General features: G+C 34.1%; 55 protein-coding genes and 2 tRNA genes (2 of these 57 running past the window's edge). 30 read left to right on the top strand and 27 right to left on the bottom strand.

What is annotated here, in order from left to right; genetic code table 11:
- From secA to AC1Q7L_RS07235, 3 genes are all read right to left on the bottom strand, one after another.
- A protein-coding gene (gene secA, locus AC1Q7L_RS07245; RefSeq protein WP_492304888.1) for a preprotein translocase subunit SecA crosses the window boundary here: on the bottom strand, positions 1–571 show its 5' portion. Its footprint begins 2,501 nt before the window's first position; the window shows 571 of its 3,072 coding nt (coding positions 1–571); the start codon lies at positions 569–571; its stop codon lies off the left edge, out of view.
- 126 nt (positions 572–697) lie between these two features.
- Entirely contained in the window at positions 698–919 is a 222-nt protein-coding gene (locus AC1Q7L_RS07240) for a DUF2795 domain-containing protein (protein WP_034756280.1), read from the bottom strand.
- A 142-nt stretch (positions 920–1,061) separates the two neighbouring features.
- Positions 1,062–2,084 (bottom strand): GDP-mannose 4,6-dehydratase, encoded by a 1,023-nt coding sequence (locus AC1Q7L_RS07235; protein ID WP_492304887.1) that lies wholly within the window; start codon positions 2,082–2,084, stop codon positions 1,062–1,064.
- Positions 2,085–2,173: 89 nt separating this feature from the next.
- Here AC1Q7L_RS07235 and AC1Q7L_RS07230 point away from each other — a divergent pair, with 89 nt between their 5' ends.
- Together AC1Q7L_RS07230 and AC1Q7L_RS07225 are read left to right on the top strand one after the other, a co-directional pair.
- Positions 2,174–2,971, top strand: a complete 798-nt coding sequence (locus AC1Q7L_RS07230) for a DUF2797 domain-containing protein (RefSeq protein WP_492304886.1) — start codon at positions 2,174–2,176, stop codon at positions 2,969–2,971.
- A gap of 36 nt (positions 2,972–3,007) precedes the next feature.
- Positions 3,008–5,671 (top strand): hypothetical protein, encoded by a 2,664-nt coding sequence (locus tag AC1Q7L_RS07225; RefSeq protein WP_492304885.1) that lies wholly within the window; start codon positions 3,008–3,010, stop codon positions 5,669–5,671.
- Positions 5,672–5,690: 19 nt separating this feature from the next.
- Here AC1Q7L_RS07225 and AC1Q7L_RS07220 read toward each other — a convergent pair whose 3' ends face one another.
- Positions 5,691–6,041, bottom strand: a complete 351-nt coding sequence (locus AC1Q7L_RS07220; RefSeq protein WP_066754205.1) for a hypothetical protein — start codon at positions 6,039–6,041, stop codon at positions 5,691–5,693.
- Between the two features lie 173 nt (positions 6,042–6,214).
- Here AC1Q7L_RS07220 and AC1Q7L_RS07215 point away from each other — a divergent pair, with 173 nt between their 5' ends.
- Entirely contained in the window at positions 6,215–6,409 is a 195-nt protein-coding gene (locus AC1Q7L_RS07215; RefSeq protein WP_492304884.1) for a hypothetical protein, read from the top strand.
- A gap of 126 nt (positions 6,410–6,535) precedes the next feature.
- Entirely contained in the window at positions 6,536–7,582 is a 1,047-nt protein-coding gene (locus tag AC1Q7L_RS07210; protein WP_492304883.1) for a PA0069 family radical SAM protein, read from the top strand.
- A 146-nt stretch (positions 7,583–7,728) separates the two neighbouring features.
- On the opposite strand, the gene AC1Q7L_RS07205 is transcribed toward AC1Q7L_RS07210, so the two are convergent.
- A complete protein-coding gene (locus AC1Q7L_RS07205; protein ID WP_410691893.1) occupies positions 7,729–7,890 on the bottom strand; it encodes a bacteriocin-like protein in 162 nt (53 codons plus the stop codon).
- 72 nt (positions 7,891–7,962) lie between these two features.
- Positions 7,963–8,913, bottom strand: a complete 951-nt coding sequence (locus AC1Q7L_RS07200; RefSeq protein ID WP_492304882.1) for an isopenicillin N synthase family dioxygenase — start codon at positions 8,911–8,913, stop codon at positions 7,963–7,965.
- A gap of 87 nt (positions 8,914–9,000) precedes the next feature.
- On the opposite strand from AC1Q7L_RS07200, the gene menD reads away from it, so the two are divergent.
- Positions 9,001–10,677 (top strand): 2-succinyl-5-enolpyruvyl-6-hydroxy-3-cyclohexene-1-carboxylic-acid synthase, encoded by a 1,677-nt coding sequence (gene menD / locus AC1Q7L_RS07195; protein WP_492304881.1) that lies wholly within the window; start codon positions 9,001–9,003, stop codon positions 10,675–10,677.
- On the opposite strand, the gene AC1Q7L_RS07190 is transcribed toward menD, so the two are convergent.
- Together AC1Q7L_RS07190 and AC1Q7L_RS07185 are read right to left on the bottom strand one after the other, a co-directional pair.
- Entirely contained in the window at positions 10,674–11,300 is a 627-nt protein-coding gene (locus tag AC1Q7L_RS07190) for an aminotransferase class IV (RefSeq protein WP_072409146.1), read from the bottom strand. The two genes, menD and AC1Q7L_RS07190, sit on opposite strands and share 4 nt — an antisense overlap.
- A complete protein-coding gene (locus AC1Q7L_RS07185; protein WP_492304880.1) occupies positions 11,284–12,261 on the bottom strand; it encodes an aminodeoxychorismate synthase component I in 978 nt (325 codons plus the stop codon). The genes AC1Q7L_RS07190 and AC1Q7L_RS07185 overlap by 17 nt, the downstream gene beginning before the upstream one ends.
- 47 nt (positions 12,262–12,308) lie before the next feature.
- Here AC1Q7L_RS07185 and AC1Q7L_RS07180 point away from each other — a divergent pair, with 47 nt between their 5' ends.
- From AC1Q7L_RS07180 to AC1Q7L_RS07165, 4 genes are all read left to right on the top strand, one after another.
- Positions 12,309–13,031 (top strand): hypothetical protein, encoded by a 723-nt coding sequence (locus tag AC1Q7L_RS07180; RefSeq protein WP_492304879.1) that lies wholly within the window; start codon positions 12,309–12,311, stop codon positions 13,029–13,031.
- Positions 13,032–13,101: 70 nt separating this feature from the next.
- Positions 13,102–13,842, top strand: coding sequence for a beta-carotene 15,15'-monooxygenase (locus tag AC1Q7L_RS07175; protein WP_492304878.1), 741 nt, complete (start codon positions 13,102–13,104; stop codon positions 13,840–13,842).
- Between the two features lies 1 nt (position 13,843).
- Entirely contained in the window at positions 13,844–14,935 is a 1,092-nt protein-coding gene (locus AC1Q7L_RS07170; protein WP_492305345.1) for an AI-2E family transporter, read from the top strand.
- Positions 14,936–14,953: 18 nt separating this feature from the next.
- Positions 14,954–15,208: a DUF3820 family protein gene (locus AC1Q7L_RS07165; protein ID WP_054512893.1), complete on the top strand. Its 255-nt coding sequence runs from the start codon at positions 14,954–14,956 to the stop codon at positions 15,206–15,208.
- 58 nt (positions 15,209–15,266) lie between these two features.
- Here the strand turns inward: AC1Q7L_RS07165 and uvrB are convergent, their stop codons facing one another.
- Entirely contained in the window at positions 15,267–17,258 is a 1,992-nt protein-coding gene (uvrB, locus tag AC1Q7L_RS07160; protein WP_492304877.1) for an excinuclease ABC subunit UvrB, read from the bottom strand.
- Between the two features lie 287 nt (positions 17,259–17,545).
- On the opposite strand from uvrB, the gene AC1Q7L_RS07155 reads away from it, so the two are divergent.
- A complete protein-coding gene (locus AC1Q7L_RS07155; protein WP_492304876.1) occupies positions 17,546–18,898 on the top strand; it encodes a peptide-N-glycosidase F-related protein in 1,353 nt (450 codons plus the stop codon).
- 43 nt (positions 18,899–18,941) lie between these two features.
- On the opposite strand, the gene AC1Q7L_RS07150 is transcribed toward AC1Q7L_RS07155, so the two are convergent.
- Complete coding sequence (locus AC1Q7L_RS07150) at positions 18,942–20,354, bottom strand: M56 family metallopeptidase (protein ID WP_492304875.1); 1,413 nt, start codon at positions 20,352–20,354, stop codon at positions 18,942–18,944.
- 1 nt (position 20,355) lies between these two features.
- Positions 20,356–20,727 (bottom strand): BlaI/MecI/CopY family transcriptional regulator, encoded by a 372-nt coding sequence (locus tag AC1Q7L_RS07145; protein WP_410691904.1) that lies wholly within the window; start codon positions 20,725–20,727, stop codon positions 20,356–20,358.
- A gap of 108 nt (positions 20,728–20,835) precedes the next feature.
- On the opposite strand from AC1Q7L_RS07145, the gene AC1Q7L_RS07140 reads away from it, so the two are divergent.
- Complete coding sequence (locus tag AC1Q7L_RS07140) at positions 20,836–22,053, top strand: PQQ-dependent sugar dehydrogenase (RefSeq protein ID WP_492304874.1); 1,218 nt, start codon at positions 20,836–20,838, stop codon at positions 22,051–22,053.
- Between the two features lie 49 nt (positions 22,054–22,102).
- Here AC1Q7L_RS07140 and AC1Q7L_RS07135 read toward each other — a convergent pair whose 3' ends face one another.
- The 4 genes from AC1Q7L_RS07135 to AC1Q7L_RS07120 all read right to left on the bottom strand — a co-directional run bounded on the left by AC1Q7L_RS07135 (position 22,103) and on the right by AC1Q7L_RS07120 (position 27,437).
- A complete protein-coding gene (locus tag AC1Q7L_RS07135) occupies positions 22,103–24,538 on the bottom strand; it encodes a TonB-dependent receptor plug domain-containing protein (RefSeq protein ID WP_492304873.1) in 2,436 nt (811 codons plus the stop codon).
- Between the two features lie 218 nt (positions 24,539–24,756).
- Positions 24,757–26,133: a tryptophanase TnaA gene (gene tnaA / locus AC1Q7L_RS07130; protein WP_492304872.1), complete on the bottom strand. Its 1,377-nt coding sequence runs from the start codon at positions 26,131–26,133 to the stop codon at positions 24,757–24,759.
- Positions 26,134–26,219: 86 nt separating this feature from the next.
- Positions 26,220–26,837: a DUF502 domain-containing protein gene (locus AC1Q7L_RS07125; protein ID WP_410691909.1), complete on the bottom strand. Its 618-nt coding sequence runs from the start codon at positions 26,835–26,837 to the stop codon at positions 26,220–26,222.
- 21 nt (positions 26,838–26,858) lie between these two features.
- Positions 26,859–27,437, bottom strand: coding sequence for a MiaE family protein (locus tag AC1Q7L_RS07120; protein WP_410691910.1), 579 nt, complete (start codon positions 27,435–27,437; stop codon positions 26,859–26,861).
- A gap of 155 nt (positions 27,438–27,592) precedes the next feature.
- Here AC1Q7L_RS07120 and AC1Q7L_RS07115 point away from each other — a divergent pair, with 155 nt between their 5' ends.
- Entirely contained in the window at positions 27,593–27,835 is a 243-nt protein-coding gene (locus AC1Q7L_RS07115; RefSeq protein ID WP_066754236.1) for a hypothetical protein, read from the top strand.
- Position 27,836: 1 nt separating this feature from the next.
- Here AC1Q7L_RS07115 and AC1Q7L_RS07110 read toward each other — a convergent pair whose 3' ends face one another.
- Both AC1Q7L_RS07110 and AC1Q7L_RS07105 read right to left on the bottom strand, forming a co-directional pair.
- Positions 27,837–28,928 carry an acyltransferase family protein gene (locus tag AC1Q7L_RS07110; protein WP_492304871.1) on the bottom strand — a complete coding sequence of 364 codons (1,092 nt, stop codon included), beginning with the start codon at positions 28,926–28,928 and terminating at the stop codon, positions 27,837–27,839.
- Positions 28,929–29,043: 115 nt separating this feature from the next.
- A complete protein-coding gene (locus AC1Q7L_RS07105) occupies positions 29,044–29,931 on the bottom strand; it encodes a metalloprotease (RefSeq protein WP_492304870.1) in 888 nt (295 codons plus the stop codon).
- A 183-nt stretch (positions 29,932–30,114) separates the two neighbouring features.
- Here AC1Q7L_RS07105 and rplU point away from each other — a divergent pair, with 183 nt between their 5' ends.
- The 3 genes from rplU to AC1Q7L_RS07090 all read left to right on the top strand — a co-directional run bounded on the left by rplU (position 30,115) and on the right by AC1Q7L_RS07090 (position 31,576).
- Positions 30,115–30,690, top strand: coding sequence for a 50S ribosomal protein L21 (gene rplU, locus AC1Q7L_RS07100; protein WP_410691914.1), 576 nt, complete (start codon positions 30,115–30,117; stop codon positions 30,688–30,690).
- Positions 30,691–30,702: 12 nt separating this feature from the next.
- Complete coding sequence (gene rpmA / locus AC1Q7L_RS07095; RefSeq protein ID WP_034701234.1) at positions 30,703–30,960, top strand: 50S ribosomal protein L27; 258 nt, start codon at positions 30,703–30,705, stop codon at positions 30,958–30,960.
- A gap of 430 nt (positions 30,961–31,390) precedes the next feature.
- On the top strand, positions 31,391–31,576 hold the full coding sequence (locus tag AC1Q7L_RS07090) for a bacteriocin-like protein (protein WP_410691915.1): 186 nt from the start codon (positions 31,391–31,393) through the stop codon (positions 31,574–31,576).
- Between the two features lie 43 nt (positions 31,577–31,619).
- On the opposite strand, the gene AC1Q7L_RS07085 is transcribed toward AC1Q7L_RS07090, so the two are convergent.
- The 7 genes from AC1Q7L_RS07085 to AC1Q7L_RS07055 all read right to left on the bottom strand — a co-directional run bounded on the left by AC1Q7L_RS07085 (position 31,620) and on the right by AC1Q7L_RS07055 (position 39,519).
- On the bottom strand, positions 31,620–34,160 hold the full coding sequence (locus tag AC1Q7L_RS07085) for a DUF5686 family protein (RefSeq protein ID WP_492329378.1): 2,541 nt from the start codon (positions 34,158–34,160) through the stop codon (positions 31,620–31,622).
- Positions 34,161–34,321: 161 nt separating this feature from the next.
- Positions 34,322–36,229 (bottom strand): beta strand repeat-containing protein, encoded by a 1,908-nt coding sequence (locus AC1Q7L_RS07080; protein ID WP_492304868.1) that lies wholly within the window; start codon positions 36,227–36,229, stop codon positions 34,322–34,324.
- A 207-nt stretch (positions 36,230–36,436) separates the two neighbouring features.
- Positions 36,437–36,510 (bottom strand) — tRNA-Asn (locus tag AC1Q7L_RS07075).
- Positions 36,511–36,768: 258 nt separating this feature from the next.
- On the bottom strand, positions 36,769–37,320 hold the full coding sequence (locus AC1Q7L_RS07070) for a GNAT family N-acetyltransferase (RefSeq protein ID WP_492304867.1): 552 nt from the start codon (positions 37,318–37,320) through the stop codon (positions 36,769–36,771).
- A gap of 143 nt (positions 37,321–37,463) precedes the next feature.
- Positions 37,464–37,537, bottom strand: a tRNA-Asn gene (locus AC1Q7L_RS07065).
- An 81-nt stretch (positions 37,538–37,618) separates the two neighbouring features.
- Positions 37,619–38,974 (bottom strand): RIP metalloprotease RseP, encoded by a 1,356-nt coding sequence (gene rseP, locus AC1Q7L_RS07060; protein ID WP_492304866.1) that lies wholly within the window; start codon positions 38,972–38,974, stop codon positions 37,619–37,621.
- Between the two features lie 104 nt (positions 38,975–39,078).
- On the bottom strand, positions 39,079–39,519 hold the full coding sequence (locus tag AC1Q7L_RS07055; RefSeq protein WP_066759611.1) for a DUF6646 family protein: 441 nt from the start codon (positions 39,517–39,519) through the stop codon (positions 39,079–39,081).
- Between the two features lie 103 nt (positions 39,520–39,622).
- Here AC1Q7L_RS07055 and AC1Q7L_RS07050 point away from each other — a divergent pair, with 103 nt between their 5' ends.
- A complete protein-coding gene (locus AC1Q7L_RS07050; RefSeq protein ID WP_492305344.1) occupies positions 39,623–40,375 on the top strand; it encodes a nitrilase-related carbon-nitrogen hydrolase in 753 nt (250 codons plus the stop codon).
- A gap of 147 nt (positions 40,376–40,522) precedes the next feature.
- On the opposite strand, the gene AC1Q7L_RS07045 is transcribed toward AC1Q7L_RS07050, so the two are convergent.
- The 3 genes from AC1Q7L_RS07045 to AC1Q7L_RS07035 are packed head-to-tail and all read right to left on the bottom strand — an operon-like array spanning position 40,523 to position 42,639.
- Positions 40,523–40,822 carry a thioredoxin family protein gene (locus AC1Q7L_RS07045; protein WP_410691921.1) on the bottom strand — a complete coding sequence of 100 codons (300 nt, stop codon included), beginning with the start codon at positions 40,820–40,822 and terminating at the stop codon, positions 40,523–40,525.
- 31 nt (positions 40,823–40,853) lie between these two features.
- Entirely contained in the window at positions 40,854–41,219 is a 366-nt protein-coding gene (locus AC1Q7L_RS07040) for a rhodanese-like domain-containing protein (RefSeq protein ID WP_492304865.1), read from the bottom strand.
- A 10-nt stretch (positions 41,220–41,229) separates the two neighbouring features.
- On the bottom strand, positions 41,230–42,639 hold the full coding sequence (locus AC1Q7L_RS07035) for an MBL fold metallo-hydrolase (RefSeq protein ID WP_492304864.1): 1,410 nt from the start codon (positions 42,637–42,639) through the stop codon (positions 41,230–41,232).
- A gap of 317 nt (positions 42,640–42,956) precedes the next feature.
- Between AC1Q7L_RS07035 and AC1Q7L_RS07030 the strand changes: the two genes are divergently transcribed.
- From AC1Q7L_RS07030 to AC1Q7L_RS06965, 14 genes are all read left to right on the top strand, one after another.
- On the top strand, positions 42,957–44,483 hold the full coding sequence (locus AC1Q7L_RS07030) for a helicase HerA-like domain-containing protein (RefSeq protein ID WP_492304863.1): 1,527 nt from the start codon (positions 42,957–42,959) through the stop codon (positions 44,481–44,483).
- Positions 44,484–44,797: 314 nt separating this feature from the next.
- Positions 44,798–46,021: a 3'-5' exonuclease gene (locus AC1Q7L_RS07025; RefSeq protein WP_492304862.1), complete on the top strand. Its 1,224-nt coding sequence runs from the start codon at positions 44,798–44,800 to the stop codon at positions 46,019–46,021.
- A 259-nt stretch (positions 46,022–46,280) separates the two neighbouring features.
- Complete coding sequence (gene lysA / locus AC1Q7L_RS07020) at positions 46,281–47,480, top strand: diaminopimelate decarboxylase (RefSeq protein ID WP_185097278.1); 1,200 nt, start codon at positions 46,281–46,283, stop codon at positions 47,478–47,480.
- A gap of 199 nt (positions 47,481–47,679) precedes the next feature.
- Positions 47,680–49,413 (top strand): thiamine pyrophosphate-dependent enzyme, encoded by a 1,734-nt coding sequence (locus tag AC1Q7L_RS07015; RefSeq protein ID WP_492304861.1) that lies wholly within the window; start codon positions 47,680–47,682, stop codon positions 49,411–49,413.
- Positions 49,413–50,657 (top strand): MFS transporter, encoded by a 1,245-nt coding sequence (locus AC1Q7L_RS07010; RefSeq protein ID WP_492304860.1) that lies wholly within the window; start codon positions 49,413–49,415, stop codon positions 50,655–50,657. Before AC1Q7L_RS07015 ends, AC1Q7L_RS07010 begins: the two co-directional genes overlap by 1 nt.
- A gap of 95 nt (positions 50,658–50,752) precedes the next feature.
- A complete protein-coding gene (locus AC1Q7L_RS07005; protein ID WP_492304859.1) occupies positions 50,753–51,238 on the top strand; it encodes a hypothetical protein in 486 nt (161 codons plus the stop codon).
- Positions 51,238–51,618, top strand: a complete 381-nt coding sequence (locus tag AC1Q7L_RS07000; protein ID WP_492304858.1) for an energy transducer TonB — start codon at positions 51,238–51,240, stop codon at positions 51,616–51,618. Before AC1Q7L_RS07005 ends, AC1Q7L_RS07000 begins: the two co-directional genes overlap by 1 nt.
- Positions 51,611–52,384 carry a hypothetical protein gene (locus AC1Q7L_RS06995; protein ID WP_492304857.1) on the top strand — a complete coding sequence of 258 codons (774 nt, stop codon included), beginning with the start codon at positions 51,611–51,613 and terminating at the stop codon, positions 52,382–52,384. The genes AC1Q7L_RS07000 and AC1Q7L_RS06995 overlap by 8 nt, the downstream gene beginning before the upstream one ends.
- A gap of 96 nt (positions 52,385–52,480) precedes the next feature.
- Complete coding sequence (miaB, locus tag AC1Q7L_RS06990) at positions 52,481–53,929, top strand: tRNA (N6-isopentenyl adenosine(37)-C2)-methylthiotransferase MiaB (protein WP_492304856.1); 1,449 nt, start codon at positions 52,481–52,483, stop codon at positions 53,927–53,929.
- A 60-nt stretch (positions 53,930–53,989) separates the two neighbouring features.
- Complete coding sequence (locus AC1Q7L_RS06985) at positions 53,990–54,421, top strand: hypothetical protein (RefSeq protein WP_492304855.1); 432 nt, start codon at positions 53,990–53,992, stop codon at positions 54,419–54,421.
- A gap of 123 nt (positions 54,422–54,544) precedes the next feature.
- On the top strand, positions 54,545–55,837 hold the full coding sequence (locus AC1Q7L_RS06980) for a sigma-54 interaction domain-containing protein (RefSeq protein ID WP_492304854.1): 1,293 nt from the start codon (positions 54,545–54,547) through the stop codon (positions 55,835–55,837).
- A gap of 7 nt (positions 55,838–55,844) precedes the next feature.
- Positions 55,845–56,543, top strand: a complete 699-nt coding sequence (locus AC1Q7L_RS06975) for a DUF4013 domain-containing protein (RefSeq protein WP_492304853.1) — start codon at positions 55,845–55,847, stop codon at positions 56,541–56,543.
- Positions 56,540–57,067 (top strand): LptE family protein, encoded by a 528-nt coding sequence (locus AC1Q7L_RS06970; protein ID WP_072409047.1) that lies wholly within the window; start codon positions 56,540–56,542, stop codon positions 57,065–57,067. The genes AC1Q7L_RS06975 and AC1Q7L_RS06970 overlap by 4 nt, the downstream gene beginning before the upstream one ends.
- Position 57,068: 1 nt before the next feature.
- A protein-coding gene (locus AC1Q7L_RS06965; protein ID WP_492304852.1) for a DUF8458 domain-containing protein crosses the window boundary here: on the top strand, positions 57,069–57,671 show its beginning. It continues 1,707 nt past the right edge of the window; 603 of the gene's 2,310 nt are visible here — the first part of the coding sequence; it begins with the start codon at positions 57,069–57,071; its stop codon lies off the right edge, out of view.

The raw sequence follows: 57,671 nt of genomic DNA, 5'->3' as shown, positions 1-57,671 counted from the left end.
CGGCAATTTTACCGCTGTGAAGAATAACCCCTCCAATAAACTGAACATCATAGTGAACCATGTCCCAAACTACAGGAGTTCCGGCAGCGTCCCATGAGCTTTTCCAAACAGCTTGATCTCCCTGGATTTCAACGAAATCTTTAGTTGCAGCAAGTTCTCTGTCCATTTGAGTGGCAGTTACACGGATTTCTCCGTTTTGTGCCCATCTTCTTGCTGTTTCTTTTACTAATGCAAAAGCTTCAGGAAGAACTTGGCTAAGAACTTTCTCCTCGATTTCGTATGAATCTTTCTTAAGAGACTCAATTTGTGAGAAAAGAGCTTCTTTTTCATCAACATTGGTCGAATTTTTTATCTGCTCTTTAATCTGTTCTATCTGCGCTGTGATGGTACTTGTTGCTGTTTTTATTTTATTTTTAAATTCAGCAGTTTTCTCTCTTAAGCCATCATCAGACAATTGCTGAATATTTGGTTCAACAGCTTTGATTTTTGTTACAACTTTTTTTACTTCCTTTAGGTCCTGCGCTTTCTTGTCTCCCAAAAACCCTTTAAGAACTTTGTTTAAAAAACTCATAAATTTTTACTTTATGCCTAAAGCGATATGCTTTAAGCGTTTTACTAAATACGCTTACTGCGCAAAAATTGATATTATAAAAAGGGAAATAAGCTTTAAGCCTATTGCCTAAAGCTCATGCCTTATTTAATATTCGTCTTCGTTCCAAAGATAATCTTCGTCCGTAGGATAGTCTGGCCAGATCTCGTCGATGGCTTCGTACATTTCCCCTTCGTCTTCAATAGCCTGAAGGTTTTCCGTTACTTCCATTGGTGCACCAGTTCTGATTGCATAATCAATAAGCTCAGCCTTTGTCATTGGCCAAGGTGCGTCACTTAGATATGAGGCTAATTCTAATGTCCAGTACATAATATTCTATTTTTTTTGCAAAAGTATAAAATTAGCTTATATTATACGCTTTTTTATACTTGATTTTCAATTCTTTTTATTAATTTTTTACTCATTGCACGTCACAGACTGTATTACAGCTATGTCAGCAACTTGTTCGATGTCATTTTCTCAAAAACCATTCCACAAATTTTTTTATGCCATTTTGGAAGTCTGTAGTTGGTTTGTAATCGATTAATGTCTTGGCTTTTCCTATATCAGCATTGGTTTTTTGCACATCTCCGGGCTGCATTGGCAGAATTTTTTTGATGGCAGTTTTTCCGAGAGCCTGTTCAATGGTGGAAAGCATTTCATTAAGATTAATTACCTGACTTTCTCCAAGATTAATGATCTCGTATATTTTTGAATGATTTTCCAGATAGCTGATAGATTTAGTAATTCCGTCAATAATATCATCAACGTAAGTGTAATCTCTTGCGGTGTTTCCATCGCCGTAGAATGGGATTTCCTGATTTTCAGAGATTAATTTTGTGAATTTATGTATCGCAAGATCAGGTCTTTGTCTTGGTCCGTAAACCGTGAAGAACCTTAGTTGAATCATGTCAATATTGTATAATTGATGATAAACATGACCTAAAATTTCCCCACATTTTTTTGTTGCAGCATATGGTGAAATAGGATTATCTACATTGTCTGTTTCTGCAAAAGGAATTTTTTCATTGTTTCCGTAAACGCTTGATGAAGAGGCACAAACGAATTTTTTAATATTGAATTCTTTACACAGTTCCCAAAGGTTCATTGTTCCGCGAACATTTACTTCTTCGTATTCTAAAGGTCTTTCAATAGAAGGACGAACTCCGGCAAGTGCGGCTAGGTGGATGATCAAATCGATCTTATGATTTTTAAATATTTCTTCAAGACCGTTTTTATCCCGGATATCCTGATAGTATAACGTGTAATTGTTTGATTTTGAAAGGGAAATTAATTTTTTAATATCAGTTTCTTTATCAGAAAAGGTAAAATCAGAAAAATTAGCGATTGATTCTAATGTATTTTTAATTTTTATCTGATAATCATAGAAATTATCAAAATTGTCAATGTTTATGACAGAATGTCCTTCTTTCAATAATTTTTCTATTAAATGAGAACCAATAAATCCGCTTCCTCCTGTTACAAGATATATCATCAATGTTTTTTTATGAGTACAAAAATATAAATTTCCTTTGGGAAAAATATAATCATTAAATTTACTTAATAAAGTAATATAAAATTAATATGCAGTTTCAAGGGCAAATTTTAAAGATGACGAGTTTCGATGCTCAGCCAATTCAGTATTATCTTAACCTTTCGGGTGACCTTATTCACATGAATGAATTGTTTGGAAAAGAATTGACGATAAAGCATACAGGATTCCAATGTGTGAATTGTGGAAAAAATAAGCCTATTTACAGAATGGGATTTTGCAAAAGTTGCTTTTTTGAAAGTCCTTATGCCAGTGATACAATCATTCGTCCGGAACTTTCCACAGCACATCTTGGCGTTGGAGAACGTGATTTGGAAGTGGAAAAGCAAATTCAGCTTCAACCACACACGGTTTATCTGGCGTACACAGGCGATGTGAAAGTGGGTGTTACAAGAAACACGCAAATTCCTACAAGATGGATCGATCAGGGAGCAACTTTTGCGCTGCCGATTGCCAGAACAGAAAATCGCTACGAAGCTGGAATGATAGAAGTTGCTTTAAAAGATCATCTGCCGGATAAAACAAATTGGAGAAAAATGCTTCAGGATGATTTTGAGGGAGAAATAGATCTTGCCGATTTTCAACAAAAAATAAAAGAATATTTTCCTGAAGATTTCCAAAAATTCTACAGCGAAGGTGAAAATTTATGGAAATTCGATTATCCTTTCGAAAAACCTGAAAAAGTAACTTCATTTACTTTAGACAAAAAACCTGAGTTTACTGGGAAATTAGTTGGAATTAAAGGACAGTATTTAAGCTTTGAAGGTGGAGATTTTATGAATGTAAGAGGACATGAAGGTTATGTTATTGAATTTGGTGTAAAAAATTAGGCACGTATTTAGATATAATTAAATTAAATCGCAAAAATGAAAAAATGGGTTAAAAAGTTACTAATTAGCCTCGGGGTTTTGATGGTGATTTTCTTGCTGGGAAACTTCGGCTTAAATTTTTGGCTTAAAACCCAACTTCCTAATTATATCAAAAAAAATACGGATTATAAGGTTTCCTATAAAACATTGGACGTAGACCTTGGGACTGGAAATATTCTTTCGACCGGAATTACAGTTAATAGTAAAGATCCGCAGAATACGGATGTTATAGGTCTTCAAGGAACGATTGATACGTTGAAAATCGATCGTTTCGGGATTTACGATGCTATTTTTAATAAGCAAATAAGTTCATCCGATTTGTTATTAGGAAGCCCTAATTTGAACATTATTCTAGCAAAACCGGCTGATAAAAAAACTGGTAAAAAAAAGAATCCTGTATTGTTTGAAAATATCAGGATTAATAATGGAACCATTAATGTTTTCAGAGATACAAAACAAAAATTCTTATCTGTTCAAAAGCTTGATCTTTTTGTTGAAAATTTACAGATGACAGAAGAATCTGTAGAAAATAAATTACCTGTTGTTTTTGATAAATACCACATTAAAGGAGAGAATTTTTTCTTCCGTCCGGATAATGTTTATGCTTTAAAAATAAATAAAATAACAACAACTAACAGGCAAGTAGCTATAGAGAATTTCAGACTGATTCCGTTGTTGACGATTAATCAGTTTAAAAGGTTTTATCCTAAAAAAACGAAACTTTTTCAGTTTGATATTCAAAAAATGAATTTCAAGGATATTGTTTTAAAAAGCAATGCTGTTTCTCTGGCGAATGCGGATTTTCAGAATCCTAAACTTTTAGTTTATACAATCAACGCTGTTCCTGTTAAAGTTGAAAAACCGCTTAATTTCGAGCTTAATCTTGAAGATATAAAATTAAATAATGCGACCGTAAATGTTGTAAAACCTGATGGAAGCAATCTTTTATCTGCAAAAAACCTTAATTTAGATATCAATCAATTAAAGTTTGATAAGGATACAAGGGAAGAGGTAATTCCCGTCGGATACAAGAGTTTTCAGTTCTCTGGAAAAGATATTTTATACTCAAATCATCAGAATTATGTTGTCGGAAGTGTTGCTTTAAATTCTAAAAGTGGAGAGATGAGAAATATTTCTGTCACTCCAAATCCATTAGATCCGGGAAGGCGATCGATGACTTTAAAGGCAAATCTTGCAGCTTTTAATATCAATAAGTTAGAATTTATAGATAAAAAATTAAATCTTGATATAAAAGACGTTCTGGTTGATAATGTAAACGGAATCATCGTTGCGGGAGAAAATAACACAAAGAAAGCTCCGAAAGAGAATAAAGTAAATTCAATTCTTATACGGAAATTCTCGTTTAAAAATTCTAATATTACTTACGACAAAGGAAATGAACCGCTTGTTTTTAATGATTTGAATGCAACGATTAATGAGATTGAAATTAAGTCTAAACCTAATAATTTAGGACATACTTTTAAAGCAAAAGATTATTTTCTGACCACCAAGAATTTTGCCTACAAAACAAAGTTTTACAACATGAGTGTCGGACTTTTAAAATTAAATAAAAACAAAGTTCAGATCACCCAATTTGCGATGAAACCTCTCATTTCGAGAGGTCAGTTTATCAAAATGATACCTGTTGAGAGAGATTTGTATGATTTGAAGGCCAATCAGATAACAGCAGAAGGAAATTGGGACTTATTTTCTCAAAATAAATTCATCAATGCTTCCAATGTTGTGATCCAATCTGCGGATGCTAATATTTTCAGAAGTAAAATTCCGAATGATGATCCGAAAGAAAAACCTTTGTATTCCAGATTGTTGCGTTCGATTAAGATTCCGCTTTATGTTAATAATTTAGATCTAAAAAACTCAATTCTAGTATACGAAGAAGATACACCGGAAAGTGCTGGACCAGGGAAATTGACATTCGCCAATTTTAATATGAATGTTAAAAATTTAAACTCAGCCAAAACAAAAGGAAAACCAACCAAAGTTGATATTAAAATCAATTGTTCGTTTATGAATCTTGCTCCGTTGTCTGTAAATTGGGGGTTTGATGTTGCTAATCAGAACGATGTCTTCACGATTTCGGGCAGAGCAGCCAATCTTCCCGCGAATGGAATTAATCCTTTTATCAAACCATATCTTCATGTGATGGCGACTCAAGGGACGATTCAGGAAATGCTTTTTAATTTCAGAGGAAATCCAAGAGGTTTAAATGGAGCTTTTAATTTGAAACATAAAGATTTAAAAATCGCTGTTTTAAATAAAGATAATCAACAGAAAAAAGGAGTTTTAACGGCAATTGCCAATCTTGTTGTGCGTTCGGATTCCGGAAATCTTCCTCAGTCTGTGGATGTGAAAGATGTAGAAAGAGATCCTACAAAATCATTCTTTAATCTCTTCTGGAAAGGGATTGAACAAGGTTTGAAGAAAACGCTGATCGGAATAAACGTTGACAAAACAGAGAAAACGGTAAAAAACGCAGTTGCTTCTGTAAAGGAAATGAAAAAATCTGTGAAAGAATTAAAACAGGATATAAAAGGCTCCGGAACTAAAAAAGAAGAGCCAAAACCAACGGAAGAGAAAAAGGAAAAGAAAGGTTTTCTAAAGAATGTCTTTAAGAAAAAAGAAAAACCCGAAACTGAATAATTTCGGGTTTAATATATATTTAAAAATTAAATTCTTCACTTTCCTGAACCGGAATATCTCTCAAAAATTCATCAAACTTTTCTCCGGGATAATTGCTGTCTGCGCCGTAAGAATCTATGATCATTCCTCGGTTTCCGGCTGCGTCTTTTAGAACATATAAAACAGCATTATCGTCAGGATTACTGTCACCCTCAAAACGGTATGTTTTTAAGATGGTTAAATCGGCAGGTTGATAGTTTTGTTCAGAATTATCAAGCTTCATTTCACAACTGTCATTCATTCTGAATTCCCTGTGTATTCCTCTCTCAGAGAGCCTTGTCATCACTTGGCTTAAGGTCGTCATTTGATCCATGTTGTCTGCGCTATCCATAATATTATTTTTCTTTATTAATACAATAATTAAACCATTAATTTACGAAAAAAGGAAGACTGTAGAATTATATTTTGATTAAAAAAGAAGTTGAATGTTAACAAAATTTATAATTGAAAAAAATAAAATAGGTACACTTTTTGCAATATCGTCAGTAATAAATCGGACAAAATATGAAAAAAGAAGTCGGAGTTTTACTAGCAGGAGGTGTTGGGCTTTTGGCAGTATTAAGTTTTATAGGCATAAAAAAAGTATTAGATAAAAAAAATAAAAAATACAGTGATTCTTACTCAGACCATCACAGACACTTTGATTCTAAAGATCATGAGGACGAGTATCACGGAGTAGAATTTTACGCATTGAAGTAGTAAAAATATATAAATTATGTTTTTTGATATCCAACGCTTTTTTTAAGTGTTGGTTTTTTTTGTGGAAAACTTTAGTGTTAAAACTAATTATTTTTAAGCCATTCCATTTTACATTTACATCAGAAAATGCAGAACGAAAATATCATAAAAGGTCAGGGCGCTCAGCGAAATGTTATCAATCGTTTCGACCGATACACCTATGAACCAGATGATGAAGATTTTGAATCTGTAAGAACAACCTTCACGGAAATTTTCCCGAAAACAATTGTGAATCAGGTGAAAAGCGAAGATCTTCCGATGGAATATTCGATGAATCCTTACCAAGGCTGTGAACACGGATGTTCCTATTGTTTCGCCAGACCAACTCATGAATATTGGGGCTACAGCGCTGGAATTGATTTTGAAAGAAAGATAATGGTCAAGAAAAATGCTCCAGAATTATTAGAGAAATTTTTTCAGAAAAGAGGCTATCAACCTGCGCCAATTTTACTTTCAGGAAACACAGATTGTTATCAGCCTGCAGAACGACAATTTGAAATTACTAGAAAGTTGCTGCAAGTTTGTCTTGATTACAGACATCCTGTCAATGTTCTGACAAAAAATGCGATGGTTTTGAGGGATTTGGATATTCTAAAACCGCTTGCAGAACAAAATTTGGTTTCCGTTTCTTTAAGTATTCCTACAATCAATGAAGATTTACGAAGAAAAATGGAGCCGAGAACGAGTTCTTCCAAGAATAAATTAAAAGCTATTGAGGTTCTTTCTGAAAATAAAATTCCCATACATGTAATGGTTGCGCCAATTATTCCGGGATTGAATAGCGATGAACCTTTGAATATTTTAAAATCAATTTCAGAAGCCGGTGCTCAAAGTTTTGGCTATACTTTGGTGAGATTAAATGATACGGTTGAACCTGTTTTTGTTAAATGGATTGAAACGCAGTTTCCAGACAGAGCGCAGAAAGTTTTAAATCTAATTCGTTCCATGCGAGGTGGAAAATTAGGCGAAAAAAGATATTTTGACCGACAAAGGGGTGATGGAAATATTGCAGAAATGATTCATAATACCTTTAAAATAGGAAGAAAGAAGTTTTTTGAAGGTAAAGAATTTCCAAAATTGACAACCGCCAATTTCACGGGCGCAAAGGATCAGCAATTGAGATTGTTTGATTGATTTTTTTTATCCCACAGATTACACGGATTTTCACAGATGTTTGTGTTTTATTAGTGGAAAATATTTGTGCTATTAGTGTTTAAATAATCAAAACAAAAAACCGCTCCAAAAGGAACGGCTTTCTTATAAATCTTTTTGAATTTCAATTACATTGAATCATCTGGACATGTAAATTTATCACTACACGTTGCGCAAATCACAACTCCGTTGCAGTAATACATGCAAAATTCAGGTTCTGGAAGTTTAATTCCTCCTGCTCCAGCAATACTTTTTAATTGGCCTTTACTTAGTTTTTTTAAATTTTTCATATTGTTTTAATTAAAAATTTGATATTAAAGTAAAGATAATTAAAAAATCATTAACTAAATACAGTGTGGTAGTTATTTTTTTATTAAACCTAATTCAATTAATCTTTCATGTAAAAATTCTCCTGCTGTTGTATCTTCATATAACTTAGGATGGTCTTCGTCAACACAGTTTTCAAGAGCGTTTAATGACATTCCGCTTACGGGATGCATAAAGAAAGGGATTGAGTATCTTGAAGTTCCCCACAATTCTCTTGGCGGATTTACCACTCTGTGAATCGTAGATTTCAACTTATTGTTGGTATGTCTTGATAACATATCTCCAACGTTGATTACCAATTCGTCCGGTTCCGCAATCGCATCAATCCAATCACCGTTATGGTTTTGAACTTGAAGTCCTTTTCCCTGAGATCCCATCAAAAGAGTAATCAGGTTGATGTCTCCGTGAGCTGCTGCTCTTACCGCATCATCAGGCTCCTGAGTGATTGGCGGATAGTGAATTGGTCTCAAAATAGAGTTTCCTTCCGCGATTTTGTCGTCAAAATAAAACTCATCCAATCCAAGATACAAAGCCAACGCTTGTAAAACAGATTTACCAGTTTTTTCAAGCATTTGGTAAGTTTCTTTACCAACTTCATTGAATTTTGGAAGCTCCTCAACGATCACATTGTCAGGATATTCTTTCTTGTATTTTGAATCATCAGACACATATTGTCCGAAATGCCAAAACTCTTTCAAGTCTCCTTTTTTGAAACCTTTTGCAGTTTCTTTACCGAATCCGACATAGCCTCTCTGGCCACCGATTCCTGGAATTTCATACTGTTGTTTTGTTTCTGTGGGAAGTTCAAAAAAGTTTTTCACTTCGCCATACAGATCTTCTACTAATTGGTCATTAAGAAAGTGCCCTTTTAAGGCTACAAAACCAATTTCTTCGTAAGCTTTTCCGATTTCATTTACAAATTTCTGTTTGCGTTCCGGGTCACCCGAAAGGAAATCACGCAGGTCTACACTAGGTATTTTATCCATTTTTAGAAATTTAACGTGGTGCAAAATTACATCTTTTTTGAATTAAATTTTTTTAGAATTAAGGATTTATAAGTTAAATTTGTACTTATGAAAAAATATTCTTCTAAGAGAAGTATCCAAATACTTGCGCATCTTCTTCAGCAGTACGGAATTTTAGATATTGTTATTTCACCGGGGTCCAGAAATGCTCCGTTAGCGATTCATTTTTCGGAAGTGGATGGCTTTAATTGTTTCAGTATTGTGGATGAAAGAAGTGCCGCTTTTGTAGGAATTGGGATGGCGAAAAGCGAAAAAAGGCCTGTTGCAATTACCTGTACAAGTGGTTCTGCGGTGGCGAATTATTACCCTGCCGTTACAGAAGCATTTTATCAGAATGTTCCTCTTTTGATTTTAAGTGCGGACAGGCCAACAGATTATGTGGATATTTTTGATGGACAGACGATTAGACAGAATAATATTTTTCATCAGCATTCTTATGGCGATTTCCAGCTTTTAGAAGACAGTAAGGAAAACGCGGAAGAAATTAATTTTGACATTATTAAAAAAGCGATCGAGCTTTGTTTTGAAAAACAAGGTCCGGTTCACATTAATATTCCGTTGGAAGAGCCTTTGTATGAATTGGTTTCTGAACTTCCGACTTTTCCTACGGTTGAGAAAACAATTAAGCATAAAGAATACGACATTCCTTCCAATTTAGTAGCAGACTGGAATACTTCACAAAGAATTCTTCTTTTGGTAGGAACAAGAGATTATAGCCCTGAATTGGAAAATCAGCTTTCTCAATTGGTTAAAAATCATTCTGTTGTGGTTTTAAGTGAAGTGAATTCTAATTTGCATCACGAAAAATTTTTCAAACATATTGATCGATATATTTACAACTTCACGGAAGAAGATTACAAAACATATGCTCCGGATCTGTTAATAACGATCGGGCAGAATGTTGTTTCCAAAAAAGTAAAACAGTTTTTAAGAAGTGCCCGCCCAAAACAGCATTGGCATTTGGATGAAGTTTGGCAGCCGGATACTTATTTTTCTTTAACGGAGAAAATAGAAATCAAACCTGAATTGTTCTTTTCTAAATTGTTGAAATTCATTAATCTAGAGCCAAAACCCTATTTTAATCTTTGGGATGTTTTAAGAGATAAAAAAGATGCAAAACACCTTAAATTTCTAAATATGGTGGAATTCTCTGATTTTTATTTCTTTAATAAAGCTTCACAGACTGTTCCTGAAAACTATAATATTCATGTCAGCAATAGTTCGGCGATCAGATATGCACAGCTTTTTGATTTTGGAAAGAGAAAAATCTATTGCAATAGAGGAACAAGCGGAATCGACGGCTCTACATCTACAGCAATGGGATTTGCGATTAAAAATGCTAATCCAACTTTATTGATTACGGGAGATTTAAGTTTCTTCTATGACATCAACGGGCTTTGGAATCAATACATTCCGCCTTTTGTAAGAATTATGATCTTCAATAACGGAGAGGGAAATATCTTTAAAATTATTCCGGGACCTGGAAATGCCAACCCGAATACTTTAGAGGAATTTATCGCTACAAAACACAAGAAAAACGCTGAGCATCTTGCCAAGCATTTCGGATTTTCTTACACAAGAGTGGAAGATGAGCCAACGCTTGACAGGGTTTTAGATAATTTCTTCAAGCCTGATGCACAGCCTAAAATACTGGAAGTGAATACTTACGGTAAAAATAGTGCTGATGTCTTAAAGGCTTATTTCAATTTCATGAAAGAGAATTAAAGATCCAAATATTCTTCATTACCCGGTAGATTGATAATTCGGTCTATTGGGTAAATGAACATATCATCAAAGTCATTCATTGCATTAATTAATTGAAAATGTGAGAATTGCTTGATGTTTTGTAAAGTGATCTCAGTTTCTTTAATTTTCTTCTGCTTCAAAAGATTTTGTCTTTGAACACCATTCAAAAGATACGTTGTCGGAGTGAACCAATCTTTACCTTTTTGGAATAAAAGATTTGAAAATGAAGTATCTGTGATATGATTATTTTTTACAATAATTATTTCTTCAGCTTTGGATTTCATTTTCATTTTTTCCAGCTCTTTTCGGTCTTCAAATTTGAAAGAATAATCGAAACTATTGTTCTCAACTAATTGAAAATCTTGTATTTCAGGAATTGCATAAGGGATCATTTGGGTGCGGATTTTTTTGTCCAAATCATAAGAAATTCTTAGTTTGTACATTCCGTCTTCATCATGTTCCAGATGTTTAAAAATTTTAGCCAAATCAATTGAGCCTTCTTTCCCAAAATGGGCAAAGGTTTGATTAACACGCTTTTGATGAAGATCTAACAAGAAAACTTCCTGATCTTCTACTTTAATACTTTCAATGAATTGGGACATAGATTTTATTTTTCATTTCCTGATACTCGTCTTCTAATTTACTCATGTGCGTTATTCCGCCGCCGCTCTTGAAATACAATGTACCATTTTCTTTTTCAATAAAACGGATCATTATGCAGCTGTCGAGATTTTCACCATCAAACCAGCCACAAACTCCGGTATAATAACCTCTGTCATATCCTTCTGCTTCGAGGGTTATTTCCAATGTTTTTGGCTTTGGAGCTCCTAAAATAGATCCTGCCGGAAGCAGTTTTTTCATGATACTTCCTACTTTTCCATCAAATTCAGGCTTTAAATTCCCTGAAATCTCTGAACTCATGGCATACAAATCTTTTTGCTGAGTTTTGATGAAATCAATGTGCTGAAATTTATCAACTTTCACATCTTCTGCCACCATGCTAAGATCATTTCTAAGCAAATCTACAACGGTGTAATGCTCGGCTTTTTCTTTTTTATCGTTCTTAAGGATTTCTGCTGCGTTTTCTAAAGACGCATCAATAGTACCTTTCATGGGATAAGTGAGAATTTTTCCGTCAATGATCTTCACAAAAGTTTCAGGAGAAAAAAATACAAAAAAATCTTTATAAAAAACCTTGTATTTTGCATTTGAATGATAGAAAATTTCTTCGAGTGTTAAATTCGTCTCAATTTTGGTTTTTCTAGTATAATTTACCAGATAAGAATTTCCTAAACGAATATTTTTCTGAACTTTATCAAATCCTGATTTAAAACTTTCTAAAGTTTCAGGATAAGATTTCCATTCAATTTTTTTATCTAATTCGTGTGTTGTTTTTGTAGTTGAAAACGATTGAAAATCAACTAATAAACCTGATTTTTCAATCTCATTTTCTTTATAAATTTCAACATTATCCAAAAGGAAGTCGATAACAAAAAAATAGGGAACTTTCTGGAGAGAAAGTTCGTCCATTTCCATAAATTTTTGATGATTCATTGAAAACATTCGACAAAAGTACTTATTGATGTTTACTTTTGCACAAAATATTTTTAATGCAGAACAAATATCCTCAGAAACCGGGAATTGACTTTATACTAAAACAGGCTTTTTTTTACTGGAATAAAACATTGATTTTTCAATTAATGTTCTCCATCATTTACTTTGCTATATTTTTTACATCATTTGCCTTTTTTGCTTCTAAATATGGAATATGGGAGATGAATCAGGAATTCATGGAGGCTTTCAAAATTGGGACAAGCGAATATTTGGCAAAAGTTTCTGAACTTACACAAACGGACAATTATCAAAAGTTTACGTTTGGAATTTTTGCGATGAGCATTTTTCTTTTTCCTTTGAATCTTGGTTTTTTTCAGATTTTCAAAAAGATGGATTTAAAAGAAAAAATTGTTCTTGGTGATTTGTTTGCGGGATACAACGGGCTTAATTTCTTTAAATATATAGGATATTATATCTTTTGGTTCTTCATTTATCTTTTTACGGTTCAAACTATAATTCTTGCTGTGGTTTGGGTTATCATTACAATTTTCGTTGCTCCGCTAATGTTTTTTACAGATAAAAGAATTTTTGAAGCGATTTCATTAAATTTTAAAGCCTTGAAAATGTATTTTTTAGAAATATTTGTCTGCGTTATTGTGGCGACATTCTTTAAATATTTAGGCTTTGGTCTGTTTTTGGTTGGAGGATTATTCACATTTCCGTTTTGGAATGCGATGATTTATGCTCTTTATAAGACCGTTTTTGCTGAGAAAAGTTAAATTTTAAATTGTTTACTATTTTTTTATCAAAATAAAGTTAAATTTGGTAAAATCATAAAATAATTTAACCATGTCTGAATTCGACGAGTTTGACCAACAAGGTTCTGTTCCTACTAAGGAGGCCGGATCCATTATTTCTCACGCTTTTGAAATGTATAAAGGGATTTTTCTTTATGCATTAGTTTCAATGATTATCTATATTATAGGAGATTTTATCCTACAATCTATTACAGGATTTAATTCCTGGAGTGGATTTAGTGATTTTAGAGATCTTGATAGTGGTGATTATACGAATTACGAATATTGGAGAAAGCCGGGATTTTCATTATACTACTCTTTTTCGAGTATTCTGGGAATTTTACTTTCGCCTATTTATGTTGGATTAATTTATATTGCGAACAAGTTTAATACTAAGAATCCGATAGAATTTTCAGATCTGTTTATTGGATATCGCCAGAATGTAGGAAATATTTTGTTGTATAGCTTAGTTACAACAATCATATTAGGCGTTTCTGCTGCAATGTGTGGAATTCCATTCTTTTTTGTATTTCCGCTTTTCCTTTTAGGATATCCGATTCTTTTGTTTGAAAATGCAACTGCAATGGATGCTATCAGCAAAACTTTTAATATTGCAAAAGAAAATTACGGTCTGTTTTTAGGAGTGGCATTATTAGGATTATTGATCAGTATTTCGGGAATTGTACTGTGTTGTATCGGGATTATCATTACAGCACCATTTATTATGATTGTAATGTATTCTACATATTGTGCTTACTTAGGAAAGCCGAGACAAATCATGTTTAAAAAATAAAATATTGAATAAAGATAAACAAATAAGCAGTGTGGTCATAAAGCAGGTTTCGTTACTTGCTATCATATTGGTGTTAGCGGGATTGATCTGTTTTAACCTTGCTCTTTTTATACCTTCGGTTTTGGGGGCAATTACCCTGTATGTTCTTTGCAGAAAGTATAATTTCTATCTGCAGGAAGAAAAAAAATGGAAACCTTGGCTTTCATCATTAGTACTGATGCTTGCAAGTTTGATTATACTTATTTTGCCAATCTATTTTATTGGCGATCTTTTAATTGAAAAATTAGGAAACGCACAGGCTTATATGACTAAGTTTAATGTGTTCCTGGAAAAAATACATACTTATATTTTTTCAAAAACAGGTTTTGATATTCTCAGTAAAGAAAATATGGCTAAGCTGAAAAGCTCCGCCGGTCAAGTGTCGACGAAAGCTGTTAGCGGAACGTTTAATACACTTACCGTTATCATGTCCATGTATTTTATTCTTTATTTTATGTTGAGTACACCTCGTTTTTTTGAACGTATTCTTGCTGCTTCGGCCCCTTTGAAAAGAGCGAATGTGTCTTTGATAGGCGAAAAGATGAGAAAGCTGATCATGGCCAACGCAATTGGGATTCCTGTTGTGGCTCTTGGACAAGGTTTAGTTGCTATGATAGGTTACTTTATTTTTGGAGCGCCAAGTCCGATTTTGCTTTTTGCATTGACGGCAGTGGGTTCTATGATTCCGATTGTAGGAGCTGCAATTGTTTATATTCCGATCTGTATTTTTATGATTGCAGAAGGAGATACGGGGCACGGTCTTGGTTTGGCTGCATATTGCTTGGTAATAGTAGGTTTAACGGATAACTTATTGCGTTTTACCCTTCTTAAAAAATTAGAGGATATTCACCCGCTGAATACCGTTTTCGGAATTATCATGGGAATGAATCTGTTTGGATTTATGGGATTGATCTTCGGACCTATTCTTATCTCTCTTACGCTTCTTTTGATTCAGGTATATAGAAATGAGTTTTCTGATGAAGATACTCCTCCGGAGTTACAATTGCCCGATAAAGATGATGAGTTGGAAAATAAAATAGATCTAATAGTTTAAAATAAAATGGTAGAAGGAATAAACCCCGAAATATTAAAAGAAATTTGTGTAATGAAGATGCCTTTTGGGAAGCATAAAGGGGTGATTCTTGCAGATCTTCCAGTAAGTTATCTTGAATGGTTTCACAGCAAAGGAATGCCACCGGGAAAACTGGGAATGCAACTTTCAACGATTTATGAAATAAAAATAAATGGCTTGATGGATTTGCTGACGCCACTTCGAGGAGGAACAGTGAATTATGATAAGCTAAAAAATAAGACTTATAAATTTTAGGATAAAGTTTCGGCGGCACCAAAGGTGCCGCCGAAAATTTTTTAGATTTTAAATCAAATTAATCCTTTAATGCTGCAATTTCATCTCTCAGCTTGGCTGCTTTAATGAAATCAAGATTCTTAGCTGCAGCTTCCATTTCTTTTTGCTTCTGAACAATCATTTTTTCAACGTCTTCGCTCGCATAAGTTGCTTTTACTTCGGCAACTTTTTGTAAGATCTGTTTTTGAGTGTATTTTTCATCAGGGAAGTCTTTGCTTCGGCCGACTAAATTCTCAGATATTTTCTTATTTAACGCTGTTGGAACCTTGTTGTGATCTGTGTTGTATTGTATTTGTTTTGCACGACGATATTCAGTTTCATCTATTGTTGCCTGCATGGATTTTGTCATTTTATCGGCATATAAAATAGCTTTACCGTTAAGGTTTCTTGCCGCACGACCAACCGTCTGAATCATTGATCTTCTGCTTCTGAGCATTCCTTCTTTGTCCGCATCTAGAATAGCAACTAGAGAAACTTCAGGTAAATCTAAACCTTCTCTCAATAAATTTACTCCAATTAAAACATCAAATAACCCAACACGTAAATCATGCATAATCTGAATACGTTCCAACGTTTCAACATCTGAGTGAATATATCTCGTTCTGATACCGAATTTTGTGAAGTATTTGGTTAATTCCTCGGCCATTTTTTTGGTTAAGGTAGTCACTAGAACCCTTTCATCAAGATCAGCTCTTTTCTGGATTTCCTCCATCAAATCATCAATCTGATTTTGACTTGGTCTTACTTCAATAACAGGATCTAAAAGTCCAGTTGGACGAATAATTTGTTCAATATAAGTCCCACCAGATTTCTCTAATTCATAATCGGCTGGAGTTGCAGAAACATAAATGACTTGATTTTGAATAGATTCATATTCTTCAAACTTCAAAGGCCTGTTGTCCATTGCTGCAGGAAGTCGGAATCCGTATTCTACCAACGCTTCTTTTCGGCTTCTGTCGCCACCATACATTGCATGAACCTGTGGAACGGTAACGTGGCTTTCATCAATCACCATTAAATAATCTTTAGGAAAATAATCCAGTAAACAGAAAGGTCTTGATCCCGGAAGTCTGCCGTCCAGATAACGAGAATAGTTCTCAATACCAGAACAATAGCCTAATTCTTTGATCATTTCCAAATCGAGTTCGGTTCTTTCCTGTAATCTTTTGGCTTCTAAAGGTTTTCCTATTTCGCTAAAGAAATCAACCTGTTTTACCATGTCGTCCTGAATCGATTTAATAGCTCCATTCAAGGTTTCTTTTGATGTCACGAAAAGATTGGCAGGATAAATTTGAATTTGATCAAAACTAGCCGTAACATTCCCTGAAACTGGATCAAAACTCTGAATTTTTTCAATTTCATCCCCAAAAAACTGAATTCTTACCGCATTATCCGCATACGCAGGAAAGACATCAATAACATCTCCTTTTACTCTGAATGTACCTCGCTGGAAGTCTGCCAATGTTCTAGAATACAAAGCATTAACTAAAGAATGTAAAAGTGATGTTCTTGTTATTTTTTCTCCAATTGCAAGAGAAATTAGAGACTTATGAAACTCCGCGGGATTTCCCACACCATAAATACAGGATACTGAAGCTACAATCAAGACATCTCGCCTTCCTGAAAGCAAGCTTGCAATGGCAGAAAGTCGTAATTTTTCAACTTCTTCATTGATACTCAGATCCTTTTCAATATAAGTTCCGGTTGTTGCAATATAGGCTTCAGGTTGATAGTAGTCGTAATAACTTACAAAATATTCCACGGCATTGTCTGGAAAAAATTCTTTAAATTCCATGAAAAGCTGTGCGGCCAACGTTTTATTGTGAGCCATAACGATCGTTGGCCTTTGTACGTTTTGAACGACATTGGCAACGGTAAACGTTTTCCCGGAACCGGTAACTCCTAATAAAGTCTGATATTTCTCACCGATTTCGATTCCTTCGGTAAGTTTTTCAATGGCTGTAGGTTGGTCGCCGGTTGGTTTATATTCTGATTGAAGATTAAAATTCATTGAAAATTTAGTGTATATACAAAAATACGAAAGATATTATTAGTCTCAATAAAAGTGGTGCGAATTTAAAAGATTATGATTTTTAGTTGATTTGTAGATATTTATAAAATTTCAACTCTGATTCTACGATTATAATTTAATAAATGAGACGGGATATTTTTATTTAATTAAGATAAATGAAATATTTTATATTTAATTGAACGTAAAATTATATTTATTGATTTATTGACTGTGTTTTGTTGTTGTATTTGAATTATCTTTGCTTTAAATCTAATTTAAATATTAATATGAAATTAAAATTACTCTCTTTAGTGTTAATTGGTCTTTGTAATATTTTACATGCTGAAAAATACTTCACTCCCGATCCTCCGCCAACTGTCATTTCTGTTTATGAAGATGCTGTCTTTTATGACATGTATGCGGCTACTGTCAATCAACCTTTGCCTGCGGATGCGATTCGACAAAGCAATAGTTCCTATACCAAAATGCTTACGGAATCTCAATTAGATTCATTTGGAAATAAGCTTACGATGAATATTACCATTGGTGCGTTGTGTGATAATTACGACCGTCTGGCCAATGTTTACCTTGCTTTAGTAACGAAAGGTTCGGCTGATTATGATACAAATTCGGTTACAAAATTAGAATTAGGGAGGTTTATTACTCCTTTTATGAATAAAAATGTGAGTCCGACTTCTGTTCCTTATACATTTCAGATGGATAATGTGGCGGCTATTCTTAAAGATCCTGTTCTAAGGTCGCAATATGATTTCTGGATAGAATTTGTTGTTTTAGGGGTTCCTTATGCTGCACAAACACAGGTTTCGGGTTGTGCCGGACGTATTGATACTTTTAAAGGATCATTAAGTTTTACGACGACGACAGATTCTTCAATTCCGGCTACCAATAATTTTCTTCTTCCTATGACTGCTGCGAAAAGTCTTAATAATTACAGTGCAACAGATGTCCCGGGACAAACGATCAGAATGTTGAGTTTTGTATTAAATGCTCCTGTGAATAATGCTAATTTTTATTTAATAACATCCAATCACGGAGCCAATAGCGGAGGGGAAGAATATATTAGAAGACAGCATTTTATATCTCTTAATGATCAGCCTATTTATAATTACACGCCAGGTGGAAAGTCTTGCGAGCCATATCGCCAGTACAACACACAAGGAAATGGAATTTACGGTTCTTCTGTCCAATCTACCTCTTGGTGGACTTCATGGAATAATTGGTGTCCGGGCGATGCCGTTCCGATCAGAAAAATTCCGCTTGGAAATATGCAGGCGGGAAGTTATACTTTTCAAATTAGTGTTCCGTCTGCACAGTTTGTAGGACAGCAGGGAGATTTTCCGCTTTCTGTTTATTTTCAGGGAGAAAAGCAAAATGTTTTAAGTACAAGTGATGTGAAAATCACAGACGTTAAAATTTATCCTAATCCTGTAGTTGATGTTGTGAAAATTTCGAGTACTAAAAAAGTAAAAGCTACTGAAGTTTATTCGTCAGATGGGAGATTGCTAAGAGTTTTCAAAGGAAATGAAGCTGATATCAGCGAATATCAATCAGGATTGTATATTCTGAATATTATATTTGATGACGGAATGTCACTTAAACATAAGATTATTAAAAAATAACATTGAAAATAAGAAAAGCGCTAAAATTTTAGCGCTTTTTTGTTTATTCGAAAGTCATTGTAACCGGTAGTTTGAAAACTGTAGCTTCAGGTTTGCCATTTCTTGTTGCAGGTTTCCATAGAGTTTCATTATTAGCTGCAGTTGCTGCTCTTGTAAGTTCATTATTGAAAGCAGTATTGTCGCCTGTTGCAGATATTTGCGTGATTTTTCCGTTTTCATCTAAGTTTAGTAAAACAATTGATTTTATCAATCCTTTTTTCCCATCAAAGACAGATCCGTTAAAATTTGATGCCAGTTTTGTTCGAAAGCTATTAATTCCACCAGGGTATTCTGCAGTTACAAAATCTTTTGAATATGGAACAGATGGAGGTGGAGGAGGTGGATCGTTTTCATATTCTGTTGATTTTTGCTTTTCCTTCTTGCTGATTTTTGCATCAGTTTTCTTATTTGGTCTGATGGTATCTAAAATTACTTTTTCATCATTTGTGTTTTCTTTTACGCTTATTTTGGTATTTAATTCTTCTTTTTTATTTAATTGTGACTGTTCAACAGGAGCTGTATTTTGTATTTCCCTGCCGTTATTTTTTATATTTAAATTTGAATTATTTGCATAGGTTTTTTGAACAAATAATCCAAAAATGGTAATCAATATCGGAATACTTACAATTTTTTTTAGTCTGGACAGTTTTGTTTTTTTAGTGTTCATCATAATAAATCGTTTTTTGGTGTTATTAAAGTTGAAAGTATGCGTAAGGTTGTAATGTTGGCCTGAAATAATCTCTTGAAGTATTAAATTTTGGTAGTCCTTAATACTATAATTATTTTTCAGTACATATTCGTCGGCTAAAAATTCATGATTGGTCACCATTGCTCTTTTGTAGAAATAAAGAGCAGGATTAAACCATGTAATTATTTTCAAGATTTCAATTAGTAAAAGATCAATGCTGTGTTTTTGCCCTAAATGGCTTTTTTCATGTAAGAAAATTCTTGAGTCTATTTCGTTGTTTACCAGATAGTTTTCGCCTAAATAAATTGTTTTCCAAAAACTAAAAGGAGAAAGGTTTTGATTGGTTATAATTATTTTTTGTCCTAAATAATTAATTTCTTTTCCCTTTAGATTTTTTATTTTTAAAACAGATATAATTGCTTTTACAAGGAGGATAGAAGCTACAATTCCGTATACTATCCAAGTGACATTCATCCAATTGAAAATTTCTTGTTTCGTTGGAAGTAATGTTATTTGCTGTGCTGTCTCTTCAAAGATTAGCTGAGGATTATTATTAAGTTTTGGAAATTCTGTGGTGATGGTTATAAAAGGAATAACGTAAGAAAGCACCAGTGAAAAAATTAAATAAAATCGGTTGAACTGATGCATTTTTTCTTTTTCCAAAAACAAATAATACAAAGCAACAAGCAATGAAGAGCATAAAATTATTTTCAGAATAATCGGGATCATTTTATTCGTCTATTTGTTTATCAATAATTTCACGAAGTTCTTTCAGCTGTTTTTGAGACAATTCTGCGTTTGTTGTAAAAAATGAGGCAAATTGTGTCACTGAACTATTGAAAAAACGGTCAATCATAGAAGTCATTTCTTCCTTGAAATATTCCCCTTTGGCTACTTTAGGATAGTATTCACGGGAATTTCCATATAATTTGTAGCCTACCAGATCTTTATTTTGCATTCTCTTCAAAAGAGTAGCAACCGTTGTTGTAGCTGGTTTAGGCTCAGGATATATCTCTAAAATTTCTTTCATGAATGCTTTTTCTTTTTCCCAAAGAATTTCCATGAGGTCTTTTTCAGAATCGGTTAATTTTATTTCATTCATATTCTACAATGTTGTATTTAGTTCTACAAATGTAGAATAAAAATTTAATTGCACAAATTTTTATGGCACTATTTTTCCATTTCTTTTATAACCACTAATCACAACACTATGAAATTCAATCAATATTATGTACCGGCCTTGAGTTTGTTTTTAATACTTTCTTCGTGCAAGGAGAGTAATGCTAATGCTCAACAGGCGAGTAAGGACGGAAGTGTAGAAACAGAAAAGCCAAATTCTGATTATAAACCTGCATTTGCGGGGCAGACAAGAATTAAAGCTGTAAAAACGTCAACCGCATACAATGTCGAAGTATTAAATAAAGATCTAGGAAAACCTTGGGGAATTATCAATTTGCCGGATGGCAAGTTTTTAATTACCGATAAAAGAGGTTATATGAATGTTGTTTCAACGGACGGAAAACAGATTTCTAAAATCGAGGGATTTCCAAAAGTAGATTCAAAAGGGCAGGGCGGAATGCTTGATGTTGCTCTCGACCCTGATTTTAAAACCAATAATATCATCTATTTTAGTTTTTCAGAACCTTTTGGTGAGGGAAATTTAACCTCTGTTGCCAAAGGAAAACTTTCATCAGATTTAAAAACTATCTCAGAAGTGAAAGTTATTTTCCGTGCTGAACCTTCTTATGACGGAGATAAGCATTACGGAAGCAGATTAGCTTTTGATAAAGACGGTAATTTATTTGTAAGTACAGGAGAAAGATCTGATAAACAGACAAGAGTGTATGCTCAGAAAACAGATAATTATTTAGGTAAAATTTTAAAAATAACAAAGGATGGAAAACCTGCTCCGGGAAATCCTTTCATCGGGAAAGCTGGGTTTAAACCTGAAATTTATGCTTACGGAATAAGAAATCCACAAGGATTGGCCCTTGATCCCAACGGAAATCTTTGGGATGTAGAAATGGGCCCGCGAGGTGGTGATGAAATCAATTTAATCAAACCCGGAAAAAATTACGGTTGGGGAGATGTAACGTATGGAATTGAATATTCAGGTTCGAAAATAAATAATGGAACAACACAAAAACAAGGAACCGAGCAACCTGTTTATTATTGGGATCCTGTAATCTCACCAAGCGGAGTTACGTTTTATACAGGAAATATTGATGAATGGAAAGGAAATTTAATCATCGGTTGTCTGAGTGGTGAACACATCAACAGAATCGTGATGAAAGATAATAAAGTAGTCGGAGAGGAGCGTCTTTTGGCTGATCAGAATGAAAGATTCCGAGATGTTTTGGATGGTTCGGATGGAAGCCTTTATGCTGTGACAGACAGCGGAAAACTCTATAAAATCTCTAAAAAATAAAAACATAATGCTTCTGAATTTCAGAAGCATTATTGTTAAAAAATATATATTAAAATTTGAAATTAAATCTTGCAAAAGCCTGTCTTCCTGCAAATCCCATTTGTACAGGATCGAAAATTCCGCCTGATTCGGTATTTCCGTCAGAAACCGCAGTCTTTTGTAATGTTGGGTATCGGTTGAATAAATTCTTACTTCCAATTGTCAAACTAAGGTTTTTAGTAAAATCATATCCGAAAGATAAATCGGTGGTAACTTTTGGGTTATAAGTTTGGTAATCATCTGCACCATTATAACCGATCAGAGTCACTTTGTCGAACCTAACGACCTGTAGATTTGCATTAAATTTACTGATCTTATAATTTAAATTTAAATTAATCTTTGTTTTCGGAGCAGAAGCCAGAATGAAAGCTCTTTCTCTCGGGCTTAAGTAAGTTTCTTCTTTGCCAGCCAATTTTGGAGAGGTGTTTACCTTGGTGATTTCCATTTCATTATAATTTCCGGCTAAAGTGGCGGTTAGCTTTCCGTTACCTATATTTTGATTATAATTTAAAATAACATCAACTCCTTTTGTACGGGTGTCAATAGCGTTAGAAAAGAATTGAGCCTGGTCTATGTAAGGATATTCTACCTGAGCTTCAATCGGGAGTTCGTCTTTAGCAAAATTTCCTGTCAGAACAATTCTATCTTTTATGCTAATGTAATATCCATCAATTGTAGCCGTGAACTTTCCTGCATTAAAAGTAAATCCGGCACTTCCATTAATCGATTTTTCTTCTTTTAATTGAGGAATTCCAACAGCTTGTGTTAAACCACTGTCGTTCGATGCCAATTGAATGGTTACCAGATCGCCACCCTGAAAATTAGTAAACTGCAGGCTATAATATTTCTGAGCCAATGATGGTGCTCTAAAACCCGTAGAAGCAGAAGCTCTGAATGCAAGTTGAGGGGTAATGGCATATCTTGTGGCAAATTTTCCGTTAATCGTGCTTCCGAAATCGCTGTAATTTTCAAATCTTCCGGCTAAGCTGATCATCCATTTTTTTGTGATATCTAATTCAGTATCAACATAAGCTGCAAAGTTATTTCTGTTTTTATTCACTTCCTGAGAATATCCTGGGAATCCTTGTGATCCGCCTGGTCTTATTTCTCCCGTTAACGGATTGGTAACCAATGAGGTTTGTGGAGTGTCTGTTGTAACAATGTTTCCATTCACGTCATACATCGCGTAAGAAGCTTCTTGTCCTTTAATGACATTAAATTTTTCATACCGGAATTCAGATCCGAAAGCAATATTTAAACCTTCCAAAACATCAAACTGCTTTGTAGCATTAAAACCTGTCGTATTTTGTAAAAGTGAATGCCCGCCAGCGTTGAAACTTGTCGGAGAATTCACTCCTAAAGTCGCATTAATGGTATTGTCTATCTGATAAGTGAATCTGTTACTGCCAAAAGCGTTGTAGAAATCTACATCCCACTCGGCAACTTTAAATTTTAAACCATTATCAAATGTAAAATCTGTAATACTTGTATTTTGAATAGGATTAAAACCATTTGGATAAACTTCCGGAATATTTCCGTCTGCATCTGCCGTTCTCGTCCATGCATAAGCATTTGTTTCTCTGTGAGAAAATCCTTGACGGGAATAGAATTTCAGGTTATCAGACAAAGGAACTTCTATGTTTCCAAAGAAATAAATATTTTGAGATTTTGCATCGCCAAAACGCTGTCTTGGAGATTGGTAAAATTCCGGATTGGCATTTCTGATAGAATGTTCTTTATTGATAAATTCTACAGTAAAATTTCCGAAACCGCCTTTTGAGCCTATTTTTGTTCCTAAATTTCCATTAAAATCAAACGTAATTCCGTCTATTTTACGATCTGACATGACATCTTTGTTTCCCGGGCTTTTAAAAAGATTCATCCCGTAGAAAGCGTTTCCTTCAAAACCTTTGTCGCGGTCGTTCAGAATGACATTGATAACGCCTGCAATGGCGTCAGAACCGTATTGTGCGGAAGCACCATCACGAAGAACTTCCACTCTTTTTATGGCTCCGATCGGAATGGTGTTCATATCCGAACCTGTATTTCCTCTTCCTTTTGTTCCGAAAAGATTGATTAAAGATGATTGATGGTATCTTTTTCCATTTAATAAAAGTAAGGTTTGATCGGGTCCCAAACCTCTTAAGGTTGCAGGATCTACAGCATCAGCTCCATCTGATCCGGATTGTTTATTAGAATTAAAAGAGGGCGCGGCAAACTGTAAAAGTTGATTAACCTCGACTTGTCCTGTGGACTGACTGACTTGTTTAATATCAATTATATCGATAGGTACGGGGGTATCAATGACTGTTCTTTTCTTGTTTCGGCTTCCTGTGATGGTGACTTCATCTATTCTTTTTTCTTTTGAAATCGTATCATTTATTTCCTGCGAATACAGCATAGAGGTTGCGGCGAAAAAAGCAGCACTTAAATACTTAATCTTCATATCTATCGAGTTTTTTTAATTTAGTGATAAATCAAATATATTAAAATTTGATCTTAAATCAATAAAAAAACTCACTATTGTTTGAAAAGTATTATGTATTAAACTTAATTAATTGAATATTATAGAATTTTCACTTAACTCGTGTTTATACATTAATTATTTTTACAATTTAAAAGACTTAAAACAAAAAAACCGAGAACTAATCTCGGTTTAAATTTTTATGCTTCTTCCAATTGCACTGTGAAGTGTCTCAGAAGTTCTGGTTCCCATGTTATTTTATAACCTTTTGCAATCTCATCACGTCTTTCGTAAACGTTTTTAATCGCAGCAGCAATATAATCCATGTGATTGTTTGTATAAGTTCTTCTAGGAATTGCTAAACGAACCAATTCCAACTTAGGATAACGGTTTTCTCTTGTTTCAGGATCTCTGTCTGCCAATAAAGTTCCGATTTCAACAGTTCTGATTCCGGCTTCTTTATAAATCTCAAGTCCTAAAGTCTGCGCAGGAAATTCTGAACGGTCAACATTAGGCAAGAAATTTAATGAATCAATAAAAACTGCGTGTCCACCGATTGGTTTCTGAACAGGAATTCCGTATTCAATTAATTTGTGACCAAGATATTCGACCTGAGAAATTCTGCCTTCCAAATAAGCGAATTCTGTTGCTTCATCAAGACCAACTGCCAAAGCTGCCATATCTCTTCCTGCCATACCACCGTAAGTGATGAAACCTTCGTAGATAATGGTGAAGCTAGATGCTTTTCTGAACACTTCTTCGTTGTTTAACGCAATGAAACCTCCGATGTTTACCAATCCGTCCTTTTTAGAACTCATCGTCATTCCGTCTCCATATGAGAAAACTTCTTTACAAATTTCTTTAATCGTTCTGTTTTCTTGTCCTTTCTCTCTTTTTTTGATGAAATAAGCATTTTCTGCGAATCTTGCCGAGTCGAAGAAAACAGGAATTCCATATTGATTAGAAAGTTCTCTTACTGCTTTCATGTTTTCAAGAGAAACAGGCTGTCCTCCAGAAGAGTTACATGTAATGGTAATTAAACAGAAAGGAATTTTTTCTTTTGGATGACTTTTATAAACTTCTTCCAGCTTTTCAAGATTGATATTTCCTTTGAATGGATGTAAATTATTAATATCAAATGCTTCATCAATCGTACAGTCGATTGCGTGTGCTTTTCTTAGCTCGATGTGACCTTTTGTAGTATCAAAGTGAGAGTTTCCAGGAACTACATCACCATCTTTTACTAATACTGAAAACAAAACGTTCTCAGCAGCTCTTCCTTGGTGAGTTGGTAAAAGATATTTGAAACCTGTGATATCCTGTACAGTTTGGTGTAATTGTTCGAATGAACGAGAACCTGCATAGCTTTCGTCTCCTGTCATTAGCGCTCCCCATTGTCTGTCAGACATTGCTCCGGTTCCTGAATCTGTTAAAAGATCAATATAAACCTGTGAAGATTTTAGATTAAATAAATTATAGTTAGCATCTTTAAGCCACTGCTCTCTCTCTTCTCTGGTTGATTGACGGATTTCTTCAATCATCTTAATGCGGAAAGGTTCCGCGTACGGTAAATTCATGATATTTTATATTAGATTGTTTGTAACGAAAATTTTGTTTGAAATAAATTCAAATTCATCAAGTATTTTTAAATGGAATAAAAGAATTATTCCGGTGCCTTAAAAATATTATCGTCTGAATGGAAGCCTGCTACACCACCACTTACAGCAAATTTCATTGCCGAAGCTGCGGTCATTCCCACTACAGGTTTGATGTTTTTTTCTTCAGTTACAATTACCCAACCCGAAATAGCGTAAGAATGAGGAAGATAAACAGCAACATAATTGTGCTTGTCTACATCTTCCATTTCTTTTTGTGTTAAAAATCCGATTCTCCAAATCTCTGGGTTTTCATTGGTTTTTACCCAAACAGGATCGTTGAATTTTTTCTTGTCTCCTACAAATGAAGACATTACGTCTTTGGTTGGTGTGTAAATATGCTTTACGCCGGGAGTTTTTTCAAGTAAACGATCCACTAAATCGAAAAAGAATTTTCCGACAACGAATTTATTTCCTAAAAACCCTAGAAGAGCAGTAATTAAAATCGTTGAAATAAAAACCAACCCCGGAATTTCTTTGGCAACCGACGGAATAATATTGTCAACAGATGTGACAACATACCAAATGACAAAAATGGTAAGTCCGATTGGTCCAATAATCACCAATCCCTGAAAGAAATTTTTCAGAAAGAAATTAGTGATATTCTCGAAAGTTAATTTTTTCAACGTTTGTTTACTGTATTTATTTTAACCGTGTATTGTTTCTTTGTTTCCGTATGATTTGATGATGTTGGCTTCATATTCCAGCCATTCTTCCCAACGTTTGTTTACTTTTTCAGGATCTCCCAATTGTCTTGCAAAACCTATAAAAGTTGTGTAATGATTTGCTTCTGAGATCATTAATTCTCTGTAGAAAACGACAAGTTCTTCATCTTTAATGTTTTCTGTAAGCACTTTAAAACGTTCACAACTTCTCGCTTCAATCATTGCAGCGAAAAGTAATTTGTCAACAATAAGATCTTCCCTTGTTCCCTGAACGACAAATTTAGCCAATTCATTGACATAATCATCTTTTCTTGCTTTCCCGAAAACAAATCCTCTTTTCTTAATGATCTCGTGAACCTGACTAAAATGGTCAAGCTCCTCCTGAGCGATAGCAATAAGTTCTGTTACGATTTCCGGATGTTCAGGAAGCATATTGATCAAACTTATAGCGTTTGTTGTAGCTTTCTGCTCGCACCAAGCGTGATCCGTCAAAATTTCTCCGAGATTTCCTTCTGCAATATTAGCCCATCTTGGGTCGGTAAGAAGTTTTAACTTAAACATTGTATAAATTTTTTGTAAAATTAAAATAAATTGCGATAACTAAGAAGTTTTATTATGCCCTTGATTTTATAATTTTTATGTTTTTAATTAATCCGTTTAAATTTCATGGTATTCTATTTGATATTACTAGAATATAATTAAAAATTTAAACTATCATGGAAACAATTACAATTTTCAAAAACAAATTAAACGGATTTCTTTCTCTTATTTTGACATTTGCTTTTTCTTGTTTTGCTTTTGCTCAGGAAAATTCTGCAAAAACGGCTGTAAGTACAAATGAAACTAAAACTACAACTACAACAGAATGGTACGCTGAGCCTACTTATCTTATTATTGGAGCGGTTGTTTTAATTATTATTGTTGCTCTTTTGGTAAGGGGAGGAAGAAAAGGAGATTAATTTATTTAATTTCCGTTTTTCTTCTTAAAATCTCTAAGATATTCCAGCCAAAACTGTCAACCTTCTTCAATCCTGTTGAAATAATAAATGCCAGAATAATATTAATGATATAAATTAATACCATTAAAATCCACCACGGCATATTTTCTTTCAATGGAACTACAAGAAAATAGACTAGAGATGAACTTAATCCTTGAGCGAAATAGAAAAAGATGGCATTTTTACCAATGTACGTTACAAAATTTTCTTTCGTGATTTTTAATCTGTTGTAAAAAACAAATAGAGTAGTCAAAGAAAATAGAGACCATATTATATAAGGAATTTTTGGCGGGAATTTATTTTTATTGATTTTATAAAAAATCTCGCTTCCATAATACCAAAACATCCAGGCTAAGGCTACTGCGACAATTCCGTAAAGAACGGGAATCATTTTAGTTTGGATTTTTTTACCGCGCATTCTATTGGCAATTAAGAAAATGGCCATATAAAAAGCTACATAACCAACTTGTCCTGTAGGATAAAACGATGGGAAAATATTGAAGAGTAAAGTTAAAGCAATACAAATTCCGATAAACCAATTGATGTGTTTTGGAAAGAATTTTAAAATTAAAACGCCAAAAACGGTAAGGATGAAATACACTTTTAAATACCAAAAACTTCCCATCACAACAGGAAAAGTGTCTGCATTTGTGTATTGATGAAGATACCAGTTTCCGAGATTTTGCCATTGTGGAACTGTAGAAATACTTGTCGTGGCATATTTTGATCCAAATGTTGAATAAAATCTCTGTAACCATTCCAAAGAGAAAAAACTTAGTCCAAAAACTTTAAAAAAGTAATCTAAAAAGAATAAAAATGTTACGAAGATCATGTAGGTGATCTGTAGTTTTAATAATCTGTAAAAAGTTTTCTCAATATTTGAACCTGAGGTAATTCCACTTAAAGCATAGAATAAAGCAACATCAAAAACCAAAGAAAATACTCTAACCTCGGCCGGAATATAAAATTGCCCAGACCAGAATGCGGTATGAATAAATATAATGGAAAGCGTTGCCAGTCCTTTTGCAAAATCAATGTAGAGATCTCTGTTCATTATTATGGATGATAAAGTTCAAAAGTAAATAAAGTTTAGGAATTATTTCAAATAAATAAAAAAGAGGTAAAGCGAATCGTTTACCTCCTTTCTTAAATATGCTAAAAATGAATGTTTACTTAAGATCTTTGAATTCCTCAGCAGAAATTTCTCCAGTCTGAATTTTTCTTAATTCGTCGATATATTGACTCATGTAGGCATCAAGTTCAGGATTTCTGGTATTTTTTGCCTGTTTGTAAGTTCCATTTAAAACTCCTTGATAATAATAGAAGAAGTTATAATCGAAATCGGCAGCAGAAAGATCATACTGTCCTAAAAGGAAACCTAAACGAACTGCAGATCTTCTCTGTGGCGGAGTTCCGTGGTGTCCCGCACTTGTTGTCTGATAATCTCCAATGCTTTGAGCAAACTCATAAGCTGCTGCAATTTGCGCAAATGTTGTTTGATTGTAACCGTTCGGTCTTCTCAAATAATATCCTGCGAAACCGTCAGCTTCCAATTCATTTGGTCTTGCTGTAGATTCACTTACAGAAGGTAAATTGTAGCGATACTGAAGTTGGTGCCCGTATTCGTGAGCAAGAATCATTGCATTTACAATATCTCCTCCTTTTGCTTTTGCATCATAATAAATAGCGTATCCATAATAGATTTTACCATTTGAATACGAAATTGCATTGTACGTTGAATTTGGGTTTGATGCATCATCCACAAACCTGAAAGTTAAGCTCGTTCCACCCCAAAGACTGATGATCTTGGTCATTTGAGCATTCATGAAATTGGTGTCAGTTGTTGTTTTAAGAGTCGTTTTTAAAACTGCATTTGAGCTCCAGTATTGATCAACATAAGAACATTGCTTTTGCAGATCTCCGGGTTGTTCGATTTTTGAAGTTTCGGTTTGAGATTCCGGAAGAATGGTGTCTTCCATTTTGTCGTCGTTACATGCTGTCAGTGAGAATGCAGCAATGGCTCCTGCTAGTAAGCAGAAATTAAAGTTCATTTTCATATTAAATATTTTTTGGTGAAAACGAAGGTATAAAATAATCTGTTATGAACGAGCTATTTAGTGTTAAAAATTATTCAACGCATAGTGATATGTTTGTCGTGTAAAAAATATTGATTTGATTATAAGGTAATTGAAAATTAATTCTTATATTTGCACCTCGAATTAACTAAAAATTTATAAACAATGTTTGCAATTGTAGAAATAGCAGGGCTTCAATACAAAGTTGAGCAAGACCAGAAGTTGTTTGTAAACCGTTTGAAAGGAGAAAAAGGAGATAAAGTATCTTTCGATAAAATTCTTCTTACTGTAAACGGTTCAATCACTGTTGGCGCCCCAGCTGTAAGCGGTATCGTAGTAGATGCTGAAATTTTAGATCATGTAAAAGCTGATAAAGTAATCGTTTTCAAGAAGAAAAGAAGAAAAGGTTACCAAGTTAAAAATGGTCACAGACAATCTTTAACTCAAATTCAAATCACTGGTATCACTGGTTTTGAAGGAGCACCAAAGAAAGCTGCAAAAAAAGAAACTGTGAAAGCTGAAGTTCTTTCAGACAACGCAACTGTTAACTTTGGTGAAGATCACGAGTTGAACTATCACTTGAAGAAAAACAACTTGTCTCAGTCTAAAGAAAACAGAGAAACTTTAATTACTTTAGGTAAAGCAGTTAAAGTTGAATTAGAGAAAACTGTTCTTACTCACGAAGAAGTAGATGCTGCTATCGTTAAGAATATTGATCAATTTAAAGCACTTAATAAATAATACTGTAATAAAATGGCACACAAGAAAGGAGTCGGTAGTTCCAAGAACGGTAGAGAATCTCACTCTAAAAGATTAGGTGTGAAGATCTTCGGAGGACAAGAAGCTATTGCCGGAAACATTATTATCAGACAAAGAGGTACACAACACCACCCAGGTACTAACGTGGGAATGGGTAAAGACCACACTTTGTTTGCTCTAGTAGACGGTAAAGTAGTTTTCAGAAAGAAAGCAAACAACAGATCTTTCGTATCTGTAGAACCAAACGCATAATTATTTAAGCGTTCTATAAAAATGTAATCCTCGGCTTTGGTCGGGGATTTTTTTTGTTTGGAGTTTTTTTGGATTCGTTGAATTTTATTGTTTTGCAAGAGAAATCTGGCTACATTGAAAAGCCTTTATTTTTATTTGAAGCTTTTTCCTGCTTTCCGCACTCGCTATTTTTCTCAGTTTTCGGCTGCGGCGGCAAAGCCGCCGCAGCCGAAAACTGAGAAAAATGAGCTCAAACAAATGCTCCAATCAGGGCTAGGGTCGTGGTCGTTTCTTTAAACCATTTGTAAAAATCGCAAAATTTGTCATTCTGTAAGAATCCAGATACAAGTTTTCCGGATTATTTTCTAATATTTTTTAGTCAATGATGTAAAGAATAATTTTCTTAAATTTCCAATGTTTAATTAAATCATCAAACTAAATATTAATTATTATGAAAAATTTAAAGAAAATCAACAGAGAAGAGCTTAAAAATGTAATGGGAGGAGCGCTTCCGGTAAAAGATTGTTTACCGTGTGATGTGTACTGTAAAATTCCGGAAGGGCAGAGACCGCCTTGTAATGTAGTTTACATTGTAGCTCATTGCAACAGCTGCAAAGATTATCCGGCAGAATCTTAATGAAATAAAAAACTCCTTGCTCAATGAACAAGGAGTTTGTATTTTAAAACCCAACTTGGAATCCTGCTTTGATCCCGAATTTGGAAATATCTGGTCGGTCAAGGTAATTCCCTCGCCAGTTGAAATCTACTCTGAAAATTCTTAAGTTTCCAAAACCTATATTCTCGATTCCGAAACCATATTCGTAATAAACATGTTCGCTCGGAGCAGAATATTTGAAACCTTCAACATTAATAGATTTTGAAGCATCACTTAAAGTTCCGTAAGCTCCTCTGATGAAAGCTACTTCTCTCAATTTCAATTTCTTAATTAAAGGAATGTAAGAAAGTATTTTTCCATTAAAATGATGTTCCAAATGTAATGTTGTATACGTATCTGCAACAAATTCATAATAATTAAGCTGTGCAAAAGTATTTCCAACTAAACTGTACGACTGGTTTCCCGGAACAATATTCTGTAAAGCCAACGGAACCGTGTCGAAATTTTTACCTGCTTCGAAATTAATTAATGTTTTACCCCAACTTCCAATCAAAACTGGCTTGTAGAACATAAATTGAAGCTTATTATAGTTGAAATCTGCATTAAACAAACCTTCGATACCTCTCGTATATTTTAAAACGATTGTTGGCGCTAAAGTTCCGTGCTCATATCTGTCGACCCCGGTTTGAGAAAATTTTGCTCCCGGTCTTGCGATCAAACTAATGGTAACATGAGAGTCATTCACCGTTTTTCTTAGGTCTCCATTTCTGTAATACATTAGATTAAATCCATCTGGATTGGCAGATTTAATGCTTTGCATGGTTCCATCAACACGAATCTGGAAGTTTTTCCAAGGCTCAATTGATGTGAATATATTGGTTTGATTTAATGAACTTAATGAAGCGTTTTCACCTCTCGCAAAAACGGTTGATGATGCAAATGAACGAGCCATAATGCCGTCATCGGTTGTCAACTGAACACCCAGTTGAAGGATGTCTCTTCGGTTTCCACCTCCGATCATAAATCTGTTGACTCTGTTGAACATGTATCGACCTTCAACACCATATTTAACCTGCTGATCTTTAAAACCATAAGCAGTATAGAACTGAATTCTCCATGGATCGTTTTGCCCAAAATAGGTTCTTGCACCCAATCTTATTCTATCTCCTTCAACCTCATTTTTTCCGTAGATTGAAAATATTGGACCGATATCTATTCCCTTAAATGCATTGTAATATCCAGAAGCCAATGTTTCATAAATCTTTACAATTCTGTTGAATTTCGGTGTCTGCTGAAGTTTATCAAGCATTTCGTAAACTCCCTGTTCGCTTTTAGACAAAGAATCAGGTCTGGCTTTTACCCAGTAAGCATCATCTTTATCAACGAAATTATTTTCATATTCTTCTTCTCTTCGAACAAAAACTTTATCTTCTAAAGGTTTATTAAATTCATAATTTGAATAATCCACGGATCGCTTTGCAATAATGCTTTTTGATGTTTTTTTCTTGGCAAAAGGGGTCAATTCGATCTCTGTAACGAATTTTTTAGGTAGAAATGTATTCTCATCAGGATTATCATATTCAAGTTCTGTTGAAATTGAGTTGATGAAATTGACATTTATTTTTTGAGTTGATTTTAAAGTCGCTCCCAAAACGGCATAGCTGTCTGTATCTATATAAAGATAGCCCTGGAAAGCTAAAACCTCGGTTCTTTTGGGTAAATATCTTATTTTGTAGGCATTCTCTCCACGGATTGAGATCGTATCGACTAAGTTATAATCGTAAGTGCTAAAACCGGTTTCTCCAACCGGACTTGGAAATCCTATATCAAAATAATTGATGGTATTATCGTAAATATTAATGTCACGATAAAGATTTTTTGCCGTAATAGTAATTACCTGATTATCTTGAAAACCAGAGGTTTTTTGAGCAACCAATAGTCTTTTTGTTCTTTTATCGGGTTTATTTTTTCCAAAGTTTTCATAAATAGATTCATTCAAGAAAATTGGAAGTCCTATTTTTCCACTTGCGGTAGAATCTGCATAATCGAATATAAAATCTAGTTTATTGAAGATTTTTTTACTCATAAAAGCGCTATCCAGATTGTTGGCATCAAACTGAATTTTTTCGTATTCTTTATAAGTGTAAGTATCGAATTTATCTAATCCGTTATTTCTTTTTCTTTTCCAGACTTCCTGCATGATCGCGTAAGCCGGATTTTCCTTTTTATTCTTGTATTTTGGTTTTTCGTTATGAATAACAACCTCCTGAATACTTTCTACTTTTTCCTGAGATAATTTTACGAAAAGATTGTTAGCATTTTCGGGTGTAACGGTTATGTTTTCTAAGGCATAATTTTTTCTTAGAAATTTTAATTTGTAAATAATACTGTCTGACTGAACACTGAAATTTCCTGTCGTCGTAGTTAAAGCCGGTTTGTTGTTATCGTTTATGAAAACATCTACACCGCTGATTTCCTTATTTGTTTTCGAATCTAAAATTTTGCCGTTTGCTGAGTTTTGAGCACAGACGAGGCTGGTTAAAAATAGAAAAAAAGAGAAAGAGTAATATTTGGAGTTATTAATTAACATTTGTTGTTTCTTCAAGCATTTAGCATAAACAAAAAGTATGCTGTTTATTTATAAAATAGTAAAATTTAAAAAAAATTCTTTAAATAAATACAAAAGCGCAAAGTTAACAAAATAACACCATCAAAATGACGGTGTTATAGTTATTAATTTGTTAAAATGATAAATACTTAAAAGATCTATCTCTGAAGCTCAACAAAAATATATCCTAAGGCTCCAAAACCTAAGGTGTCACCATCTGCTATGTTTACATTTACTCTATAAAATGTTCTGTCTGTGTAAGAATAGAAATTAAATTGTGCATGTCCATCTTGTACACAGTTTAGGGGAAGTGAGGTAATGTTCGTAAATGTTGGAGTAGTGGTTAAAGGAGCTGTATTTACAATAGATGAAACATCTTGCGCTGTTTTTATCATGCCATGTAGAATTCCTATATTGTTAGCTCCACTGGTTGATCTCACTTGTATATATGAGTCGGTTGTACCCGTGCATGTTGTTAAAGGGAAACGAAACTCTAGCGTACCAATACTAATTAAAGATGCAGTAGGAGCACTGGCATTAATACTAAAAGATTTAAAAGTAGATGTTAATGGAGCATTGTTTTGAATAACAACATTTCCGGTAGCGTCTACTCCTAAAGCTGCAGCGTTTTGTGTAGTGGCTGTAGTATTATTAATGTTGGTGAATTTTAATCCTGATGTTCCGGTTGCGCCTGATGCAATTTCCACTCTTGCTGTAGGTGTAGTCGTTCCAATTCCTACAAATCCTGTGTCTGGTTTTATTCTTAATCTCTCGGTTAGAGCTCCGCCGGTAGAGTTTCCAATATAAAAATCTTCTTCAGAACCGTTAACGGCTGTAGCTCCTGTACGAATTGAACCTAAAGCCCAGTTTCCTCCTCCAGAAGTAGGTCCGCTATTGGTAAATCCTATAAGTGAATAATTTCCTGTAGCTAAAGGAGAAGAATTTCTAAGGGTAAGTATCCCATATTGATTTGTTCCTGCAGTGGCGTCAAAAAGATTATACCTGTTAGCATTTGCTGTTGTTGCAACAACATGTAGCCTTGTAGTTGGAGCGGCAGTTCCGATACCGACATTTGCTGTTAGCGCTGTTATATTATTACCTAAATTAACCCCGAAAATGGCATTACCTATATTCATTTGATTATCACCAGTTGCGTTTGGAACTGTCGTGTTTCTTCCTATCAAAATATTTCCATTTCCGGAAGTTAAAGTTACTCCGCCTCCATTTGCAATTCCTGCTGCATCACCGATAGCTACATTACTAACGCCTGATGTTAAGCTTGTTAATGAGCTTGTACCAATTGCGACGTTGTATGAACCGTTTGCAGTTAGATTTAAAGTACTTAGTGAGTTATATCCTATAGCGACATTGCTTCCTCCTCCTGTGTTTGCTGTAAGTGCTCCATAGCCTATTGCTGTATTTTGCGGCCCGATAGTGTTTGCTCTCGCAGCTTGATATCCGAATGCTGTATTTCCCTGTCCGGTAGTATTTGCATTTAAGGCCTGATATCCAAATGCGCTTCCTGCAAAGCCTGTTGAAATAGGTAAAGTGCCTGCTCCAAAAGCTGTGCTGAATAAACCGGTAGATGTTTGAGGTATAGAGCCGACTCCGAAAGAAGTGTTTAAGGTTCCTAGTAGTCCGGATTCTATATTATTTCTTTTAAAAATAACATTCTGATTGTCAGATGTTCCTATGAAGTTATTAGCGGGATTTGTTCCTGCATTTCCTGTCAAATGCCAATCATTGTTATTAAGAGAAGTAACAAGAGCTGTCCATTTTGTACCGTCAAAATAATAAAAGCCAGTGGATGTAACATCGGCAGCGATACCTGCGGCTGTTCCTACAGAAAGATCATTTACATAAATAAGTGTAGATGTTGGAACTGCTGACATTAACTGTGCACGTTGAAGGTTGATCCTGGGAATTAGCATTCCGTCTACATTTGTTATAGCTCCTGTTGAGGCTTTTGCTGTAATGTCTAAAGTGGATGTTGGAGTGTTTGTATTGATACCGACTTGAGCGAAAATAGCAGAAGGTAATAACGTTAGTAAAATTAGTTTTTTCATAAATCTATTTTTTAATTATTCACAAATTAATGATAAAATATTAATTAAATATGACATTTTTGTTTAAATATTTAATAAATTATCATTATAAAACATTGAAATATAGATGTAAACGAATATTGAAAGGAAATCAATAATTGAAATTTGAAAAAGGAAATAGAAAAAATTGGACATAAAAAAATCCATCAGAATAATCTGATGGATTTGCTCCTCCTCTTGGGCTCGAACCAAGGACCCTCTGATTAACAGTCAGATGCTCTAACCAGCTGAGCTAAGGAGGAATTTTCCGTTGTTTTGGTGATGCAAATATAATATGAATATTGATATGAAGCAAGTGTTTAAAGCAAATTATGGCAGAAAAATTGAATTTTTATTCGATGACTTTTACTTTTTTTAATGACGAAAAAAGCATGACGTTTTTATCTGTCTATTTTTCAGTATTTTGAAGTTTAATCTAAAGATGAATTGATAAAAAGTAAAAAATAAAATATTTTTCAAATTTGCTTAAAAATATTTTTTATAATCCATTTTCTCAGTGTTTAAACAGAAAAAACAACCAATTGAAATGTCTCTTCTTTATAATTAAAAGGCTTTAAAGCTGTCATTCCTAAACCATCAACATGCACAGCAAAAGAATGTGGATTTTTATCATTAATAAAAGCGGTTCCCAGATCGTAATCTTTTTTAGTAAAATCTTTCACGGCGGCAAATAGCTTTTTCAGGATTCCTTTTCCTCTCCAATTAGAATTAATCAAAACAGGACCGTAGATAAATACTCGATAATCTGTCAATTTTTTGTCATTAAATATTTGATGAGGAAAACTTTCATACATCGCTTTTACAACAGGATGTTCCGGTAAGGGATTAGTTGTTGCAAGACATACAAACCCGGCTAATTGATCATCTTCAACAGCAACTAAAACGCCTAAATTTTTATTAATACCATCTAATGTTTCTTCAGTCATACTGGAAACTATGAAGCCTTGTTTCTTTTCTTCTTCAGTTAATTGATCCGGAGTGTTGGCATTTTGCAGCTCGATAATGGCGGGATAATCTTTCGGCTCGGCTTTCCTTACAATAATGGAACTCATATTTTTTATTTGCAAGATATTATTTTCTGCCATCTTTTTAAAATTAAGAGATGTGAATTTATCTATATTGAGGATTGAGAAAATTTAGGTTATATGCAATAAAAAAGAGTTACAAAATGTTTTGTAACTCTTTTTAGCTTTCGCTCCTCCTCTTGGGCTCGAACCAAGGACCCTCTGATTAACAGTCAGATGCTCTAACCAACTGAGCTAAGGAGGAATGTCCTTATTTTTAAGTGGTGCAAATATAGGACTGATATTTATACCATGCAAGTTTTTTTAAAAAATATTTTAAATATTTCTATAATTTTCCTGTAAACACTTTAAAGATATCACTTCCAAAGATCAGTAACATTAAGCCTAACAGGAAGATAACTCCGATCATTTGTGCATTCTCTAAAACTTTTTGAGGTACAGGTTTTCCTACAATAATTTCATATAAAGTAAAGATAACGTGTCCACCATCCAATCCTGGGATAGGAATTAAGTTCAGAAATGCTAACCAAACAGAGAACATTGCTGTGAAACTCCAGAAAGCCGGCCAGTTAATACCGATACTTCCGTCAGCAGCTTTATTTACAGGCATGTTTTTAACGATAGCAATTGGTCCACCAACGTTTTTATATCCTTGAACCTTAGAGTTAAACATAATTTTGAACTGCTTAACTTGCATTGTTAATGCTTCAATAGTTCTTGTAAATCCTCTAGGAATAGATTCTCCGAAAGAATAATGTTTATTGGTTGTAATAGATTTAGCAAGATTTTTAGTCGCAATTTGTACGCCTAATTTTCCGTTTTTATCAACAGGAACAGAAGCTAAAGTCTGAACAGCTCCGTTTCTTTCAACATCAACAGAAATGGTTTTTCCTTTATTTTGAATTAAAATAGAGCTTACCTGATCAAAGAAAGAAACTTTTTGACCATTAATTCCAACCACTTTATCACCAACAGCTAAACCTGATGCTTTAGATGAAGGAGTTGCCAAAGAATCAATAACCATTGGCATTCTTGGGCTGATGTATAATTTTGCTTCTTTTTGTTTAAGAACTTCTGCAACACCCTCAGTATTTACAGGGAAAGTGACTTCTTTTCCATCTCTTAAAACTGTTACATTATCACCTAAAAGGATGTTAATGGAAGCGTTTTCTAGTCTTTCGTTAGGTTTTCCGTCAATGCTGATGATTTTATCACCATTTTGGAAGCCCATTTTTCTGCCGGCTTCCGTTACTTCAACTCCGTTTTCAAATTTCGTAAGGTCGGTATAAGTTTCTCCGTTAAATAGAGATAAACAGCTATAAATTAACCAAGCCAAGAAAAAGTTTACCGTAACTCCACCCAACATGATGATTAATCTCTGCCAAGCCGGTTTTGCTCTGAATTCCCAAGGTTGAGCCGGTTGCTTCAATTGCTCGGTATCCATGCTTTCGTCTACCATTCCGGCAATTTTCACATATCCTCCGAAAGGAAGCCATCCGATACCGTATTCTGTTTCACCGATTTTTTTCTTTGCTATTGAGAACCATGGATCAAAAAACAGATAGAATTTTTCCACCTTGGTTTTAAAGTATTTTGCGGGTAAAAAGTGTCCAAGCTCATGAAGAACCACTAAAATAGAGATACTTAATATAAACTGGAAAATCTTGATTGCTAATTCCATTAATAAAATTTAGATTTAATTTGCAAAGGTAACAATTATCAAAACTATGCCAAATAAAAAAGCTCCCCGAAACGAGAAGCTTTGTCATATATTAAGACTATTTTCTACAAATTAAGCGAAACTCCGAGACTGCCATTGTTTCCTACTTCTGCAAATACCCCGATTTTCTCTGTGAAAAAGTATCTTGCACCAATGTGAGCCCCGATTCCGAAGTCTTTTCCAAGAACTCCTACATCTACACCTGGATAAATATCTAATTTTTCTGGCAGATCTAATGCTTCACGCAAGTGAAAATTCAATCTTCCGAAGATAAAAACTCTGTTGTCTTTATCATCATCTTTATATCCACTAAAATAGGCGTTCAAACCTCCTCCAACTGAAATTAGTTTGTTTAAACCATAATCATAAGTTCCTGTAACTCCCGTTCCATATCCCCAAGCACTCAATCCCAATTGGACTTTCTGATCTCCTTTTCCGGTGTAAGCTTGAGCATTTACCAAAGCTCCTCCCAATACTAACATAAACATAAAAACCAATTTCTTCATAAATTTTACTTTTTCGATGTTATTACTAAAAAATATCCGCATCAAAAATAGAACCGAAATCAAGGGAAAATCGTATTTTTATGGAAGTTATTTAACAAAGTTTATGAAGATCGCAGGATTAAATTTAGATATCATCTGGAAAAATAAAGATGAAAATTTTCAATTAATTGAAAAAGAGTTAGAAAATATTGAAGCCGATTTATTCCTTTTGCCGGAAATGTTTTCAACAGGTTTTTGCATGGATGCTTCTGAAGTTTCAGACAGAAATGAAGAATCTTTAGCGTTTTTAAAGAAACTGTCAAAAGAAAAGAATGCTGCATTTTGCGGAAGTGCTCCTGTGGAAGAAAACGGAAATTTCTATAACAGAATGTATTTCGTTCAGCCAGATTCAGAGGTTGTTTTTTATGATAAAAGACATCTGTTTTCTTTTTCTGGAGAAGATAAAGTTTATACTCCCGGAAAGGAAAGAATGATTGTTAACTATAAAGGAATCAGATTTTTACTACAGGTTTGTTACGATCTTCGTTTTCCTGTTTTTGCGAGAAATAATGATGATTACGATGCTATTTTATATGTTGCGAATTGGCCTGAAAAAAGAGTAGGAGCTTGGGAGCATCTTCTGAAAGCAAGAGCGATTGAAAATTTATCTTTTGTTTTTGGCTTAAATAGAATCGGGACAGATGGAAATGATCTTTTTTATCAGGAAAGTTCGCATTGTTTTTTCGCAGATGGAAAAGAAATTTCTACGAAAAATGGAAATATCGTTTCTTCAGAATTAGATATGAATGAATTAAATGATTTCAGAAACCATTTTCAGTTTTTGAATGATCGAGATTCTTTTTCGATTGATTTTTAAATTATTATGACCACAGATTTTCACAAGTTTACACAGATGTTTAGGCATATTTTAATAAACAAATAATTAAATACTAAAGCGCAAATATCTGTGTAAACTTGTGAAAATCTGTGGTTTAAAATAAAAAAACTGTGAAAAATCACAGTTCTATTCATATTGTTTTAAAAGTTGAGTCAACGTATTCACATCATGAACACCACTTTCTTTCCAAAGTAATTCTCCTTGTTTGAAGATGGCTAACGTTGGAACTCCACGCACGCCGTATTGAGAAGCAATGGCAGGATATTGATCAACATCTATTTTTATAATTCTGGCTCCCTGGCCAACATTTTCTTTTACTGTATTTAAAACCGAAGACTGAACTTTACATGGCTGACACCAAGTTGCAAAAAAGTCTATCAATACCGGTCTTTCGGATTCAATAAGTTCTTGAAATTTTTGTGACATAGTTTTTGGTTTTAGTTAAAAGTTTCAATATTTAAAGGCTGGAATCCTGAATGCCTTTTACATTTTTCCAGCTCGTTCCGTCATAAACTTCAACACCGTTTTTCTTTAAGATTTTAACGGCTTCATCGGCTTGTATTCCTTTATTACAGAAAACAACTACTTTTTTACCTTTTAGAGATGTGGGATTGTTTATAATTTCAGCTAAAGGAACGTTGATCGCGTTGTTTGCTGATCCTCCTGCAAATTGTTCAGGAGTTCTTACGTCTACCAAAGTAACATCCGGATTATTGATTATTTTTTTGATGCTTGCGTTCGAAACGTCTGCAGTTGCTACTGTTTTACATGCAGTTAATGCAAAAATTGATACAAGAATTAATCCGAGAAATTTATTTTTCATATTTAAAATCTTACAATGTTTTTGATTGACAAACGAAGTCTGAAGTTGGAAATTTTTCAGTTTTTTTAATTCCATTATATCCGCCTTCTATTTCAGTAAAGTTTCTGATTCCGTGTGAGTTAAGTATGCTTGCTGCGATCATGCTTCTATAACCTCCCGCACAATGTAGGAAGAAATGCTCAGAATCATCAATTGTGGTTACCCAATCACTGATGTTGTCTAATGGTTTGTTGTAAGCGTTGTCAATATGTTCTGCAGAGTATTCTCCAAGCTTTCTAACGTCGATTACTTTTGTATTTTCAGTAAATTGTTCTGCAAATTCTGCAGGTGAAATTCTTGTTACTTCATCAATTTCTTTGTCTGAATTTTTCCATGAATCAAATCCTCCTTTCAAATATCCTAAAACATTATCAAATCCAACTCTGCTCAATCTTGTGATTACTTCCTCTTCTGTTCCTTCATCAGAAACCAATAATAAAGGGTGTTTTACATCTACGATCAAAGTCCCAACCCAAGGTGCGAAATCTCCTTTTAGTCCAATATTAATAGAGTTTGGAATAAAACCTTTCTGGAAATCTGCAGGTCCTCTTGTATCTAAAATTAAAGCGCCAGTTTCTTCTGCAAAGCTTTCAAAATCTTCAACAGAGACAGGATTTAATCCTTTATCCATAACATCATCAAGGCTTTCGTAACCTCCTTTGTTTAAGGCCACATTCATTCCGAAATATTTTGGTGGAGCTGTTAATCCATCTAAAACTTCTTTGATGAAAGATTCTTTATCCGGCTGATTCAGTGCGTAATTGGTTCTTTTTTGATTTCCTAAAATATCAACCGTTTCTTTCTGCATATTTTTCCCACACGCTGAACCTGCTCCATGAGCCGGATAAACCGTAATGCTGTCATCTAATGGAAGTATTTTGCTGTGTAAACTTTCGTATAAAATTCCTGCAAGATCTTCTTGAGTAAGATTGGTCGCTTTTTGAGCCAAATCCGGTCTTCCTACATCTCCTAAAAATAGCGTGTCTCCCGTGAAAATTGCAGTTTCAACACCATTTTCATCAATTAAAAGATAGGTTGTACTTTCCATGGTATGACCAGGAGTATGTAAGGTCTTTATTTTTACTTTTCCGATCTCGAAGATCTGATTGTCTTCTGCAATAATTGCTTCAAAATCAGGATTAGCAGTCGGTCCATAAACAATTGGGGCTCCCGTTTTCTTACTTAAATCCAAATGTCCTGAAACAAAATCTGCATGGAAATGGGTCTCAAAAATATATTTTAAAGTTACATTGTCTTTTTCAAGGCGAGCCAAATAAGGATTAACTTCTCTTAATGGATCTATAATCACAGCTTCATTTTCTGATACTATATAATATGCCCCTTGAGCAAGGCAGCCTGTATATATTTGTTCAACTTTCATCTTATTTCTTTAACAATTTTGTTGTTATTATTCAATCTACAAAAATCGTGTTTTATTTTTTAAAAACGGGATAAAATAAAATATCGATAATAATAGAGTAAATCTATAAAGTTTTATTAGTCTAATTTATATGAAGATTGTAAGTGAATATTTATTTTGTTTTTAATGATAATAAATATTCTCTCTGATTTTCTTTATTAGCATGACTAATTTAAGCAAAATTTATAGAAATTTGAAGCTGAACTAAATCATGAATATTCTTTCGATGATTAAAAGTTTTATAAAAAATTTTATATTTATAAGTTAAAAAAGAACAAATGGCAGATAAAGCGAAATTTATTGAAGAATTAACTCCCAGATACACTCCAAAAGGTGAACATATTATACTAGGAAAAGGAATGCTGGACGGCGAAGTGGTATCAGAAATTAATGTAACCATTCCTTTAAAAACAATCAACAGACACGGACTTATTGCCGGAGCAACCGGTACCGGAAAGACCAAAACGTTGCAGGTTTTTGCAGAGCAGCTTTCTCATGCGGGAGTTCCATCTTTGGTTTTGGATATCAAAGGTGATTTCTCTGGGATTGCAGAAGCAGGACAAGTGAATCCTATTATTGAAGAAAGATATGCTAAAACGCAGCTTCCCTATAATCCACAGGCTTTTCCGGTAGAATTGATGACGATTTCGGGTGGAAAAGGAGTGAAATTAAGAGCAACTGTTACTGAATTTGGTCCTGTTTTATTAAGTAAAATTTTAGAATTAAATGATACTCAGCAAAGTATCATGTCAATCGTTTTTAAATATTCTGATGACAAAGGATTGCCTTTAATCGATCTTAATGATCTGAAAAAGGTTCTGCAATACGTTACAGATAATGCGCAAGGCAAGGCAGAACTGGCTGCTAATTACGGATCAATTGCTCCGGCTTCTTTGGGAGCTATTTTGAGATCAATCGTTGCTTTGGAACAACAGGGAGCGGCAGATTTCTTTGGTGAGCTGAGTTTTGACGTTCATGATTTGCTTGAAACCAGAGACGGAAAAGGTGTTGTAAATATTTTGAGAGTTGCTGATATTCAGAATAAGCCACAATTATTTTCAACTTTTATGCTTTCTCTTTTTGCTGAAATTTATATGACTTTCCCAGAAGAAGGAGACAGCGGGAAACCAAAATTGGTTTTATTTATTGATGAAGCTCATTTAATGTTTGATGAATCTTCAAAAGCATTGCTTTCACAAATAGAAACGATGGTAAAACTGATTCGTTCTAAGGGAGTTGGGATTTATTTTATCACTCAAATTCCGGGCGATGTGCCAGAAAGTGTGCTTTCTCAATTAGGATTAAAAATTCAGCACGCATTGAGAGGTTTTACAGCAAAAGATAAAAAAGAAATATCAAAAGCAGTTGAAAATTATCCTACAACGGAATTTTATAATGCTTCCAATTTAATTCAAAATCTAGGAATCGGGGAGGCGTTTATTACTGCTTTGGATGAAAAAGGAATTCCTACACCGTTGGTTCATACCTATTTAATTTCTCCTGAATCTAGAATGGATGTTTTAAGTGATTCTGAAGTTTCCGATTTAGTGAATAATTCTAGTTTAGTTGCTAAATATCAAGAAGATATAAACAAAGAGTCAGCCTACGAAATGCTGACAAGCAGAATGGAACAAGCAGCTCAAAATTCTGCTCCAACCCAAAAATCAAGACCTGTAAAAGAAGAACCGGGAATGTTTGAACAAGTTTTACAAAGCAAAGCAGGAAGAACGTTTACCAGCACTTTAATGCGTGAAGGGGCAAAAGCTCTTTTAGGAATGTTTGGTTTGGGAGGCAGAAAAAGATAATAATATGGGTTGATTTTGTCAATTTCAATATAATTATAGATAGTTTAAATTCAAGATTTACTTTTTTTTGACATAATTTTTGTTAATTTAGCACGACTGCCTCTATTCATCGATAAAAAATAGATGTATTCGTTGTTTGAAAAGTTGATTTCAACAATGAATTTTTACATAATGTGAGGGTATGTAAGGAAGATGAGATAAAATCCTTTTTATTTATGGCATAAGTTATGTACGTAGTTTATTGGCTACTGTAGGGATTTTGATGGCAGTAATTATTAGTATTAATCATAAAATTAGCTGTATAACAGATTATAATGTATTCAATAATAGATATAGAAAGTAATGGTGCAGGTTACAGGAAAGAATGCATTATAGATATTGCTGTCTACCGTTATGATGGTCAGAAGATTGTCGATCAGTTTATTTCTTTGGTAGATCCTGAAGGAGATATCACACCTTTTGTTCAGAAATTGACCAATATTACTCCAAAAATGGTCAAAACTGCTCCAAAATTCCATGAAATTGCAAAAAGAGTGATCGAAATTACTCAAAATACAACGTTGGTTGGACATAATATCGATTTCGATTACAGAATGCTTCGCCAATCGTTTGCAAGGCTTGGTTATGATTTTAAAATCAACACTTTAGATACAATTCCTTTAGCTAAAAAACTGATTCCTGATGAGGTAAGTTATTCATTGGGTAAATTGGTGAAATCTTTGGGAATTCCTTTAACAAATCATCACAGAGCAGATGGTGATGCACGGGCTACGTTAGAATTATTCAAACTTTTAGTTTCGAAAGATACTAAAAATGAGATCATTCAGGAGCAGCACGAAGAAACAAATGCAAATACTTATATCAATAAGATCAAGCAGTTAACGCAAGATCTTCCGAATGAAAGAGGCTTTGTCTATTTCCAAAACGAAAGCGGGAAAATTATCTTTTCCGATTATGTTCAGGATATTAATAAATTTTCGAAAAAGGTTTTTAATTCCAAATCTAAGAGATGGGAAGAAATTCAGACGGGAGTTACTCAAATTAATTTTGAACTTACCGGAACCGATATTATTGCCAAGTTGATATTGAATTCAAAAAATATCAAAAAGAGAGAAGTTTATCCTTTCGGACTTTATTTTAGAAATAATAAATATATTGTTGAGAAAAATCAGCTGAATAAATCAGAAAGACCAATTCTGAAATTCAAATCTTTTACTCAAGGTACAAAAGCCGTCCAGTTTATTGGAAGTTTTGAAGAATATACTGATATTAATGTCTTCAAAAAGAAAATAGATTTCAAAAAAAGAAATGAGCTTTGGCTTGGACAGGGAAGAAAATTAGGCGAAAAACTATTCTTAATTATAGAAAATGGAAAAGCTGTTTCTTACGGTTTTTACGAACTCTTCACCCAAATTCAGACGTTGAGTATGATCTCTAAATTAAAAATAGATCTGCCTCTATCAACCGCAGATTTAAATAATGATTTGCAGTTGGCGTTACTTCGTGGCGACTTTGAAACGCTGCCGTTACCAAAATAAAATGATGTTTTACAACGTATTAATTCTTATCAAGAAGAGGGTGCTTTTCAAACAATTTTCTCGAAATAAAAAAGAATTAGTATTTTTGTAAAAAATAAAACAAAGCAATGCACAATTTTAAACAAAATAAAGCTGGAAAAAAGGGAACTGTAAAGTTTTCTAAGGTTTGGAATGTTTAAAAGAGTTGCCTTGCATAAAAATAATACTTTGGCAGACTCTTTTTAGGAAGAATCTGCCTTTTTTATGCTAAAATAAAATTATGAATTCAAAAGAATTATTAAAGATTGCCAATGAGTTTGGCACACCGGTGTACGTTTACGATGCAGAATCGATTAAAATTCAATACGAGAAACTTACATCTTCTTTTTTAAAACACACAAGGTTCTTCTACGCGGCGAAGGCGTTGACAAACATTAATATCCTTAAGTATGTCAAGAACTTGGGTGCTTCTTTGGATTGTGTATCAATTAATGAAGTGAAGCTTGGTTTAAAAGCAGGTTTTACGAAAGAAAAAATATTATTCACTCCAAACTGTGTCGACTTAGCTGAAATCGAGGAAGCAATGACGCACGGAGTTCACATTAATATCGATAATATCTCTATTCTTGAGCAATTCGGTAACAAATACGGAAATACTTACCCAATTTTAGTAAGAATCAATCCACACATTTTTGCAGGAGGAAATTATAAAATCTCAACAGGTCACATCGACAGTAAATTTGGCATTTCAATTCACCAAGTTCGTCACATCGAGAGAGTGATGAAAAGTACAAATCTGAATGTTGAAGGTCTTCACATGCACACAGGAAGCGAAATTAAAGATCCTGATGTTTTCTTACAGGCTTTAGATATCATGTTGGAGCTTTCTGAGCATTTCCCGAATCTGAAATATTTGGATATGGGAAGCGGTTTCAAAATTCCTTATCAAGACAGCGAAGAGGAAACTGATGTGAAAACGTTAGGAAAAAAAGTGGAAAAAGTAATCGCCGAGTTTTCAAAATCTACAGGAAAAAAATTCGAACTATGGTTTGAACCGGGAAAATTCTTGGTTGGAAAAAGCGGATATCTTTTAGTAAAAGCAAATGTTATCAAGCAAACAACAGCAACTGTTTTTGTTGGAGTTAATTCTGGATTTAATCATTTGATTCGTCCAATGTTTTACGATTCTTATCATCAGATTGAAAATTTATCTAATCCAAAAGGTGCAGAAAGAATTTATACTGTAGTTGGAAATATTTGTGAAACAGATACTTTCGCTTGGGACAGAAAATTGAATGAAGTAAGAGAAGGCGACGTTTTGGCTTTCCATAATGCGGGAGCGTATGGTTTTGAAATGAGTTCAAACTTTAATTCAAGATTAAAACCAGCCGAAGTTCTTTTCTTAGACGGAAAAGCGCTCTTAATTCGTAAAAGAGATGAATTTGAAGATTTATTGAGAAATCAGATTGAAGTAATCTAAATAATACCAAGAACTCTGTAAGAAATTGCAGAGTTCTTTTTTTTGATATTGATTGAAAAAATTAATCAATTGTTTAACATCAGTTTTAAATTATTGCCTAAATTTGATAGAGGCATAATTCTTTACAGAAGAAAAAGTCTTAATTAATCCATATCCATTCTATATTTTTTCGAATAGAAAACCCACAAAAATATTAATTATGGCTAAAAACATAGCAGAGCAAATTGTTGAAATGCTCGAAAACGCAAATGTGAAAAGAATTTATGCAGTAACGGGCGACAGCCTTAATCACCTCAATATTGCCGTTAAAAAAAGCAGCATCGAATGGATTCATGTAAGGCATGAAGAAGTTGGAGCATACGCCGCTGCTGCCGAAGCCGAGCTTGACGGTTTTGCAGTTTGTGCAGGGAGTTGCGGGCCGGGACATATTCATTTGATCAATGGCGTTTACGAAGCGCATCGTTCTCACGTTCCGATGTTGGTTATTGCTTCAACGATTCCGACCGAAGAAATGGGAATGGATTATTTCCAGGAAACCAATACTACAAAACTGTTCGACGACTGTAGTTACTACAATCAAATGATCACAAGACCGGAGCAGGTTCAAAGAACTGTTCAGACAGCAATTCAACATGCAATTTCTAAAAAAGGTGTTGCTGTGATTGGACTTCCGGGTGATGTTTCAGAGTTAGATGCTGAAGAAGCAACGACTTCCAATAAAATTTTTAAAACAAACCCAATTATTCGTCCTTCTGATGATGAATTAAATGAGTTGGCAAGTTTAATTAATGAAAGTGAAAAAGTAACCATCTACTGTGGAATCGGAGCAGAAAATTCCAACGCCGAAGTAGTAGAGTTATCAAAATATTTAAAAGCTCCTGTGGGATATTCTTTCCGTGGAAAAATGGCGATTCAACCTAATAATCCTAATGAAGTTGGATTAACCGGACTTCTGGGACTTCCTTCCGCCTATCATGCTATGCATGAAGCTGACTTGCTCATTCTTTTAGGAACAGATTTTCCTTATCAAAAATTCATGCCTGTTAAAAATAAAATCGTTCAGATTGATGAAAGTCCTGAAAGATTGGGAAGAAGAGCCAAGTTGGAATTGGGTCTGACAGGTGATGTTAAAGAAACCATCAAAGCTTTATTGCCATTATTAAAAGAAAAAACAGATATTCATTTCCTTAATCAGCAATTGGAATTTTACGAAAAAGTAAAAGAAAGTCAGATGGCTTATGTGAAAGATTCCGGAAAAGAAGATGCTATTCAGCCGGAATATGTAGCGCATATTCTTGATCAAATCGCAAAAAAAGACGCCATTTTCACGGTAGATACAGGAATGTGTTGTGTTTGGGGAGCAAGATATATTACTGGAACGGGCGAACGTAAAATGTTAGGTTCTTTCAATCATGGTTCAATGGCGAATGCAATGCCGATGGCAATTGGAGCGTCTTTAGCTCATCCCGAGAGACAGGTTATCGCGATGTGTGGTGATGGTGGATTATCAATGCTTTTGGGAGATATGGCGACTATTTTTCAGTATAAACTTCCGATAAAATTGATCGTTTTCAACAACCGTACGCTTGGAATGGTAAAATTGGAAATGGAAGTCGGCGGAATGCCCGATAACGAAACAGACATGATTAATCCTGATTTTGCAATGGTCGCAGAGGCAATGGGCTATCCCGGGAAAAACGTTCATAAACCCGAAGAGGTTGTCAACGCAATTACGGAATGTTTAAACCATGACGGACCTTATTTGTTAAATATTTTCACAAATCCTAATGCATTGGCGCTACCTCCAAAAATCGAATTCGATCAAGTGTTGGGAATGACAAAATCGATGACACAATTAATGCTTGGCGGGAAAATGGAAGAAGCTTTAGATACCGTAAAAAGCAACTATAAACATATTAAAGGATTGTTGTAATGAGTAGTTCTCTAAAGAAATTCTACATTATCGCCTGGGCATTTGGGCTTATTTTTTACTTTTTAGATTACGTGATCAGGTCTGCGCCAGCGGTGATGATTCCGCAATTGGTTAATAATTTTAATACAACCGAACTGAAATTGATCAGCATGGTCGGAACATATTATTACACCTATTCAACCTGCAGTTTGATTGCTGGAATTGCTTTAGATAAATTCGGAGGGAAAAAATCTCTTTTTGTCGGAACTTTAATTTTGGGATTTGGCTGTTTATTATTTTTAATTTCAAGTCAGGTTGCCGGAGTTTCAGGAAGATTATTGCAAGGTGCAGGCTGTGCTTTTGCTTTTCCGGGCTGCGTTTATTTGGCGAGTAAAGGTTTTTCATCAAAATCTTTGGCTACGGCCATCGGTTTTACACAATGTATAGGAATGCTGGGCGGAACAGCTGGGCAATTTGTAGTAGGACCGTGGGTTGAAAAAGGAGTTAATATTGATACATTCTGGCTTTGGTCGGGAATTGCAACCATTGTTACCGCTTTCGGCTTATTTTTTGTGATTCCCAATGAAACGAAATCTGAAAATTCCGAGGAAGCTAAAACGAAGCATATAGGTTATTTAGAACCCTATAAAATCGTTTTTAAAAATCCACAGTCTTGGCTTTGTGGAATTGTTTCTGGGCTTTTATTTGCTCCAACAACGATATTTGCAATGACTTGGGCGGTTGCTTTTTTTCAGAAAGATAAACAGTTTATTTTTCATGAAGCAGCGATTACCAGCGCGATGGTTGCTTTTGGATGGGTGTTTGGATGTCCGCTTTTAGGATTTATTACAGATAAAATTGGTCGTAGAAAACCGGTTTTGATTGCTGGTGCAGTTTTGATGATCATCAGTTTGTTACAGTTGATTTACTTGCCAGATTTGTATCCTGCAAAAATAAGCATGTTCATTCTCGGCTTAGGTTCCGGAGCAGCGATGATTCCGTATTCTGTTATTAAAGAAGCCAATCCGGATTATGTAAAAGGTAGCGCAACGGGAGCCATTAATTTTATCACTTTTGGAGTTACTACTTTATTGAGTCCTATTTTTAGCAGATGGTTCGGGAAAAGTTTAGATATTTCTTCCGGAGATCTACATTTTCAACATTCGATTTTATTTTGGATTGCGGGGATTGTTTTAGCAATTCTTGTTTCATTAATGTTGAAAGAAACAGGTAGCAAAGCTCAGAATCAGGCAATAGTTTCATAATTTTACATTAAAATTTAATTAAATATTTTAATCAGGCTTTACACTTTTGTGTGAAGCTTTTTTTTGATGTAATTTTGCTCTATTAAAATATATTCATGAAAACTTTAGCATTATTCATCGGGCTTTTTGTGGCAAATTTTGCTTTTGCACAACAAGATGTTGAAGAAAGAGACGATACTTTTACTTCGGAAAGCAATAAGAATCTTTTAAAAATAGATATCAAAGAGCCGTTATTGCAAATTGCTGCAAAAAACTGCAACGATTTTAAAGCTGCAGCTTTTGAAGGCGGAGTATTGGTTTATAAAGAAACATTGAGAAAATATATGTTTGATTATCTCAACTCTGATTTTTATGTCTTAAATGGTGATTTCAATTTTATATTAACGATCGACCAGACCGGAAAAGTGACCAAAATTGAAGGATCTCCAAAAGTATCCAACAGTGAAGTTTTCTTTGATGACATGAAATATGTGGTGAGAAGAATCAAAAAAAACTGGATTCCGGCATCTTGCAACGGTCAGCCAATAACTTCTCAGGTTAAAATAAAAATGAATCTGTCATCTATTTCAACCGATTTGTAATGAGAAAATATATTGTAATTCTATTTCTTTTCTTTTTTGGCTTCAAAGGTTTTTCGCAGGAAGTAAAAGCTGAATTTCCGGGTGGTGATGAGGCGTTCAAAACGGAATTTATGAATATGGTCCATGCCTACATAGATATTGCGTTATATGCGATCCAAGGTGAGGTTACGTTTATCTTTAATATTGACGAAAAAGGCAAAACCAATAATCTGGATGTACTTCCAAAGTTTAAAAATAATGAGATGTTCATTGACGATATGAAGTACGCCATGAAAAAAGTAAAAAAGAAATGGACACCCGCCACAAAAGATGGTGTTCCAATTAACTCAAAATATGTTTTGAAAGTTAATTTCACTTCAAATACTTACGATCATGATTAAAAAAATATTTGTTTTAATTTTTATTATCTCAATTAAATTACTGTATTCTCAAAATGAGGTTTTAGAAGCCTATCCACCTGGACAGAATTTCTATACTGGAGGAGTCAGAGGTTTGGAGATGGATATGATTAGAATTGTTAAAGATAGAAACTTAACTCCTTGTTCTGATAGTGGTCAAAAGTACAAATTGAAAGTTATTGTAAACCCAGATTCATCTATTAATTATGTTAAAGATTTTGACACGATAAATATCGGGAAAAATAAGTGCGCTTTTGATTTTAGCAGAAAACTTATTCCGTCATTAAACAAATGGATTCCGGCAAAGGAAAACAATGTAAACGTTAGGGCGATTGCCGAAATCTCAATTGATCCTTTTTTTCTTTATTATTCTAAAAGTGATCCTTATTTAAATAAAAAAATAGAACCAAAATTTAAAAGAGGAAAGGAAAATTTTTCTTTTGATTTAAAAGGAATTTTTGAAAGTTATATAGAAAAAAATCAGGACAAATACGCTTCTGTTACATTTGTTGTTAATGAAGAAGGGTTAATGGAAAATTTTGTTATTGAAGGAGATTATCCGGATTCTGATAAGAAAAATATTATTCGTGAACTTTCTAAGATAAAAGGAAAATGGGAGCCGGCAACATTTAATGGTATTCCTGTAAAATCAAAAATCCGACAAGCAGTAAGGCAGCAATATAGTTTTGAATATGAAAAAGAAAGGATTGAAAGCAGTTTTAATAATCAAAATTTTAGAAGCAGATAACCCTGCCATTCTGGCACAATATTTTGTATCTTTGCAAACTAAACTATTTTTAGCATTGATATAAAACCCAATTTCTAAAATTTAATTTCTACAAAAGTGCAGGAAAAATATATAGACGAGACCAAGCAGGGAGAAGCTTTTGCGATTGCTGAAAGAGATGGAAATTCTAAAAAATTATTTTTAGAAAGCTATGGTTGTCAGATGAATTTCTCTGATTCTGAGATCGTTGCTTCTATTCTTAATGATCAGGGTTACAACACTACTCTTAAAGTAGAAGAAGCAGATCTTATCCTTTTAAATACATGTTCGATTCGTGAAAAAGCGGAGCAAACGGTAAGAATGCGTCTTGCTCAGTTCAAAAAGCTGAAGAAAGAAAAACCAAACATGACGGTTGGTGTTTTGGGCTGCATGGCTGAGAGATTAAAAACCAAGTTTTTAGAAGAAGAACAATTAGTCGATCTTGTTGTTGGCCCCGATGCTTATAGAGATTTACCCAACCTTTTAAAAGAAACTGAAGACGGAAGAGATGCCATCAATGTAATTCTTTCTAAGGAAGAAACCTACGCAGATATCAATCCGGTTCGTTTGGGCGGAAATGGTGTTACGGCTTTCGTTACGATTACAAGAGGTTGCGATAACATGTGTACCTTCTGCGTCGTTCCGTTTACTAGAGGTAGAGAAAGAAGTCGAGATCCGCACTCAATTCTTGAAGAATGCAAAGAGCTTTGGAATAGCGGATATAAAGAAATTACTCTTCTCGGACAAAACGTAGACTCTTACCTTTGGTACGGTGGCGGACCTAAAAAAGATTTTGCCAAAGCATCCGAAATGCAGAAAGCGACAGCCGTTGATTTTGCACATTTGCTTGATCTTGTAGCTAAAGCAGTTCCCAATATGAGAATCAGATTCTCAACATCTAATCCCCAGGATATGAATTTGGATGTGTTCAGAATTATGGCGAAACACGATAATGTTTGTAATTACGTTCATCTTCCTGTTCAAAGTGGAAGCAACAGAATGTTGGAAGCAATGAACAGACAGCATACTCGTGAAGAATATTTAGATTTAATTAAAAAAGCAAAAGAAATTGTTCCGGATATTTCTTTTTCTCAAGATATGATCATTGGTTTCTGTGGCGAAACGGAAGAAGATCATCAAGATACTTTAAGCTTAATGAGAGAAGTGGAATATGACTACGGTTATATGTTCTCTTATTCGGAAAGACCGGGAACGCCTGCTCATAAGAAAATGGAAGACGATGTTCCGGCTGAGGTTAAGCAAAGACGTTTGGCGGAAGTTATTGATTTACAGAGAGAATTATCCAGACAGAGAATGGAAGGATATGTTGGACGTGTTCACCGTATTTTGATTGAAGGTGTTTCAAGAAAGAATGAAAAGCAATGGAAAGGAAGAAATTCTCAAAATGCCGTTTGCGTATTTGATATGCTTGAAGGGCAAAAATTAGGTGACATTGTGGATGTTTTCGTTTATGATAACACACAGGGCACACTTTTAGGAAGAAAAATTGAACATACATTGAACTAATTTGTTCTTTAGCGAGAAAATAGATATTCAAGAAAAATAATTATCAATAATAAACAGACAATGGAAAAGTTTCATAAATATTGCCTTAGTGTTTTATTGGTAATCATTTGCAATAATATTTCAGCCCATGTCAGAAATGGTACCGTCGAAAGCGATGACTGTAAAAGATTGTGGGAAGTTTACAGTAAGTTTCTTGGAACTCAGGATTGTGAACAGTCGTTGGAGTTTTTAACCAAGAAAAAAACAACCGATTATTGCTCTTTAAATCAAAAACAAAAAGCAGTTGATGCGATTGGAGAAACTATTTTCCGAATTCAGCATCACAATTTTTATAATGATTTTGAATTAAATTATTCTCAGAAGAAGAAACACAATAAAAATTTAGAAAATTTTGAACGACAGATCAAAGATTATGATTTTGTCGAAAACATATATTTTACGAGTAAAGTTTCAAAAGTCAGAAACAAAGATTATTTGGATTTAATAAGTTAGAATTAATAATTGTGATGAAAATAAGCTTTAAAAGTTTATCTAATCGTTTTAAAAAATCAACAAATTTTACAGAAAAAATTAAACTCTGTAGATAAAATTAAATCAATAATCAAAAATTTACTTATGAGTAACGAGTTACAAAATATAAAGAACCGCTTCGGAATTATCGGAAATTTTCCGGCTCTCAACCGTGCTTTAGAAAAATCTATTCAGGTAGCACCAACGGATATTTCCGTGTTGGTGATTGGTGAAAGTGGAGTGGGAAAAGAATTTATCCCGAAAATCATTCATTCAGAATCCAAAAGAAAACATCAGCCTTATATTGTCGTAAACTGTGGAGCGATTCCGGAAGGAACCATTGATTCCGAATTATTCGGACACGAAAAAGGAGCGTTTACAGGTGCTACAGGTACCAGAAAAGGTTATTTTGAAGTAGCAGACGGCGGAACGATTTTCCTTGATGAGGTTGGAGAACTTCCCTTACAAACGCAGGTTCGTCTTTTAAGAGTGCTGGAAAGCGGCGAATTCATGAAAGTAGGTTCTTCACAGGTTCAAAAAACGAACGTAAGAATTGTAGCAGCTACCAACGTCAACATGATGAAGGCAATTCATGACGGAAGATTCCGTGAAGATTTGTTTTACCGTTTGAATACCGTTCAAATTGATATGCCGCCTTTGAGAGAAAGAAAAGGTGATATTCATTTGTTATTCAGAAAGTTTGCCATCGATTTTGCCGAAAAATACAGAATGCCGGAATTGGAATTAGAGCCCAACGCCGTTCATTATGTTGAAAATTATACTTTTCCGGGAAATGTTCGTCAGTTAAGAAACCTGGTTGAACAAATGACTGTGGTAGAGCGCGACAGAAGCGTAACAGTAGAAAAATTATCAGAATATATCCCAATGGAAACCCATTTGCCAATGGTGGTAAATGCTCCTAACAATCAGAAACAGAATGATTTCGGAAGCGAAAGAGAAATTATGTATAAAATTCTCTTCGATATGCGTAATGATATTAATGATTTAAAATCCTTAACTTCGGAACTGATAAAGAACAGAGGAACAGCAGATCTTAGCAATCAGGAAAAAAATCTGATCAGCAGAATTTATACTCCTGAGCCTCAGCAGGCATCGCCGGCAAGCTCTTTATTATATTTTGAAAATAATAATAACCCAACTGTTCAGACGCCGACCATTATATCAAATACTGATAATGATGACAGCTATGAAGATTTTGAAGACATTGAAATTGAGGAAAATAAACCTGAATCTCTGTCTCTTCAAAACAATGAAAAAGATTTGATTATCAAAGCGTTGGAGAAGCATAAAGGACGCAGGAACAAAGCGGCCGATGAGTTGGGAATTTCACAAAGAACTTTATATAGAAAAATAAAACAATATAACCTAGAAGACTAAACTAACCATGGATTTTGACTTAATTATTAAAAGAGGATACAATTTTAACATCGGAAAATACGTTTCAGACGGATTTGAACTTTTCAAAAAAGATATTGGCGGATTTATAGTAGCTACAATTCTTGCCATTGTAATGTGTATTATTCCTTTTTGCGGATTATTGGCAATGGGTAATTTTTATAAAATTTGTAGAAAAGTAGATGCAGGAGAAAAAGTTCAGGCCGGTGATATTTTTGATTTTACAGATTTTTGGGTGTATTTCAAATTTATGATATTGCTTTTTGTAGCAATTTTCATATTGATGATTCCTATTCAAGTGTCTATGGTTCCAATGATAATGGCGGCAAGATATGGTGATGGCACAGGTGATGTCGGGACTGCATTATTTGCAAGCGGAATGGGAGTTTGGATGATCCTTTTTATATTGCTGATATTTGCATTTGCAATTTCTTTTTACTTTGTACAGCCGTTAATTTCGATTTACAGAGTTCAAAGTGTAAGAAAAGCATATTCACTTTCTTGGAAAATTGCGAAGAAAAACTTCTTTATGATATTGGTTTTCAGCCTAGTTGTTGGAGTAATTTCAGAATTAGGAATCATTGCTTGCGGAATTGGGATACTTTTTACTGCGCCAATCGGAATCTGTATTAAATATGTCAGCTTTAAAGATATTTTAGAAACGCAAAATCAAAAGCAAGGTTTATGATAAGTAAAATGAAAATTATATTTGGATTTGTAATTCTTACATTGTTTCAGCAGTGTTATTCTTTTACAGGTTCATCTTTAACGGACGAAAAGACGGTACAAATCAATGAATTTCCGAATAATGCTGCCTTGGTGAATCCTGCCTTGTCACAGCAGTTTTCAACGGATATTCAGAACAGATTTTTACAGAGAACGACGTTAAAGGGAACCAAAGAAAATCCGGATATTTTGATCGAAGGAGAAATCTCAGATTATTCTATAACACCGACTACGATTGGGTCAAATTCAACGACCAATCAAACGACGGGAGGAATTGTTCAGGATTCTCAAAATAAGTTAACAATCACAGTGAAAGTACATTATGAAAACAAAATCCATCCGGATTCAAGTTTCGACAGAACATATTCTGATGAAGCGGTTTTCAACAGTAATTTATCACAATCAGATATAGAGGCTTCACAGGTGAAGATTGCAACAGATAGAATCATTAACAAGATATTTAACGATATTGTAGCGAATTGGTAAAATGAATCCAAGAGTTTTAGAATTATTAAAGAACCCCAAAAATATACAGTCAGAAGATCTTACTCTTTTGAAAGAGGAGATCAATTCTTTTCCTTACATTCAAAATATCAGAGCATTACATCTGTATGGGATTCATCTTTATGATAAAGAAAATTATCAGAAAGAGCTTTCTACAACGGCTGCTTACACAACGGATAAGAAAATTCTTTATCAGTTGATCAACGGTAAAATTAAGCAAAAGCCAAAACCCGAAATTATTGAAGAGCAAAAGCCTTTGGTTTCTGCAAATACCTTCAAATATATTTATAAAAGCAGCAGTTTTCCTATTAAAAGAGAGGAAAAAGAGCAACAGCAGATCATCAAGGAAGAGCAAGCCGAACAGATCGTTAAAGATAAAAAGCACGAGGAAGCATTTCTTCTTCAGGCTCAAATCATACCGGAAATTAAGCATCTTCATGTAGACGGTGAAAGAAACCGTATTTTATTTGAAGGTGAAGAAAACTTCCTTAATGACGATACTTTGGAAACAATTGATTTGGAATCTACTTTAGAATCAGGATCTATTGTTACTCAAAAAGCTGAAAAGAAAGAAGTAGAAGATGTG

The sequence above is a fragment of the Chryseobacterium sp. GW823-FHT05E08 genome (assembly GCF_058795655.1).
This window is presented reverse-complemented; position numbering and strand designations above follow the sequence as displayed.

Bases quoted from the DNA above. Each gene is read 5' to 3' on its own strand.
- AC1Q7L_RS07240 (WP_034756280.1), bottom strand. From the start codon at position 919: ATGTACTGGACATTAGAATTAGCCTCATATCTAAGTGACGCACCTTGG.
- AC1Q7L_RS07235 (WP_492304887.1), bottom strand. From the start codon at position 2,084: ATGATATATCTTGTAACAGGAGGAAGCGGATTTATTGGTTCTCATTTA.
- AC1Q7L_RS07230 (WP_492304886.1), top strand. From the start codon at position 2,174: ATGCAGTTTCAAGGGCAAATTTTAAAGATGACGAGTTTCGATGCTCAG.
- AC1Q7L_RS07225 (WP_492304885.1), top strand. From the start codon at position 3,008: ATGAAAAAATGGGTTAAAAAGTTACTAATTAGCCTCGGGGTTTTGATG.
- AC1Q7L_RS07220 (WP_066754205.1), bottom strand. From the start codon at position 6,041: ATGGATAGCGCAGACAACATGGATCAAATGACGACCTTAAGCCAAGTG.
- AC1Q7L_RS07215 (WP_492304884.1), top strand. From the start codon at position 6,215: ATGAAAAAAGAAGTCGGAGTTTTACTAGCAGGAGGTGTTGGGCTTTTG.
- AC1Q7L_RS07210 (WP_492304883.1), top strand. From the start codon at position 6,536: ATGCAGAACGAAAATATCATAAAAGGTCAGGGCGCTCAGCGAAATGTT.
- AC1Q7L_RS07205 (WP_410691893.1), bottom strand. From the start codon at position 7,890: ATGAAAAATTTAAAAAAACTAAGTAAAGGCCAATTAAAAAGTATTGCT.
- AC1Q7L_RS07200 (WP_492304882.1), bottom strand. From the start codon at position 8,913: ATGGATAAAATACCTAGTGTAGACCTGCGTGATTTCCTTTCGGGTGAC.
- menD (WP_492304881.1), top strand. From the start codon at position 9,001: ATGAAAAAATATTCTTCTAAGAGAAGTATCCAAATACTTGCGCATCTT.
- AC1Q7L_RS07190 (WP_072409146.1), bottom strand. From the start codon at position 11,300: ATGTCCCAATTCATTGAAAGTATTAAAGTAGAAGATCAGGAAGTTTTC.
- AC1Q7L_RS07185 (WP_492304880.1), bottom strand. From the start codon at position 12,261: ATGTTTTCAATGAATCATCAAAAATTTATGGAAATGGACGAACTTTCT.
- AC1Q7L_RS07180 (WP_492304879.1), top strand. From the start codon at position 12,309: ATGCAGAACAAATATCCTCAGAAACCGGGAATTGACTTTATACTAAAA.
- AC1Q7L_RS07175 (WP_492304878.1), top strand. From the start codon at position 13,102: ATGTCTGAATTCGACGAGTTTGACCAACAAGGTTCTGTTCCTACTAAG.
- uvrB (WP_492304877.1), bottom strand. From the start codon at position 17,258: ATGAATTTTAATCTTCAATCAGAATATAAACCAACCGGCGACCAACCT.
- AC1Q7L_RS07155 (WP_492304876.1), top strand. From the start codon at position 17,546: ATGAAATTAAAATTACTCTCTTTAGTGTTAATTGGTCTTTGTAATATT.
- AC1Q7L_RS07150 (WP_492304875.1), bottom strand. From the start codon at position 20,354: ATGATCCCGATTATTCTGAAAATAATTTTATGCTCTTCATTGCTTGTT.
- AC1Q7L_RS07145 (WP_410691904.1), bottom strand. From the start codon at position 20,727: ATGAATGAAATAAAATTAACCGATTCTGAAAAAGACCTCATGGAAATT.
- AC1Q7L_RS07140 (WP_492304874.1), top strand. From the start codon at position 20,836: ATGAAATTCAATCAATATTATGTACCGGCCTTGAGTTTGTTTTTAATA.
- AC1Q7L_RS07135 (WP_492304873.1), bottom strand. From the start codon at position 24,538: ATGAAGATTAAGTATTTAAGTGCTGCTTTTTTCGCCGCAACCTCTATG.
- tnaA (WP_492304872.1), bottom strand. From the start codon at position 26,133: ATGAATTTACCGTACGCGGAACCTTTCCGCATTAAGATGATTGAAGAA.
- AC1Q7L_RS07120 (WP_410691910.1), bottom strand. From the start codon at position 27,437: ATGTTTAAGTTAAAACTTCTTACCGACCCAAGATGGGCTAATATTGCA.
- AC1Q7L_RS07115 (WP_066754236.1), top strand. From the start codon at position 27,593: ATGGAAACAATTACAATTTTCAAAAACAAATTAAACGGATTTCTTTCT.
- AC1Q7L_RS07110 (WP_492304871.1), bottom strand. From the start codon at position 28,928: ATGAACAGAGATCTCTACATTGATTTTGCAAAAGGACTGGCAACGCTT.
- AC1Q7L_RS07105 (WP_492304870.1), bottom strand. From the start codon at position 29,931: ATGAAAATGAACTTTAATTTCTGCTTACTAGCAGGAGCCATTGCTGCA.
- rplU (WP_410691914.1), top strand. From the start codon at position 30,115: ATGTTTGCAATTGTAGAAATAGCAGGGCTTCAATACAAAGTTGAGCAA.
- rpmA (WP_034701234.1), top strand. From the start codon at position 30,703: ATGGCACACAAGAAAGGAGTCGGTAGTTCCAAGAACGGTAGAGAATCT.
- AC1Q7L_RS07090 (WP_410691915.1), top strand. From the start codon at position 31,391: ATGAAAAATTTAAAGAAAATCAACAGAGAAGAGCTTAAAAATGTAATG.
- AC1Q7L_RS07080 (WP_492304868.1), bottom strand. From the start codon at position 36,229: ATGAAAAAACTAATTTTACTAACGTTATTACCTTCTGCTATTTTCGCT.
- AC1Q7L_RS07070 (WP_492304867.1), bottom strand. From the start codon at position 37,320: ATGAGTTCCATTATTGTAAGGAAAGCCGAGCCGAAAGATTATCCCGCC.
- rseP (WP_492304866.1), bottom strand. From the start codon at position 38,974: ATGGAATTAGCAATCAAGATTTTCCAGTTTATATTAAGTATCTCTATT.
- AC1Q7L_RS07055 (WP_066759611.1), bottom strand. From the start codon at position 39,519: ATGAAGAAATTGGTTTTTATGTTTATGTTAGTATTGGGAGGAGCTTTG.
- AC1Q7L_RS07050 (WP_492305344.1), top strand. From the start codon at position 39,623: ATGAAGATCGCAGGATTAAATTTAGATATCATCTGGAAAAATAAAGAT.
- AC1Q7L_RS07045 (WP_410691921.1), bottom strand. From the start codon at position 40,822: ATGTCACAAAAATTTCAAGAACTTATTGAATCCGAAAGACCGGTATTG.
- AC1Q7L_RS07040 (WP_492304865.1), bottom strand. From the start codon at position 41,219: ATGAAAAATAAATTTCTCGGATTAATTCTTGTATCAATTTTTGCATTA.
- AC1Q7L_RS07035 (WP_492304864.1), bottom strand. From the start codon at position 42,639: ATGAAAGTTGAACAAATATATACAGGCTGCCTTGCTCAAGGGGCATAT.
- AC1Q7L_RS07030 (WP_492304863.1), top strand. From the start codon at position 42,957: ATGGCAGATAAAGCGAAATTTATTGAAGAATTAACTCCCAGATACACT.
- AC1Q7L_RS07025 (WP_492304862.1), top strand. From the start codon at position 44,798: ATGTATTCAATAATAGATATAGAAAGTAATGGTGCAGGTTACAGGAAA.
- lysA (WP_185097278.1), top strand. From the start codon at position 46,281: ATGAATTCAAAAGAATTATTAAAGATTGCCAATGAGTTTGGCACACCG.
- AC1Q7L_RS07015 (WP_492304861.1), top strand. From the start codon at position 47,680: ATGGCTAAAAACATAGCAGAGCAAATTGTTGAAATGCTCGAAAACGCA.
- AC1Q7L_RS07010 (WP_492304860.1), top strand. From the start codon at position 49,413: ATGAGTAGTTCTCTAAAGAAATTCTACATTATCGCCTGGGCATTTGGG.
- AC1Q7L_RS07005 (WP_492304859.1), top strand. From the start codon at position 50,753: ATGAAAACTTTAGCATTATTCATCGGGCTTTTTGTGGCAAATTTTGCT.
- AC1Q7L_RS07000 (WP_492304858.1), top strand. From the start codon at position 51,238: ATGAGAAAATATATTGTAATTCTATTTCTTTTCTTTTTTGGCTTCAAA.
- AC1Q7L_RS06995 (WP_492304857.1), top strand. From the start codon at position 51,611: ATGATTAAAAAAATATTTGTTTTAATTTTTATTATCTCAATTAAATTA.
- AC1Q7L_RS06985 (WP_492304855.1), top strand. From the start codon at position 53,990: ATGGAAAAGTTTCATAAATATTGCCTTAGTGTTTTATTGGTAATCATT.
- AC1Q7L_RS06980 (WP_492304854.1), top strand. From the start codon at position 54,545: ATGAGTAACGAGTTACAAAATATAAAGAACCGCTTCGGAATTATCGGA.
- AC1Q7L_RS06975 (WP_492304853.1), top strand. From the start codon at position 55,845: ATGGATTTTGACTTAATTATTAAAAGAGGATACAATTTTAACATCGGA.
- AC1Q7L_RS06970 (WP_072409047.1), top strand. From the start codon at position 56,540: ATGATAAGTAAAATGAAAATTATATTTGGATTTGTAATTCTTACATTG.